Source organism: Frigoribacterium sp. CFBP 8759 (assembly GCF_014841655.1).
In the GTDB taxonomy this organism is placed as follows: Bacteria; Actinomycetota; Actinomycetes; order Actinomycetales; family Microbacteriaceae; genus Frigoribacterium.
The window spans coordinates 914,763-972,433 of the sequence record NZ_JACYUH010000002.1; the positions used below are offsets into that span (position 1 = coordinate 914,763).

General features: G+C 72.8%; 45 protein-coding genes (2 of these 45 cut by a window edge). 23 read left to right on the forward strand and 22 right to left on the reverse strand.

Going from position 1 to position 57,671, the window contains the following annotated elements; all coding sequences use genetic code 11:
* Together IFT79_RS09625 and IFT79_RS09630 are read right to left on the reverse strand one after the other, a co-directional pair.
* A protein-coding gene (locus IFT79_RS09625; protein WP_192123796.1) for a TM0106 family RecB-like putative nuclease crosses the window boundary here: on the reverse strand, positions 1–856 show its start. It extends 2,660 nt beyond the left edge of the window; only the first 856 of its 3,516 coding nucleotides appear in the window; its start codon is at positions 854–856; the stop codon falls past the left edge of the window.
* A gap of 76 nt (positions 857–932) precedes the next feature.
* Entirely contained in the window at positions 933–1,550 is a 618-nt protein-coding gene (locus tag IFT79_RS09630; protein WP_192123798.1) for a helix-turn-helix domain-containing protein, read from the reverse strand.
* A gap of 80 nt (positions 1,551–1,630) precedes the next feature.
* Between IFT79_RS09630 and IFT79_RS09635 the strand changes: the two genes are divergently transcribed.
* Positions 1,631–2,650 carry an NAD(P)/FAD-dependent oxidoreductase gene (locus IFT79_RS09635; RefSeq protein ID WP_192123801.1) on the forward strand — a complete coding sequence of 340 codons (1,020 nt, stop codon included), beginning with the start codon at positions 1,631–1,633 and terminating at the stop codon, positions 2,648–2,650.
* Positions 2,647–3,354, forward strand: coding sequence for a class I SAM-dependent methyltransferase (locus IFT79_RS09640; RefSeq protein WP_192123803.1), 708 nt, complete (start codon positions 2,647–2,649; stop codon positions 3,352–3,354). The genes IFT79_RS09635 and IFT79_RS09640 overlap by 4 nt, the downstream gene beginning before the upstream one ends.
* Positions 3,355–3,483: 129 nt before the next feature.
* On the opposite strand, the gene IFT79_RS09645 is transcribed toward IFT79_RS09640, so the two are convergent.
* From IFT79_RS09645 to IFT79_RS09660, 4 genes are read right to left on the reverse strand one after another with little or no spacing between them, the layout of a single operon-like run.
* Positions 3,484–6,627: a glycoside hydrolase family 2 TIM barrel-domain containing protein gene (locus tag IFT79_RS09645; protein WP_342211808.1), complete on the reverse strand. Its 3,144-nt coding sequence runs from the start codon at positions 6,625–6,627 to the stop codon at positions 3,484–3,486.
* The gene (locus tag IFT79_RS09650) at positions 6,624–7,595 is read right to left on the reverse strand and encodes a carbohydrate ABC transporter permease (RefSeq protein WP_082059946.1); all 972 of its coding nucleotides are present in this window, start codon (positions 7,593–7,595) and stop codon (positions 6,624–6,626) included. Before IFT79_RS09650 ends, IFT79_RS09645 begins: the two co-directional genes overlap by 4 nt.
* Complete coding sequence (locus IFT79_RS09655; RefSeq protein WP_056044767.1) at positions 7,592–8,554, reverse strand: carbohydrate ABC transporter permease; 963 nt, start codon at positions 8,552–8,554, stop codon at positions 7,592–7,594. The genes IFT79_RS09650 and IFT79_RS09655 overlap by 4 nt, the downstream gene beginning before the upstream one ends.
* On the reverse strand, positions 8,551–9,888 hold the full coding sequence (locus IFT79_RS09660) for an extracellular solute-binding protein (protein WP_192123805.1): 1,338 nt from the start codon (positions 9,886–9,888) through the stop codon (positions 8,551–8,553). The genes IFT79_RS09655 and IFT79_RS09660 overlap by 4 nt, the downstream gene beginning before the upstream one ends.
* A 110-nt stretch (positions 9,889–9,998) precedes the next feature.
* Here IFT79_RS09660 and IFT79_RS09665 point away from each other — a divergent pair, with 110 nt between their 5' ends.
* The 4 genes from IFT79_RS09665 to IFT79_RS09680 all read left to right on the forward strand — a co-directional run bounded on the left by IFT79_RS09665 (position 9,999) and on the right by IFT79_RS09680 (position 13,363).
* Positions 9,999–10,670 carry a TetR/AcrR family transcriptional regulator gene (locus IFT79_RS09665; RefSeq protein ID WP_192123807.1) on the forward strand — a complete coding sequence of 224 codons (672 nt, stop codon included), beginning with the start codon at positions 9,999–10,001 and terminating at the stop codon, positions 10,668–10,670.
* Positions 10,667–11,494 (forward strand): alpha/beta hydrolase, encoded by an 828-nt coding sequence (locus IFT79_RS09670; protein WP_192123809.1) that lies wholly within the window; start codon positions 10,667–10,669, stop codon positions 11,492–11,494. The genes IFT79_RS09665 and IFT79_RS09670 overlap by 4 nt, the downstream gene beginning before the upstream one ends.
* A 117-nt stretch (positions 11,495–11,611) precedes the next feature.
* A complete protein-coding gene (locus IFT79_RS09675; protein WP_056044774.1) occupies positions 11,612–12,232 on the forward strand; it encodes an NAD(P)H-dependent oxidoreductase in 621 nt (206 codons plus the stop codon).
* Between the two features lie 18 nt (positions 12,233–12,250).
* Positions 12,251–13,363, forward strand: a complete 1,113-nt coding sequence (locus IFT79_RS09680; protein WP_056044776.1) for an epoxide hydrolase family protein — start codon at positions 12,251–12,253, stop codon at positions 13,361–13,363.
* A gap of 97 nt (positions 13,364–13,460) precedes the next feature.
* On the opposite strand, the gene IFT79_RS09685 is transcribed toward IFT79_RS09680, so the two are convergent.
* Complete coding sequence (locus tag IFT79_RS09685; RefSeq protein ID WP_192123811.1) at positions 13,461–13,844, reverse strand: cupin domain-containing protein; 384 nt, start codon at positions 13,842–13,844, stop codon at positions 13,461–13,463.
* A gap of 61 nt (positions 13,845–13,905) precedes the next feature.
* Here IFT79_RS09685 and IFT79_RS09690 point away from each other — a divergent pair, with 61 nt between their 5' ends.
* Complete coding sequence (locus IFT79_RS09690; RefSeq protein ID WP_192123813.1) at positions 13,906–14,097, forward strand: hypothetical protein; 192 nt, start codon at positions 13,906–13,908, stop codon at positions 14,095–14,097.
* Between the two features lie 6 nt (positions 14,098–14,103).
* Here IFT79_RS09690 and IFT79_RS09695 read toward each other — a convergent pair whose 3' ends face one another.
* Complete coding sequence (locus IFT79_RS09695) at positions 14,104–15,135, reverse strand: alcohol dehydrogenase catalytic domain-containing protein (RefSeq protein ID WP_192123815.1); 1,032 nt, start codon at positions 15,133–15,135, stop codon at positions 14,104–14,106.
* Positions 15,136–15,215: 80 nt separating this feature from the next.
* Between IFT79_RS09695 and IFT79_RS09700 the strand changes: the two genes are divergently transcribed.
* Both IFT79_RS09700 and IFT79_RS09705 read left to right on the forward strand, forming a co-directional pair.
* Positions 15,216–15,737: a DoxX family protein gene (locus IFT79_RS09700; RefSeq protein WP_192123817.1), complete on the forward strand. Its 522-nt coding sequence runs from the start codon at positions 15,216–15,218 to the stop codon at positions 15,735–15,737.
* A gap of 102 nt (positions 15,738–15,839) precedes the next feature.
* A complete protein-coding gene (locus IFT79_RS09705; RefSeq protein ID WP_192123819.1) occupies positions 15,840–17,963 on the forward strand; it encodes a RecQ family ATP-dependent DNA helicase in 2,124 nt (707 codons plus the stop codon).
* A gap of 74 nt (positions 17,964–18,037) precedes the next feature.
* Here IFT79_RS09705 and IFT79_RS09710 read toward each other — a convergent pair whose 3' ends face one another.
* The 3 genes from IFT79_RS09710 to IFT79_RS09720 form a co-directional block, all read right to left on the reverse strand.
* Positions 18,038–19,699, reverse strand: a complete 1,662-nt coding sequence (locus IFT79_RS09710; RefSeq protein WP_342211809.1) for a flavin-containing monooxygenase — start codon at positions 19,697–19,699, stop codon at positions 18,038–18,040.
* On the reverse strand, positions 19,696–20,697 hold the full coding sequence (locus IFT79_RS09715; protein WP_192123821.1) for an alcohol dehydrogenase catalytic domain-containing protein: 1,002 nt from the start codon (positions 20,695–20,697) through the stop codon (positions 19,696–19,698). Before IFT79_RS09715 ends, IFT79_RS09710 begins: the two co-directional genes overlap by 4 nt.
* A gap of 205 nt (positions 20,698–20,902) precedes the next feature.
* A complete protein-coding gene (locus tag IFT79_RS09720) occupies positions 20,903–22,477 on the reverse strand; it encodes a cation:dicarboxylate symporter family transporter (protein ID WP_192123823.1) in 1,575 nt (524 codons plus the stop codon).
* Positions 22,478–22,650: 173 nt separating this feature from the next.
* On the opposite strand from IFT79_RS09720, the gene IFT79_RS09725 reads away from it, so the two are divergent.
* A complete protein-coding gene (locus tag IFT79_RS09725) occupies positions 22,651–24,471 on the forward strand; it encodes a sensor histidine kinase (protein WP_192123825.1) in 1,821 nt (606 codons plus the stop codon).
* Positions 24,468–25,181 (forward strand): response regulator, encoded by a 714-nt coding sequence (locus tag IFT79_RS09730; protein ID WP_056044794.1) that lies wholly within the window; start codon positions 24,468–24,470, stop codon positions 25,179–25,181. Before IFT79_RS09725 ends, IFT79_RS09730 begins: the two co-directional genes overlap by 4 nt.
* 21 nt (positions 25,182–25,202) lie before the next feature.
* On the opposite strand, the gene IFT79_RS09735 is transcribed toward IFT79_RS09730, so the two are convergent.
* Positions 25,203–25,970: a hypothetical protein gene (locus tag IFT79_RS09735; protein ID WP_192123827.1), complete on the reverse strand. Its 768-nt coding sequence runs from the start codon at positions 25,968–25,970 to the stop codon at positions 25,203–25,205.
* A 146-nt stretch (positions 25,971–26,116) separates the two neighbouring features.
* On the opposite strand from IFT79_RS09735, the gene IFT79_RS09740 reads away from it, so the two are divergent.
* A complete protein-coding gene (locus tag IFT79_RS09740) occupies positions 26,117–26,473 on the forward strand; it encodes a hypothetical protein (RefSeq protein ID WP_192123829.1) in 357 nt (118 codons plus the stop codon).
* 52 nt (positions 26,474–26,525) lie between these two features.
* Here the strand turns inward: IFT79_RS09740 and IFT79_RS09745 are convergent, their stop codons facing one another.
* Both IFT79_RS09745 and IFT79_RS09750 read right to left on the reverse strand, forming a co-directional pair.
* Positions 26,526–29,060, reverse strand: coding sequence for a carboxylate--amine ligase/circularly permuted type 2 ATP-grasp protein (locus tag IFT79_RS09745; protein WP_192123831.1), 2,535 nt, complete (start codon positions 29,058–29,060; stop codon positions 26,526–26,528).
* A 97-nt stretch (positions 29,061–29,157) separates the two neighbouring features.
* Positions 29,158–29,814: a TetR/AcrR family transcriptional regulator gene (locus IFT79_RS09750; RefSeq protein ID WP_056044801.1), complete on the reverse strand. Its 657-nt coding sequence runs from the start codon at positions 29,812–29,814 to the stop codon at positions 29,158–29,160.
* Positions 29,815–29,889: 75 nt separating this feature from the next.
* On the opposite strand from IFT79_RS09750, the gene IFT79_RS09755 reads away from it, so the two are divergent.
* The gene (locus tag IFT79_RS09755) at positions 29,890–31,422 is read left to right on the forward strand and encodes an MFS transporter (RefSeq protein ID WP_192123833.1); all 1,533 of its coding nucleotides are present in this window, start codon (positions 29,890–29,892) and stop codon (positions 31,420–31,422) included.
* An 89-nt stretch (positions 31,423–31,511) separates the two neighbouring features.
* Here the strand turns inward: IFT79_RS09755 and IFT79_RS09760 are convergent, their stop codons facing one another.
* Both IFT79_RS09760 and IFT79_RS09765 read right to left on the reverse strand, forming a co-directional pair.
* Positions 31,512–34,019 (reverse strand): glycoside hydrolase family 65 protein, encoded by a 2,508-nt coding sequence (locus IFT79_RS09760; protein WP_192123835.1) that lies wholly within the window; start codon positions 34,017–34,019, stop codon positions 31,512–31,514.
* Entirely contained in the window at positions 34,016–34,858 is an 843-nt protein-coding gene (locus tag IFT79_RS09765) for an HAD family hydrolase (protein ID WP_233568305.1), read from the reverse strand. Before IFT79_RS09765 ends, IFT79_RS09760 begins: the two co-directional genes overlap by 4 nt.
* 341 nt (positions 34,859–35,199) lie before the next feature.
* Between IFT79_RS09765 and IFT79_RS09770 the strand changes: the two genes are divergently transcribed.
* Entirely contained in the window at positions 35,200–38,673 is a 3,474-nt protein-coding gene (locus tag IFT79_RS09770) for a DEAD/DEAH box helicase (RefSeq protein ID WP_192123837.1), read from the forward strand.
* A gap of 28 nt (positions 38,674–38,701) precedes the next feature.
* On the opposite strand, the gene IFT79_RS09775 is transcribed toward IFT79_RS09770, so the two are convergent.
* Positions 38,702–39,001 carry a putative quinol monooxygenase gene (locus IFT79_RS09775; RefSeq protein WP_192123839.1) on the reverse strand — a complete coding sequence of 100 codons (300 nt, stop codon included), beginning with the start codon at positions 38,999–39,001 and terminating at the stop codon, positions 38,702–38,704.
* Between the two features lie 98 nt (positions 39,002–39,099).
* Positions 39,100–40,755, reverse strand: a complete 1,656-nt coding sequence (locus IFT79_RS09780; RefSeq protein WP_342211810.1) for a molybdopterin-dependent oxidoreductase — start codon at positions 40,753–40,755, stop codon at positions 39,100–39,102.
* A gap of 192 nt (positions 40,756–40,947) precedes the next feature.
* Here IFT79_RS09780 and IFT79_RS09785 point away from each other — a divergent pair, with 192 nt between their 5' ends.
* A complete protein-coding gene (locus IFT79_RS09785; RefSeq protein ID WP_192123841.1) occupies positions 40,948–42,420 on the forward strand; it encodes an APC family permease in 1,473 nt (490 codons plus the stop codon).
* 61 nt (positions 42,421–42,481) lie between these two features.
* On the opposite strand, the gene IFT79_RS09790 is transcribed toward IFT79_RS09785, so the two are convergent.
* A complete protein-coding gene (locus IFT79_RS09790; protein WP_192123843.1) occupies positions 42,482–43,603 on the reverse strand; it encodes an SDR family oxidoreductase in 1,122 nt (373 codons plus the stop codon).
* Positions 43,604–43,716: 113 nt separating this feature from the next.
* Between IFT79_RS09790 and IFT79_RS09795 the strand changes: the two genes are divergently transcribed.
* A complete protein-coding gene (locus tag IFT79_RS09795; RefSeq protein ID WP_056044812.1) occupies positions 43,717–44,265 on the forward strand; it encodes a hypothetical protein in 549 nt (182 codons plus the stop codon).
* Between the two features lie 130 nt (positions 44,266–44,395).
* Complete coding sequence (locus IFT79_RS09800; protein WP_342211811.1) at positions 44,396–46,132, forward strand: threonine/serine ThrE exporter family protein; 1,737 nt, start codon at positions 44,396–44,398, stop codon at positions 46,130–46,132.
* Here the strand turns inward: IFT79_RS09800 and IFT79_RS09805 are convergent.
* The gene (locus tag IFT79_RS09805; RefSeq protein ID WP_157485268.1) at positions 46,129–46,983 is read right to left on the reverse strand and encodes a DNA-methyltransferase; all 855 of its coding nucleotides are present in this window, start codon (positions 46,981–46,983) and stop codon (positions 46,129–46,131) included. The two genes, IFT79_RS09800 and IFT79_RS09805, sit on opposite strands and share 4 nt — an antisense overlap.
* 107 nt (positions 46,984–47,090) lie before the next feature.
* On the opposite strand from IFT79_RS09805, the gene IFT79_RS09810 reads away from it, so the two are divergent.
* From IFT79_RS09810 to IFT79_RS09820, 3 genes are all read left to right on the forward strand, one after another.
* A complete protein-coding gene (locus IFT79_RS09810; RefSeq protein WP_159825933.1) occupies positions 47,091–47,594 on the forward strand; it encodes a hypothetical protein in 504 nt (167 codons plus the stop codon).
* 60 nt (positions 47,595–47,654) lie between these two features.
* Positions 47,655–49,448, forward strand: a complete 1,794-nt coding sequence (locus IFT79_RS09815; protein WP_056044815.1) for a DEAD/DEAH box helicase — start codon at positions 47,655–47,657, stop codon at positions 49,446–49,448.
* A gap of 181 nt (positions 49,449–49,629) precedes the next feature.
* The gene (locus IFT79_RS09820; protein WP_192123847.1) at positions 49,630–50,046 is read left to right on the forward strand and encodes a hypothetical protein; all 417 of its coding nucleotides are present in this window, start codon (positions 49,630–49,632) and stop codon (positions 50,044–50,046) included.
* Between the two features lie 216 nt (positions 50,047–50,262).
* Here IFT79_RS09820 and IFT79_RS09825 read toward each other — a convergent pair whose 3' ends face one another.
* On the reverse strand, positions 50,263–51,237 hold the full coding sequence (locus IFT79_RS09825; RefSeq protein ID WP_192123848.1) for an ATP-grasp domain-containing protein: 975 nt from the start codon (positions 51,235–51,237) through the stop codon (positions 50,263–50,265).
* Positions 51,238–51,282: 45 nt separating this feature from the next.
* The gene (locus IFT79_RS09830) at positions 51,283–52,743 is read right to left on the reverse strand and encodes a hypothetical protein (RefSeq protein ID WP_192123849.1); all 1,461 of its coding nucleotides are present in this window, start codon (positions 52,741–52,743) and stop codon (positions 51,283–51,285) included.
* A 156-nt stretch (positions 52,744–52,899) separates the two neighbouring features.
* Here IFT79_RS09830 and IFT79_RS09835 point away from each other — a divergent pair, with 156 nt between their 5' ends.
* The 3 genes in view from IFT79_RS09835 to IFT79_RS09845 are tightly spaced (each overlapping or abutting the next) and all read left to right on the forward strand, a layout consistent with a single transcriptional unit that may run on beyond the window.
* Positions 52,900–54,633: a DUF3375 family protein gene (locus tag IFT79_RS09835; protein WP_192123850.1), complete on the forward strand. Its 1,734-nt coding sequence runs from the start codon at positions 52,900–52,902 to the stop codon at positions 54,631–54,633.
* Complete coding sequence (locus tag IFT79_RS09840; RefSeq protein WP_192123851.1) at positions 54,630–55,613, forward strand: DUF4194 domain-containing protein; 984 nt, start codon at positions 54,630–54,632, stop codon at positions 55,611–55,613. Before IFT79_RS09835 ends, IFT79_RS09840 begins: the two co-directional genes overlap by 4 nt.
* Positions 55,610–57,671, forward strand: partial view of an ATP-binding protein gene (locus IFT79_RS09845; RefSeq protein ID WP_192123852.1) — the 5' portion only. The gene runs 1,394 nt beyond the window's last position; only the first 2,062 of its 3,456 coding nucleotides appear in the window; the start codon lies at positions 55,610–55,612; the stop codon falls past the right edge of the window. The genes IFT79_RS09840 and IFT79_RS09845 overlap by 4 nt, the downstream gene beginning before the upstream one ends.

Consider the following 57,671-nt stretch of genomic DNA (forward strand, 5'->3'; position numbering starts at 1 on the left):
CGCGCTCGGTGGCGAGCTGCACCCGGGCCTGCCCCCGCAGCCGGGCGAGGGCCGTCGCCCCGATGCCGGCGACGGGCCCGTCCGACTCGGCGAGCTCGTCGATCGTGGCGACGCCGGCCAGGTGCAGCCGCTGACGTTGCTCGCCGCGCAGGCCGGCGACGAGCACGAGGTCGCGGTGCTCGTCGACCTGGGCCTGGCAAGCCGTGCAGCGCCCGCAGGCGGTGACGCCCGGGTCACCCCAGGCGAGCGGCCCCTCGGCGGCGAGCCGCTCGGCGAGGGCGGCCCGCAGCCGGTCACGCTGGACCCGGTAGACCGGCAGCACGTCGGCGACGTCGTGCACGCTCTCGCTGCCGTCGCCGAGCACGAGGCGCACGGTGTCGGCCGACGGCAGTCCGAGCGCCCGGATCTGGTCGGTGTAGGCCGCGACCTGCAGCAGCGCGGGGATCTTCGCGTGGCGGGCGAGCTTGGTGTCGTAGACCTCGTAGGTGCCGTCGTCGGTGCGCACCACGAAGTCGCTGAAGCCGATGAACGATCCGTCGAAGAACGTCGCCTGGAAGAGCACGTCGGCCCCGGAGGCCATGGCGAGCCGCGCCTCCTCGGCGGCCGCCGCGTAGCCCGACGGGGCCGGACGGTCGAACTCGACGACGTCACGGGTCGCCCGCAGCGCCTCGAGGTACCGCAGCTCGTGCGCGTCGCCGAGCCGGGCCGTGCGGTCGAGCATGTCGTCGGACGCGTCGGCGACGGCGTCGACCCGGCCGAGCTTCGCGTCGAGCCGTCGGAGGAACGACCACTCGCACGCGGCCCAGGTCGTCAGGTCGGACGGGCTGGTGACCACCCGGTCGTCGTCGAGGTACACGCGGACTCCTTCTGTCGGGACGCGGCCTGGACGCCCGCCCCGAGCCTAGGAGGCGCCACCGACACCCCGGGACGCCTCACGCGGGCGAGCCGGGCGCGGTCCGCAGGTGCAGCCGCTCGCCCTGCCGACCGAACAGGCTGAGCACCTCGACGGCCCGGTCGTCGGCCCGGCCGAACCAGTGCGGCGTGCGCGTGTCGAACTCGGCCGCCTCGCCGGCGGGCAGCACGAGGTCGAGGTCGCCCAGCACGAGCCGGATGCGTCCACGCAACACGTACAGCCAGTCGTAGCCCTCGTGCGTGCGGAGCACGGGTTCGCTTCGAGGCGAGTCCGCAGGAATCACCATCTTGAAGGCCTGGATCGCGCCGCCGCCGCGCGAGAGCGGCACGACCGTCATGCCGTGCTGTTGCCGCGGCGTGAGGTGCACGCGGGGGTCGCCGGTCTCGGGCGCGCCGACGAGGTCGTCGAGCGGAACCCCGTGCTCGCGGGCGAGCGGCAACAGCTGTTCGAGGGTGGGCCGTCGAAGCCCGGACTCGAGCCGGGACAGGGTGCTGACCGAGATGCCGGTCCGCTCCCCCAGATCGGCGAGGGTCACGCCGCGCCGCGCGCGCAGGGCACGGAGGCGCGGGCCGACCGCGGCGAGGACGTCGTCGGTGCTCGGGGCGTCGGCACCGGGGGCGTTCGTGGGGTGGTCCATGCCGGTCATCTTGCCACTTCGGCAACACAGCTTGCCAGCCCGCTGACCCAGGTCGCAGGATCGGGTCAGGAGGTCACACCATGAACCAGAACACCCACCCGGTCGGCGCCGTCCACGACGTCGTCCACGACGTCGTCGTGATCGGCGGCGGTCCCGCCGGACTCAGCGGCGCCCTGTCGCTCGTCCGCGCCCGCCGCACCGTGCTCGTCGTCGACGACGACCGGCCCCGCAACGCTCCCGCCGAGGGCGTCCACGCGTTCCTCACCCGCGACGGCGTCGCCCCGCGCGAGCTCACCCGCCTCGGTCGCGCCGAGGTCGGGGCGTACGGAGGCGCGATCACGTCGGGCACCGTGACCGGCGTCCGCCGCGACGACGACCCCGTCGCCCCCTTCGTCGTGACCGTCACCACCCCGGGTGGTGACGCGTCCGAGGTGCGTGCCCGGCGCCTCCTCGTCACCTCCGGGCTCGTCGACGAGCTGCCCGCCGTCGACGGCCTCGCCGAGCGCTGGGGCCGCGACGCCGTGCACTGCCCGTACTGCCACGGCTGGGAGGTGCAGGACCGCGTGATCGGCGTGCTGGCCACGAGCCCGTTCGCGATGCACCAGGCCCTGCTCTTCGGGCAGTGGAGCCGCGACATCGTGCTGTTCACGAACGACTCGTTCACGCCCGACGACGAGCAGGCCGAGCAAATGCGGGCCCGTGGGGTCACGGTGGTCGACGGCCCGGTCGCGCGCCTGCGGGTCGAGGACGACGTCCTCACCGGCGTGACGCTCGACGACGGTCGCACGGTCGACGTCGGCGCCCTGGCCGTCATGGCCCGGGTGCGCTCGCGGGCGGACTTCCTCGTCGACCTCGGACTCGAGGCGACCGAGCACCCCGCCGGCGTCGGCACCCACCTGGCCACGATCGAGCCGCTCACCGGCCGATCGGCCGTGCCGGGGGTCTGGCTCGCGGGCAACGTCACCGAACCGATGGCGCAGGTCGTCGCGGCGGCCGCAGCGGGCACGATGGCCGGCGCAGCGATCAACATGGACCTGGTGACGGACGAGGTCGCGGCGGCCGTCGCCGCCCTGCGCACCGGGGAGAGGATCGACGCATGAGCGAGGCGGAGCGAGGGCAGCAGCAGCACCACCACGAGCACGAGCAGGAGCGACACGGGAACGGGCACGCCCACCCCGTCTTCGACCGCGACTACTGGGAGGACCGCTACGGGCAGCCAGGCCGCGCCTGGAGCGGACGCCCCAACGCCGCCCTCGTCGCCGAGGTCGCACAGCTGGGCGCCGGTCGCGCACTCGACGTCGGCAGCGGCGAGGGCGGCGACGCCCTCTGGCTCGCCTCGCGGGGCTGGCGGGTGACGGGCGTCGACATCTCGCAGAACGCCCTCGACAAGGCGGCCGCGCTCGCCCGCGAGCAGGAGGACGTCGACCCGGCCCACCTCACCTGGCAGCAGGCGGACCTGACGGAGTGGAGCCCGACCCGCGCCTCCTTCGACCTCGTCACGGCGCACTTCATGCACCTGCCGCCCACCGACCGCGAGCGGCTGTTCCCGGCACTGGCCGACGGCGTGGCACCGGGCGGCACCCTGCTGATCGTCGGCCACGACGTCGACGCCCTGCCGGGCGGCGCCGGGAAGCACGGCGACCCGGGCATGCTCTTCACCGTCGGCGAGGTGGTCGGCAGGCTCTCCCCCGATTCGTGGCGGGTCGACGTCGCCGAGGTGCGCCCGCGTGACATGACGGGCCCCGACGGGGAGGTCTGGCACATGGCCGACGTGGTCGTCCGCGCCACGCGCCGGGAGGGCTGAGGTCGACGCCGCCCGGGCGGCACGCGGACGCGGCCGCGGCCGCGCGCAGGACGGGCGGGTCCGTCCGGCACGGGCGTCCTGAGACGCCCGCCCGGTACGGACCCGCCCGTCCTCGGCGGGGTCGGCCCGCTACAGCGCGCTGAACTTCAGGCGCAGCTGGTGCGCGGCCGGACGCAGCACGTGCCTCGACGCGACGTCCGGCCCGCACGCCCGCGACCCGACGCCGTGCTGGGCGGCGTCGAAGTACAGGTGGGTGCGGTCACTCGCGGGCAGCTCGTGGGGGTGTTCGGCCACGCCGATCTGCTGGGCCGTGTGGCGGCTCAGCGTGAAGCCGGGTCGTCCACCCGTGGCGCTCGGCACCGCCTCCACGCGCAGCCACGGCTGACCGGCGGGGCCGAGGTCGAGCGTGCGCAGGTCGCTGCGGTGCCCCGTCTCCTGTGGGCGGGCGTACCCGGCCGACAGGTCGTCGATGCCCGCCTCGTAGCGTCCGACGAACGCCGAGTGACGGCTGTCGGGGTAGGACTCGCGCGGACCGGTGCCGAACCACGAGGCGTGGTCGACGTCGCCCGGCAGGTCGAAGCGCACGCCGACTCGGGGCCAGACCATGTCCCACCACCCCGTCGGGACGATGTCGACCGACAGCCAGAGGTCGTCGCCGATGAGCTGCCACTGCTCGTCGGTCGTCACGGCGTTGCGCGTGTCGGCCGCGGCGTAGCGCGTCCGCACCCGGACCGAGTCCGGCGCGACGCTCACCGACTCGACGCGCGCGGTGAGCCGGTCGAGCCCGGCGAGCAGCCAGGTGTCCTGCGAGCTGGGCAGCACGCCGACCTCGTACAGGTCGACGCGGTGGCGGTTGCGCATCACGTCGCGGTCGCGGTCCTTCGGCGTCAGCCACTCGCCGCGGTCGTTGTCGGTCGGCGCGCGCCACAGCTCGAGACGGGCGCCGTCGACCGGCCGTCCGGCCAGCGAGACCAGCCGCCCGTCGTCGAAGACGGCCGGACCGAGCTCGACGCGCCCCGAGGAGGCGCGGGCCACGCGGTCGCGCACGTCACCCACGACTGCGGGGCGAGGTGTCGCGACCGGCACCGGTGCCGGCGTGAGGTCGAGCTGCTGGGTCGAGAGCACGTGACCCGCGTCCGCCCACACGGTGGCGTCGGCCAGCTCGGCGGTGACCGTGAACCACGTCTCGCCGGTGCCCGACACGGGCACCTCGGGCAGCGGGACGGCGACCGTCTCGTGGGCGGCCAGGGCGCCGCCGTCGAGGCCGACCACGTCGAGCGTGCCCGAGCGCACCTCCTCGCCGTCGTGTGACGCGACCCAGCGGAAGACGACGTCGGAGGCGTCGGCCGAGTGCCGGAGGTTCGACACGACGAGCACCGGTCGACCGTCGACGGTGGGCGTCTCGAAGCGCAGGCGGATCGGGGCAACGACCTGGGCCCACTCGTACAGGCCCGGTGACGGGGTGTCGTCGCTGAGCACCATGCCGTCCATGACGAAGTTGCCGTCGTGGACGACCTCGCCGAAGTCGCCGCCGTAGCCGAAGTACTCGACGCCGTCGGCCGTGTGCGTGCGCAGGCCGTGGTCGCGCCACTCCCAGACGAAGCCGCCGTGCAGGCGCGGGTACGCGTCGACCAGGTCTTCGTACTCGTCGATCGCGCCGGGGCCGTTGCCCATCGCGTGGACGTACTCGCAGAGCAGGAACGGCTTGGAGCGCTGGCGCGCGGCCTCGGCCGGCGTGCAGCCCAGCAGCGGGACGGACTCGTCGCCCGACCCGATGGCGCGCGTCTCGTCGATCCACGAGTACATGCGCGAGTAGACGTCGGTGTAGGCGCCCGTGTAGTCGCCCTCGTAGTGCACGGGACGGCCCCCGTCACGGGCGTGGGTCCACGCCGCCATGGCCGCGAGGTTGTGGCCCGTGCCCGCCTCGTTGCCGAGCGACCAGAGGACGATGCTCGGGTGGTTCTTGTCGCGCTCGACGGTGCGCACCATGCGGTCGACGTAGGCGTCGTTCCAGTCCGGGTCGTCGCTGGGGTTGCCGATCCACTCCTGGCGTTCGAAGGCGTGGGTCTCGAGGTCGCACTCGAGGACGACCCAGAAGCCCAGCTCGTCGGCGAGGTCGAGGAGGCGCGGGTGCGGCGGGTAGTGCGACGTGCGGATCGCGTTCACGTTGAACCGCTTCATCTGGGCGAGGTCGCGGCGCGACCACTCCTCGTCGAAGACGCGGCCACGGTCGGGGTGGGTCTCGTGGCGGTTGACGCCGTGGAACACGACGCGGCGGCCGTTGACCTCGAACTGGTCGCCCACGATGCGGACGGTGCGGAAGCCGAGGCGCAGCGAGACGGTCTCGGCGCCGCCCGCGCTCGAGACGGTCGCGTCGTAGAGGCGCGGGGTCTCGGCGGACCACGGCTCGACCGCGTCGAGCGCGACGGGAGCGACGTCGGCCGGGGTGGCCCAGGTCACCTCGACGCCGAGCTGGGGCACCGAGAGGGTGACCGGGTAGGCGGCCTCGCCGGCGGTGATCTCGGGGACGATCGCCGCGCCTCCTTCGCCCTGACCGGCCGCGCCGTGGAACGGCGTCTGCAGCCAGACGTCGTCGAGGCCGCCGACCGGACGGGCCTGCAGCGTGACGCTGCGGAAGATGCCGGGCAGCCACCACTGGTCCTGATCTTCGACGTAGCTCGACGCCGACCACTGGTGCACGCGCACCGCGATCACGTTCTCGCCCGGGTGCAGGGCGTCGGTGACGTCGAACTCCTGGGCGAGGCGGCTGCCGACGCCCATGCCGATCTCGACGCCGTTCAGCCACACCACGTAGCGCGACTCGACGCCGTCGAACCGCAGCAGCACGCGCTCGGCGCCGTCGAAGGACGACGGCAGCTCGAACGTCCGGCGGTGGTCGCCGGTCGGGTTCGCGTCGGGCACGAAGGGCGGCTCGGTCGGGAACGGGAACTGCACGTTGGTGTAGATCGGGGCGCCGCGCGAACCGTCGCCGCCGAGCACCCAGTGCGACGGCACCTCGATCTCGCCCCAGGACGACTCGTCGAGGTCGACCGCGCCGACGCCGTCGACGGGCTCGCCCTCGGGCAGCACGCCGCGGCCGCCCAGCGTGCCGGGGGCGCCGGGCAGCAGACGGAACGACCAGGTGCCGTCGAGGGACAGCGTCGGGGCGTCGGTGTGCAGCCACGACCGCGCCGGGGTGCGGGCACCCTGACCCGGGCCGGTGTCGGTGAGGTAGTCGGCGGAGACGATGGACGGTGTGGTGCTGGGGGTCACTTGACGCTTCCTTCGGTGAGGCCGCCGCGCCAGAAGCGCTGGAGGACGACCATGGCGATGACCAGCGGGATGATCGACAGCAGCACGCCGCCGGTCGTCAGCTGGTAGAACTCGGGCAGGCGGTCGGTCTGGCTGAGCCAGTTGTTGAGGCCGAGCGTGACGGGGAACTTGTCCACGTCGCTCAGCATGACCAGGGGCAGGAAGTAGTTGTTCCAGATGCCCACGAGCTGGAACAGGAACACCGTGACGAGCGCCGGGGTGAGGATGCGCAGTCCCAGGGTGTGGAAGATGCGCAGCTCGCTGGCGCCGTCGAGGCGGGCGGCCTCCATGAGCGACGTGTCGACCGTGGCCTGCGCGTAGATGCGGCAGAGGAACAGGCCGAACGGCGACACGAGCGACGGCAGCAGCACGCTCCAGTAGGTGTTGGCGATGCCCATCTGGCTGAACAGCAGGAAGAGGGGCAGGGCCGTGGCGGTGCCGGGCACGAGCACGCCGCCGAGGATCGTGCCGAAGACGACGTTGCGTCCGCGGAACTCGTACTTCGCGAGCGCGTAGCCGCCGGCCGCGGCGAAGTACGTCGCGATCAGGGCTCCCACGCCGGCGTAGAGCACCGAGTTGAGCACCCACCGCACGAAGATGCCGTCGCCGTAGGTCAGCACCTGGCCGAGGTTGTCCCAGAGCGAGAAGGTCGGGGCGAACCAGAAGCCGAACGTGCCGAACAGGTCGGGCGTGGTCTTGGTCGCCGCGACGACGACCCAGTAGACCGGCACCAGGAAGTACAGCGCCACCACGACCAGGACGGCCGTGACGATGATGGTGGACGCCTTCGAGCGTCCGGCCGTGCGGTCGGGGCCGGCGCTCCGGGCGCGGCGGCGGGCGGGCTTCTCGGCACCGCGGCCGCGACCCTGGGCCGTCACGATGGACTCGGTCTCGGTGGCGTGCTCGGCGCCCTTCGTCGAGAGGCTCATTTCTGCTTCCTGTTCGTGATGCTGAGGAACGTGATCGACAGCGCGAACGCGACGAGGGCGATCAGCACGGACTGGGCGGCCGCGACGTTGTAGTCGTTGTAGGCGAAGGCCGTGGTGTACGCGCTGAGGTTGGGCGTGTACTGGCTGTCGATCGCCGGCGAGACGCGTTGCAGCACCTGGGCCTCGGCGAACAGCTGCAGGGTGCCGATGATGGAGAAGACGGCGGTGAGCAGCAGGGCCGGACGGATCAGCGGCAGCTGGATGCTGAACGCGACGCGCAACGACGACGCACCGTCGACCTTGGCGGCCTCGTACAGCTCGACCGGGATCGACTTGAGCTGGGCGATGATGATCAGCATGTTGTAGCCGGTGTAGCTCCAGGTCACGATGTTCGCGATCGACCACAGCACGGTGTTCGCGCCGAGGAAGTCGGGGGTGACGCCGAAGACCTCGCCGATGTCGATGATCGGGCTGAGACCGGGCACGTACAGGAACGACCAGAGGATGGTCGCGATGACGCCGGGCACGCCGTACGGCAGGAAGTACGCGGCGCGGAACACGCCCGGCCACTTCGCCGATGCCGACTCGAGCAGCAGCGCGAGCACCGTGCAGAGGATCAACATGACCGGCACCTGGACGATGCCGAACAGGAACATGCGGCCGATCGAGGCGACGAAGTTGGGGTCGCCGATGACCTGGGCGTAGTTGTCGAAGCCGGCGAAGCCGCTGGTCACGCCGCCCTCGCCGAACAGGCCGCTGCGGGTGACCTTCGTGAAGCTCGAGAAGAGGGCGATGACGATCGGGATCACGAAGGTCAGGGCGAAGAGCGCCAGGAACGGCGCGAGCAGCACCCAGGGCGCCCGCTTGACGGCGCCCTTCGAGCTGCTGCGGCGGGGACCCGAGGAGGCGCGGGTCGAGTCGGTCGCCGCGTCGGGCCTGGTGTCGGTCGCGGCGCTCATGCGTTCGCCTTCCGGATGGTGAGGCCCTTGTTCTGGAAGACCGCCATGATGTCCTTCTCGGCCTGGGCCACGGCGTCGACGAGCGTGCCGCCCGACGCCTTGCCCCGGAACCCGTCGCTCAGGATGTTGAAGGACTGCTGGGTGATGGGCCACCAGCTCCAGTCCTGGTTCTGCGAGGACTCCTTCGTGGCGGGCACGAAGACCTCCTGGTTGTAGTTCTGACCGCTGAAGAACGGGCTGGGCTGCTCGCGCAGCGAGCCGACGACGTCACGGGCCGGCGACCAACCGATGCCGCAGAACTCGATGAGGGCGTTGATGCCCTCGGGGGTCGTGGTCATCCAGACGGCGAAGTCCAGCGCCTCCTGGGGGTGCTGGCTGTTCGCGAGGATCGCGGCGGTCGAGCCGCCGAGGAAGCTCGACGCGTAGCCGGTCTGCCAGGTGGGCAGCGGGGCGCACTTCCACTTGCCCTCGGCGCCGCTGACGCCCTCGATCAGGGCGTCACCCCACGAGCCGGTCGCGACGGAGGCGATCGTGCCCGCGCTGGCGGCCGAGAACCAGGCCGGCGTGTAGGCGCCGTAGGCGGTCGTGACGATGCCGTCGTCGATCGCCTTGTCGAAGAACCGGGCGACGGTCAGGGTCGCCTCGTCGGTCATGTCGATGACCCAGCCGTCGTCCTCGGCGCGCAGCCACGAGGCACCGGCCTGGGTGGCGTAGGCGGCGAACAGCGAGGCGTCGGCGAGGGGGAAGGAGTCCATCAGCACGCCGGCCGCCTTGAGCTCGGTGCCGACCGCGGCCCATTCGTCCCACGTGGCGGGGACGCCGGCGCCGACGGTGTCGAAGACGGCGGGCTGGTAGAACATGCCCATCGGGCCGCTGTCCTGCGGGATCGCGTAGACGCCGTCGGTGTAGCTGACCTGGTTCCACAGCGTGGGGTCGTAGAGGTCGGCGTACTGGTCGGCGCCGTAGCGCTTGAGGTCGACGACGCCGTTGGCGAGGAGGAACTCGGGCAGCGAGCGCAGCTCGACCTGGGCGATGTCGGGCCCGGCCCCCGCGGCGAGCGCCGAGTACAGCTTCTGGTAGCCGCCCGCGTTGCCGCCGGGGATGAAGACGGTCTCGACCTGGACGCGCGACTGGCTCTTGTTGTACAAGGCGGTGACCTGGTCGAGGCCCTTGAGCCAGGCCCAGTACTGGAGCTTGACCGGGCCGTCGGCCGCGGGGATGGTCGGCAGGGAGTTCACGGAGGTCGTCCCGGGCGTGGCGCAGCCGGCGAGCATGGCAGTGGCGCCGGCGGTCACCCCCAGGCCGAGCAACTGCCGTCGGGAAATCGGGCTCATGTTCATCTCACTTCGTCGTGGGGCCGTGGCGTCAGCGACGCTAACACAAATTCGAGTGGTCGCTCGAATTTCACGGGCGAGGTGTCCGCGAGGTCGTAGAGTGGCCGATCATGACGACGACCGGCTCGACGACGAGCGACCCAGGAGGCGCGCCCGCGGGTGGTGCCGACGGTTCTCGTCCCACGCGTCGCGGCCCGTACGCGAAGTCGGCCGAACGCCGGCTCGCGATCGTCGAGGCGGCCTTCGAGGTGTTCTCGACCAAGGGCTACGTCGGCGGGTCGCTCCGTGACGTGGCGGACGTCGTCGGCATGAGCCAGACGAGCCTGCTGCACTACTTCCCGTCGAAGAGCGCGCTGCTGCTCGCGGTGCTCGAACGTCGCGACACGGTCTCGGACCGTTCGGCCGAGCCTCCCGACCGGGGTGACCTGATCGGGACCGTCCTCGGGCAGGCGCGACACAACGAGACGGTGCCCGGACTCATCGCGCTCTACGCGGTGCTGGCAGGCGAGGCGGTCACGACCGGCAACCCCGGCAGCGACTACGTGCGCGAGCGCTTCGAGCGTCTGCGTGCCGAGTACGGCGACGCCCTGCGAGCGCTGGAGGCGCGGGGTCGGTTGCGCCCCGGGGTCGACCCCGACCGGGCGGCGTCCGGGCTCGTGGCCCTGTGGGACGGCATCCAGCTGCAGTGGCTGCTCGACCCGGACCGCATCGACGTGGTGCAGCAGTTGCGGGACCACCTCGACCTGGTGGTCCTGCCCGACGACGCGGTCGACGGGGCATGAGCCGACTACTCGCCGCCCCGGGTGGCGGGACCGTCCGGGTCCCCGTGCCCGTCCGCTGGTACGAGCCGTGGCCGGTGTCGACGGGTTCGCCCGGGCCGACGCTGCTCTGGCTGCACGGCGGTGGGTTCTTCCGTGGGGGGCTCGACCAGCCGGAGGCGCACGACGTGGCGCGGTCGCTCGCCGCACGCGGGGTGAGGGTCGCCACGGTGGACTACCGCCTCGCGCCTCCTCCGGGTCTCGGTCTCGTGGCCGGGCGGCTGATGCCGTCGCGCAGCCGGTACCCGGGGGCACTCGACGACGTGGTGACGGCCTACGGCGAGGTGGCCGACCGGTCGCCCGAGGGCGTCATCGTCGGAGGCGCGAGCGCGGGGGCGTGCCTCGCCGCGGCGGCCACCCTCCGCACGATCGACGAGGGTCGCCCTCCGGTGGGCGCCGTCTTCGCCTACGGCTTCTTCCACCCCGCGCACCCCCGGATGGCGGAGGCACGCCACCGGTCGGGCGGCCACCGGGGACTCAGCCACGCGAGGTGGGCGCTCGACGTGATGAACCGCAACTACGCCGGCTCGCGGACCGCGCTGGCCGACCGGCTCGCCTTCCCCGGAGGTCACGACCTCACGGGGTTCCCCCGGACGCTCGTGGTGAATGCCGAGCGCGACAACATGCGCGCCTCGGGCGACGTGTTCGCCGGGGAGCTCGCCGACGCGGGGGTCGACGTGCGGCACCACGTCCTGCCGGGCACCCGCCATGCCTTCCTGAACCGGCCCCGGCTGGCCGAGTACGCCCACACCGTCTCGCTCGTCGCGGAGTGGACCCGCGGCGGCTGACCTGCCCTGCCCTGCCCTGTCCTGTCCTGTCCTGTCCTGTCCTGTCCTGTCCTGTCCGGTCCTGCCCTGCCCTGCCCAGTCGACGGGTGCCCAGCGGGACCGGATTGACTGGTCGCCGTGAACACGCTCATCGTCACCGCCCATCCCGATCACGCCTCACTGACCTCCGGTGTCGCCCGACGGCTCGTGCAGGCCCTGCCGCCGGGCACGGTCGAGCTGGCCGACCTCGCGGCGGAAGGGTTCGACCCACGTTTCGGCACGGCGGACCGCGCGGCCTACCGTGGCCACCGGACCGTTCCCGCCGACGTCGTGCGCGAACAGGAGCGGATCGACCGGGCGGACCACCTCGTCCTGGCGTTCCCCGTCTACTGGTGGTCGATGCCCGCCCTGATGAAGGGCTGGATCGACAGGGTCTTCGTCAACGGGTGGGCGTTCGAGATCGACCCCGAGGGCGGTACGCGCCGCCGGCTCGGCAGGTTGACCGTGCACCTCCTCGCCGTGGCCGGCGACTCGGCCGGGACGTACGAACGGCACGGCTACGAGACGGCGATGCGGACGCAGATCGAGCACGGGATCGTGGACTACGTCGGCGCCCGGCGAGGCGCGACGATCGTCGTGCACGAGTCCGAGCGAGACGACGCCGACGCCCGGGACGCGCTCGTCGAGGACGCCGTCGACACGGTGGCTCGCGCCGTCCTCGGGAACGCGCCCCGCGCCTCCTCGGGGTCGACGGCCTGATCACGGGAAGATGAGGCCATGGACCTCTCCGTGTCGGACGCCGACCTGACCGACCTCCTCGACCGTGTCGGATCGACCCGATGGGCGACCGGCTGGCCCGTGGACGCCTGGCAGGCGGGGACCGACGAAGCCGTCCTGCGCCGCCTTGCGCGGCACTGGGTCACCGGCTTCGACTGGCGAGCCCGGGAGAGCCGCATGGCGTCGCTGCCGTGGGGCTCGGTGGACCTCGACGGCACCGCGCTGTCGTACCTCCGGTTCGAGGGCGAGGACTCGAAGCGACTGCCCGTGGTGCTCACGAACGGCTGGCCGAGCACGGCACTCGAACTGGTCGAGCTCGCCCGGCGGTTGTCACGGCCGTCCGAGCACGGAGGCGACCCCGACGACGCGATGACGGTCATCGTCCCCGCGCTGCCGGGGTTCCCGTTCTCGCCGCCCCGACCCACGCTCGGCGACCAGACGCACGAGCTGTGGCACCGTCTCATGACCGACGAGCTCAGGTTCTCCCGCTACGTCGCCCACGGCGGCGATCTCGGGGCGGGCATCACCTCCCGACTCGCTCAGAGCCACCCCGAGGAGGTGGCCGGCATCCACCTGCTCGCCGTGGGCGGTCCCCCGGAGTACGACCCTGCCGGTCTCGCATCCGACGAACGCGCACACCTCGACGAGGTCGCCTCGTGGTCGGCGACCGAGGGCGCCTACGAACACCAGCAACGGACGCGCCCGCTCACCCTGGCACCCGCCCTGTCGGACTCACCGGTCGGCCTGCTCTCGTGGCTGTTGGAGAAGCACCGCGCCTGGAGCGACTGCGCCGGTGACGTCTCGACGCGCTTCAGCGACGACTACCTCCTCGAGCTCGCCTCGCTGTACTGGTTCACCGGCGCGGCGTCCACGGCCCTGCGCCCATACTGGGAGCACGCTGCCGGGCACACGACCCCGGTGATCCGGGTGAGCGTCCCGACGGCGGTCGCGGTGTTCCCCCGCGACCTGGTGCATCCCCCGCGCCGCTGGGCGGAACGGACCCACGACGTCGTCCGCTTCACCGAGATGCCGCGGGGTGGACACTTCGCACCGCACGAAGAACCCGAGCTGCTCGCGGCCGACATCGCGAGCTTCTCCCGCGATCTCACCTGAGTCGCCGCCCGCTGGCGACGCCGGGGCGGCCTGCCGGGTGCGGTCCCGAGGCCGAGTGCCCGAGCGGGTGCGAGGGCGGATGCCAGGCCGGTCGTCGTCAGCGGAAGTCGCCGACCTGACGGTCGACGGGCACGGTGCGGTCGACGACGACGTCACCGGTGTGGGCCGTCGTGGTGGTCTCGATCAGCACGATCTCGACCTCCTCGTCGGCCACGGGGTTGTGCGGCACCCCCCGCGGCACGACGTGGAACTGCCCGGGGGTGAGCACCACCTCGTGGTCGTCGGGGAGCTGGATGCGCAAGGTGCCCGAGACGACGAGGAACATCTCGTCCTCGGCGTCGTGCGCATGCCAGACGAGCTCGCCGAGCAGCTTCGCGACCTTCACGTACTGGTCGTTCACCTGCCCGACGACCCGAGGCGTCCAGTGCTCGGTCACCTGTCGGAGTTCGGCCGCGACGTCGATTCCCTGGAGTGCAGTCATGGGGCAATCCTCCCCGTACCGGGCCCCTCGCGGACGCCGGGGAGGGATGACAGCATGGAGCATGACCTCGAATCCCCCGCCCCCGACGGGCCGCACCACGTGGCGCGTCCTCCTCGCCGTCGCCGTGACGATCGCCGCGGCCTCGGTCGTCCTGATCGTCCTCGATCCGGGGAAGTCGGGGTCGTACTTCACGCTGATCGGCATGCTCTGCCTGATCTGGCTGAGCGTCACCAACCTTCGACGACTGAGGTAGGCCGGGTCAGAACACGGCCACCGTCATGCCGGCGGAGGTCGCCGGTCGGTCCATGGCGACCACGGCGTCGGGCAGGTCGTCGAAGGCGATGATCCGACCGATGGACTCCTGCGGACGCAGTCGGCCCGCGACGACGTCGTCGAGCATCGCGGCGTACTCGCCCACCGAGATGCCGTGACTGCCCAACAGTTCGAGTTCGTCGGCGATCACCCGCCCCATCGGGATCACCGGGGCGGCCTCGTCGTCGAGCAGCAGGCCCACCTGGACGTGTCGACCCCGCGGACGGAGGGACGCGACGGACGCCGCGGACGTCACCCGGCTGCCGAACGCGTCGAGGGCGACGTCGGCGCCTCCCGCGGTGAGGGCTCGGACCCGGTCGACGGCGAGGTCGTCCATGGGGACGGTCTCGGCACCCAGGTCGGCGGCCCGTTCGAGGGCGGCGGGCGAGATGTCCGACGCGACGACGTGAGCACCGGCGGCCACCGCCACGGCGACCGCCGAGAGACCCACTCCGCCGCAGCCGAAGACGGCGACCCACTCACCCGCCCGGACGCGGGCCCGGGCGTGCAGGGCGTGGTAAGCCGTGCCGAAGCGGCAGCCGAGCGCCGCCGCCTCGACGAAGCCGACCTCGTCCGGCAGGGCGATGACGTTCACGTCGGCGTGCGGGACGACCAGCGACTCGGCGTACGAGCCGGGAAGGGTGAAGCCGGGCTGCTGCTGACGCGAGCAGACCTGGGTGGCACCGGCACGGCACTCGTCGCACGTGCCGCAGGCGAAGACGAACGGGGCGGTCACGCGGGTGCCGACGGCGACCCGGGCGACGTCGGCACCCACCGCCGTCACCACGCCCGCGAACTCGTGGCCCGGCACGTGGGGAAGGCGCACCGAGTCGTCGTGACCCTTCCAGGCGTGCCAGTCGCTCCGGCACACCCCCGTGGCCGCGACGCGGACCACGACGCCGTGGGCGGGCGGCACGGGTGCCGGGAGGTCGACGATGGTCGGGATCGACCCGAACTGGTCGTACTGGACGGCGCGCATCCCCCGATCCTGACACGAGCGGGCGGACCGGACGCTCCCCGCCGCGGACGGCGACGGCCCACACCGGGTAGGAACGGTGCATGAGCCTCGCATCCACCCTCCTCCGCCTGACCGTCGGCGGCTTCTTCGTCGGCCACGGACTCCAGAAGCTGACCGGCGCCTTCGACGGTCCCGGACTCGCCGGCACCGAGCAGATGATGGCCGGCACGGGGATGCACCCCGCCGCCCGCAACGCCCGTCTGGTCGCGGTCACCGAGACCGCCGGCGGTGCCGCACTCGCCCTCGGCGCGGCGACCCCGCTCGCCGCCGCCGGCATCGTCGGCACGATGGTCACCGCCGTCCGCAAGGTGCACCTCTCCAAGGGCCCGTGGGTGACCGAGGGCGGCTACGAGTACAACGCCGTCCTGATCGCCGCCGCCGCCGCCCTGGCCTCGGGCCCGGGCGGGCCGTCGGTCGACCAGCTCTTCGGCAAGAAGTCGTGGGGTGCCGGCGGAACGGTCTTCGCCCTCGTCGCCGGCGTCGTCGCCTCGTTCGTGGCGGTCGAGCTGGGCAAGCGGGCCGCTCCCCCGGCCGAGCCGGGCTCGGACTCCTCGGCGGGCTGACCCGCCTCCCTCGTCTCGTCCCCAGGGCGCGACCCCCGACGTCGGGTGGTCGCGCCCTCCGTCCGTCCGGCGGGTGACGGTGGCCTCTGCGAGCATGGGGTCATGACACCGACGAGCACCGCGACCGACATCGACGCCGAGGCACTCGACCTGCTGCGGGCGCTCACCGGGCGCGACGACGCCGTCTTCCACGACGGGCAGCTCGAGGCCATCCGGGCGCTCGTCGCCGATCGTCGTCGAGCCCTCGTCGTCCAGCGCACCGGCTGGGGCAAGTCGGCGGTGTACTTCATCGCCACCCTGCTGCTGCGTCGACGCGGCACCGGCCCGACGCTGCTCGTCTCCCCCCTGCTCGCCCTGATGCGCGACCAGGTCGCCGCCGCCGCCCGGGCCGGGGTCCGGGCCGTCGCGGTCAACTCGGCGAACGCCCACGAGTGGTCCGACGTCCAGCAGCAGCTCGTCGACGACGAGATCGACGTGCTGCTCGTCTCCCCCGAACGACTCAACAACCCGCGGTTCCGCGACGAGCAGCTGCCCGTCCTCATCGCCCGGCTCGGCATGCTCGTCGTCGACGAGGCGCACTGCATCTCCGACTGGGGCCACGACTTCCGGCCCGACTACCGTCGCCTCGCCGACCTCATCCGCACCCTGCCCACGGGCGTGCCCGTCCTGGCCACGACGGCCACGGCCAACGCCCGCGTCGTGGCCGACGTCGCCGAGCAACTCGCCGTGGGGCCGGGCGACGAGGTGCTGACGATCCGGGGGTCGCTGGCGCGCGCCTCCCTGCGTCTCGGGGTGCTGCAGCTGCCGACCTCGCGCGACCGACTCGGCTGGCTGCTCAGCCACCTCGCCGACCTGCCCGGCAGCGGCATCATCTACACGCTCACGATCTCGGCCGCCGACGACACCGCCCGCCTGCTGCGCGAGGCCGGGCACGACGTGCGGTCGTACTCGGGCCGCACCGACCCCGAAGAACGCGAACAACTCGAACAGCGCCTCAAGGGCAACGACCTCAAGGCACTGGTCGCCACGAGCGCCCTCGGCATGGGCTTCGACAAACCCGACCTCGGCTTCGTGATCCACCTCGGCGCGCCGTCGTCGCCCGTCGCGTACTACCAGCAGATCGGCCGAGCGGGTCGCGCCACCGACAACGCCGACGTGCTGCTGCTGCCCGGCACAGAGGACGCCGAGATCTGGCAGTACTTCGCCACGGCCTCGATGCCCTCCGAGGCGCGGGCGGCGGCCGTGCTGGCCGAGCTGGGCGAGACACCGCTGTCGACGCCCGCCCTCGAGGCGCGGGTCGACGTCAAGCGCACCCCGCTCGAACTGATGCTCAAGGTGCTCGACGTCGACGGTGCCGTCCGCCGGGTCCAGGGCGGCTGGGTGAGCACGGGCGAGCCCTGGGTCTACGACGCCGAACGCTACGACCGCATCGCCGCGGCCCGGGTCGCCGAGCAAGAGTCGATGCTCGCGTTCGAGCGCGGCGAGACCTGCCGCATGCAGATGTTGCAGGTCGACCTCGACGATCCGGCCGCCGAGCCCTGCGGGCGGTGCGACGTCTGCGCGGGCACCTGGTACCCGACCGACATCGCCGGCGAGGCGGCGACCTCGGCCGCGAGCACCCTCGACCGGGTCGGCGTCGAGATCGACCCCCGGGCCCAGTGGCCCACGGGCGCCGACCGGGCCGGGGTCGCCGTCAAGGGCAAGATCCCCGAGGGCGAACGGGTCGAGCCGGGGCGGGCGCTCGCCCGACTGACCGACCTCGGGTGGGGCAACACCCTCCGCGAGGTCTTCGCGGCGAACGCCCCCGACGCTCCCCTGTCGAAGCACCTGCTCGACGGGGTCGTGCGCGTCCTGAAGGAGTGGCCGTGGGCCGAACGGCCGGTGGGGGTCGTGGCGATGCCGTCGACGTCACGGCCGCAACTCGTCGGGTCGCTCGCCGAGGCGATCAGCACCGTCGGGCGGTTGCCGCTGCTCGGCACGCTCGGCAGCGCCCGCCCCTCGGCCGGCCGCGGCCAGGGCGGCAACAGCGTCTACCGTCTGGCCGACGTCTGGCAGTCCTTCGAGGTCGGCCCCGAGTTGGCCGCGGCCCTCGCCGACGTGTCCGGGCCGGTGCTGCTCGTCGACGACCTGGTCGACAGCCGCTGGACGCTCACGGTGGCCGGACGCGACCTGCGCCGCGCAGGGGCCCCCGCCGTGCTGCCCTTCGCCCTCGCGGTGGTCGGCTGAGTCGTCCGCGGCAGGCCACCGCGTCGTCCCCGGCGGGCCGCCGCGTCGTCCGACGCGAGACCGCCGGGGCCCGCTCAGCGCTCGAACCGCACGCCGTCCCGGGTCAGGGTGCTGTGCCGCATCAACCAGACGTCGCGAGGGTAGTTCTGGTGCATCCGCCAGGGTGACCGCGATCCCTGCCGGGGCATCAGGTGCACCCCGCGCGACACGTACCCGCTCGTCAGGTCGATCAGCGGGCTCGTCGGTCCCGGCCGCTCCGGCGCGATCGGCACGGCCGACCGGTACCCGTGACGGTCGGCGTGACGCAGCAGCCGGGCGACGTAGTGCACGACGAGGTCGATCTTCAGCGTCCACGACGCGTTCGTGTACCCGATGGCGAACGCCAGGTTCGGCACCCCCGAGAGCATGAACCCCTTGTAGGTCAGCCGGGTCGCCGGGTCGACCTCCACCCCGTCGACCGACAACCGCATGCCGCCGAACAGCAGCAGGTTGAGCCCCGTCGCCGTGACGACGACGTCCGCGGGCAGCTCGTGCGCCCGCTGGCCGTCGCGACCCGCGACCCGGACGCCACCGGCCGTGAACGAGTCGATGTCGTCGGTCACGATCGACGCCGACCCCGAGCGCAACGCCCGGAACAGCGCGCCGTCCGGGGTGATGCAGAGGCGCTGGTCCCACGGGTCGTAGCTCGGCTGGAAGTGCCGGTCGACGTCGAAGTCGTCCGGCAGGCGCCGGGCCACCTGCGCCCGGAGGAACGCCTTCATCTTCTCGGGAGAGCGCCGGCTCGTCTGGAAGCTGAGCAGCGCCATGCCGATGCTGCGCCACCGGATCAGCCGGTCGTCGACGGCCTGCGGCAGCAGCCGACGCCAGGCGCGGGGCTCCTTCCGTCGCGAGGGAAGGGACAGCACGTAGGTCGGCGAACGTTGCAGCATGGTGACCTGCTCGGCGCTCTCGGCGAGGGCGGGCACCAGGGTCACCGCCGTCGCCCCCGATCCGATCACGACGACGCGCTTGCCGCTCACGTCGAGGTCCTCCGGCCAGTGCTGGGGGTGCACGACGCGTCCGGCGAACGAGTCCTGCCCCGGGAATGCGGGCGACCAGCCCTCGTCGTAGCGGTAGTACCCCGAGCAGACGAACAAGAACGAGCACGTGATCGTGACGCGCCGGGACGTCGGGACGGCACCCGTGCCTCCTGCGCTCGACTCCTCGCCGGCGGCGGACGACGCGTCCGCTGCCGACGTGCTCGCGACCTCGATCGTGACGGTCCACCGGGCCTCGGCGGAAACCCAGTCGGCCGCGACCACGCGGTGCCCGAACCGGATCAGCCCGGCGACGCCCGTCTCGTCGGCCGTGTCACGGACGTACTCCCTGATCGCCTCGCCCGGAGCGATCGCCCGCGCGTCGCGCCAGGGTCGGAACCCGTAGCCGAGGGTGAACATGTCGCTGTCCGATCGGACCCCCGGGTAGCGGAAGAGGTCCCAGGTGCCGCCGATCGCCGCGCGGGCCTCGACGACGGCCAGGCTGCGACGGGGGAAGTCCCGGCGGAGCTGGGCCGCCACGCCGACCCCGGACAGGCCGGCGCCGACGACGAGCAGGTCGACGTGCTCGACGCCTCCCACGACGGGTCGGTCGTCCCCACCTGCGGGGCGGTCGTCACCACCGGCGGGGCGGCCGTCACCACCGGCGGGGCGGTCGTCGCCCTCGTCCGGGACCGAGGAGGCGCGGGTCGCGTCGCTCACGGGACCAGCACGATCCGGATCGGGTCGCCTTCCTTGCGTTCGAGCATCTGCACCGCCCGTTCGGCCTCGGCCAGGGGCACGGTCGCGCTGACCGACTTCGCGAAGTCGAGCCTCCCCCGGGCCGCCAGCGCGACGAGCGTGGTGACGTCGGCGGGCTCGGAGCCGTAGTGGCCGAGGACCTGCTGCTGCAGGAAGCTGAACTTCGTGCCGTCGGTGATCGTGATCGGCTGGTCCGACAGGCCGACGAGCGTCAACCGTCCCCGGTATCCGAGGCAGGCGATGGCCTGCTCGCGCACGGCGGGCACCCCCGCGAAGTCGAAGGCCCGGGCGAGTCCGCGGCCACCGGTCGCCCGGCCGAGTGCCGCGGCGAAGTCCGGGTCGGCGGGATCGAGCGCGAGGTCCGCACCGAACTCGAGCGCCCGGGCCCGGGCACCGGGTAGGGGGTCGACCGCGACGATCGGCGCGGCGCCGAGCAGGGAGAGCAGCTGGACGGCGTGGGCGCCGAGGCCGCCGACGCCCCAGACGCCGACCGCCGTGCCGGGCCGGGTGTCGGCGGTCGTGGTGAGCGCAGCCCAGGGAGTCGACACGGCGTCGGGGATGAAGCAGGCCTGCTCGAACGGCAGGGAGTCCGGGATCGGCACGACCGTGTCGGCGCGGGCCACGGCGAACTCGGCCCACCCGCCGTCGTAGTCGACGCCGCGGGTGAAGACCTGGCCGTCGCGCTCCTCGCCGGCCTGCAGCAGGACGCGGTCGCCGGCGGCGACGTGCGTGACGCCGTCGCCCACCTGGTCGACCGTGCCGGCCACCTCGTGGCCGAGGGTGACGGTGTCGCCCGGCAGGTGCAGCGGCGTGAGCGACCCCTGGATCAGGTGCACGTCGCTCAGGCAGACGCCGGCCGCGGCCACGGCGATGCGCACCTGCCCCGGGCCGGCGTCGGGGGTGGGCACCTCGGTGACCGAGAAGTGGCGGGTGCTGACGTCGAGGCGTCCGGCGAGCATGGTGGCTCCGTCCTGCGGGGCCCGGTCGGTCGGCTCTGACCGCGGGGCGTGACCGCACATCGGGTGCGACGGTACGCCTCCGACACGGATGTTGCACGCTGCACCCGCCGCGGGTCGGCGGGCCGACGGCGAGACCCCGGGACGTCGCCGAGACCCCCGCGCACGCACGGGGGTCCCGGCGACGATCCGGGGTCCGAGGCGGGCCCTACCCGCGACGGGGCTCGTCGTCCGCGGCGGCGTCGGCGAGGTGCTCGTCGGCCCGCCGACCGTCGGTGCCGACCATGGCGTGCAACGAGCCGGTCGAGATGCGGTCGGGCGAGGTGCCCTCGAGCGAGCCCAGCCCACCCGCGCGACCGTCGAGCAGGCGCGCGGCGGCCGGGCCGGCCGAAGCGGAGTCCGAACCCGAGCCCGAGTCCGACCCCGAGGAGGCGCCGTGACCGTCCGCGTTCATGGTCGCCTCGTCGAAGGGCGCGCGACCCGACAGCACGGTCTCGACGCGGTCCTTGTCGATCTGCTTCGTCCAGGTGCCGACGAGGATCGTCGCGACGGCGTTGCCCGTGAAGTTGGTCAGGGCGCGCGCCTCGGACATGAACCGGTCGATGCCGACGATGACGCCGACGCCGTCGACCAGGTCGGGCCGGTGTGCCTGCAGGCCTCCCGCGAGGGTGGCGATGCCGGCGCCCGTGACGCCGGCGGCACCCTTCGAGGCGATCATCATGAACAGCAGCAGCGAGACCTGCTCACCGACGTTGAGCGGCGTGCCCATGGCGTTGGCGATGAAGAGCGACGCCATGGTCAGGTAGATCGCGGTGCCGTCGAGGTTGAACGAGTAGCCGGTCGGCACCGTGATGCCGACGACGGGCTTCGAGACGCCGAGGTGCTCCATCTTGGCGATGAGGCGCGGCAGCGCGACCTCGCTCGACGAGGTCGAGACGATCAGCAGGTACTCGCGTCCGAGGTACTTCATCACCCGGAAGATGTTGACGCCCGTGACGAGCTTGAGGATCGTGCCGAGCACGACGGCGACGAAGAGGATGCACGTGATGTAGAAGGCGACCATCAGGGTGCCGAGCGCCACGATGGCGGCGACGCCGGTCTCGCCGACCACCGCGGCGATCGCACCGAACGCGCCGATCGGGGCGACCCACATGATCATCGCGAGGATGCGGAACACCAGCACCTGCAGGTTGCGGACGCCCTCGAGGATGGTCGCGCCCCGATCGCCCATGCGCTGCAGGGCGAAGCCGACGAGCAGGGCCACGAACAGCGTCTGCAGGATGGAGCCGCTGGTCAGCGACGACACCAGCGTCTCGGGGATGATGCCGAGCAGGAAGCCCGCCGTGCCACCGGCCTCCTCGGCGGCGGGCGCCTCGTATCCGGTCGAGCCGATCATCAGGCCCTCGCCCGGGTGGATCAGGTTGCCGACCACGAGGCCGATGGCCAGGGCGAAGGTCGACATCGCGATGAAGTAGCCGAGCGCGAGCCCGCCCACCTTGCCGACGGTCGCGGCCTTGGCGATGGAGCCGACGCCGAGCACGATCGTGCAGAAGATCACCGGCGCGATCATCATCGAGATGAGCGACACGAAGGCCGTGCCGATCGGTTTCAGCTGCACGGCGACCTCGGGTGCCGTGAGGCCGACGACGATGCCGGCCGCGACGGCCACGATCACCGCGATGTAGAGCCAGTGCGAGCGGTCGATCCGGCGCCGGGGGCGGACGCCGCCCGTCGTCGTTCCGCCGGGTGTGGGGGTCTGCGGGCCCTTGTGCGTCTTTGCCATGGGGGTCTTCCTCGAGCTCGTGACCGGCGGCGTCGTCGTCGACGGTCGTGCGGGGTTCGTCGCCGCGACTCTCGTCGGTCGCCGGGTGGACGTCGACGTTGTGGTCATACTGGTCGCGCCGGTGGTGCGTCATGATGGACGCCGGCCGCAGCGCAGCGAGGAGCCCGCCCGAGATGACCGTCGACCCCACCCGGTGGAGCATCGCCACCCGGCTGTTCGCCCTGCTCGTGGTCTTCGTCGTCGCCGTGACCCTGCTGGCGACGGCCTGGACGATCCGGTCGGCCCGCGACGACGCCGATCGCTCGGCGGCACGGGCATGCCTGGCGCTCGCCACCTCGATCGCCGACAACCCCTACGTCGTCGACGCGCTGGGGACGTCCGATCCGAGCGCCCGTCTGCAGCCCTACGCCGTGGCCCTGATGAGCGACACGTCGACCGACTTCGTCACGATCATGCGGCCCGACCGCACGCGCCTGACGCACCCCGACCCCGACGAGATCGGCCGCCCGTTCGTCGGCACGATCGCCCCGGCCCTCCGCGGGGAGTCGTTCACCGAGACCTACGCCGGCACCCTCGGCCCGTCGGTGCGCGCGGTCGTGCCGATCGAGGGCGACGGCGAGGTCGTCGCCCTCGTGTCGGCCGGGGTCACGGTCGACACCATCACGCAGTCGGTCGGTGAGCGGCTGCCGCTCGTGTTCGCGGCCGCCGGGGCGACCGTGGTGCTCGGCGGCGTCGTCTCGTGGCTGCTCAGCCGGTACCTGCGGCGCGTGACCTGGGGCCGCGGCCCGGAGGAACTCGCCCGGATGTTCGCGTACTACGAGGGCGTGCTGCACTCCGTGCGCGAGGGTCTCGTGCTCGTCGACGACCGCGGCCGACTGACGCTCTACAACGACCAGGCGGCCGAGCTGCTCGACCTGCCGCCCGGGGGCATCGCCGCTCCCGTCCCGCTGACCGACCTGCAGCTGCCCGACTCGCTGCGCGAGCTGCTCGCCTCCGGACGCCGCGCCTCCGACGAGGTGCACGTGACCGACGACCGCGTGCTGGTCGTGAACCAGGAGGTCACCGAACCCACCGAGGGCCCGACCCACCCGACGCCCTCGACCGGACGAGGAGGCGCGACACCGTCAGGAGGCGCGACACCGTCAGGAGGCGCGACACCGTCAGGAGGCGCGACACCGTCAGGAGGCGCGGCACCGGTCACCGGCACCGCCCGCCCACGCTCCCGCCGCACGCTCGGGACCGTGACGACCCTGCGCGACCACACCGAGCTCACCCACCTCACCGGCGAGGTCGAGACCATGCGCACCCTCTCGGACGCGCTGCGCTCGCAGACCCACGAGTTCTCGAACCGGTTGCACACGATCGTGTCGCTGATCGAGCTCGGGCGTGGCGACGAGGCCCTCCGGTTCGCGGCCGACGAGCTCGACCTCGGCCAGCGGCTCGCCGACCGGGTCGTGGCCGCGATCGACGAGCCGACGCTCGCCGCCCTGCTGCTCGGCAAGGCGGCACAGGCCCGCGAACGGTCGATCGACCTGCGCGTCGACGTCGAGCCCGACCTGGGGACGATCGACGTCGAGCCCGGGGACCTCGTCACGATCCTGGGCAACCTCGTCGACAACGCCTTCGACGCGGTCGCCCCGACCCTCGACGCCCCGACCCCCTCCCCCGATCCCACCGGCCGCCCGGCCCGCCCGCCCCGGGTCGAGGTGACCGTCGCCCGGGTCGAGGGCGGCGTCCAGCTCGACGTCGAGGACGACGGCCCGGGGCTCGGCGACGTCGAGCTCGCCTTCCGGCGGGGGTTCAGCACCAAGCCGACGTCGGCGGGCGGACGCGGCATCGGCCTCGCGCTCGTCCGTCAGGCCGTGGGTCGGGTCGGAGGTCGGCTCGACGTCGCCACGGGACCCGACGGGACCACCTTCTCGGTGCTGCTGCCCGACCGGCGGCCGGACGACGTCGACACCACCGCCCGACGTCGGGGTGGGGTGCGGTCGTGACCGGCGCCTCCTCGTCCGTCGACCGGGTCCGCGTGCTCGTCGTCGAGGACGAGCCCCTGACCGCGGAGGCGCACGTCGCGTACCTCGACCGGCTGGACGGCTTCGAGGTGGTCGGCCGGGCGCGGGACGGACGCGAGACCCTCGACGCGGTCCGCGCTCTCGGCGGTCCCCACGGGCGCGGTCTCGACCTCGTGCTGCTCGACATGAACCTGCCCGACACGCACGGTCTGCAGCTCTGCCGGGCCCTGCGGGCGGCGGGCTCGAGCGTGGACGTCATCGCGATCACGGCCGTACGGGACGCCTCCGTCGTGCGGACCGCGGTGTCGCTCGGCATCGTCCAGTACCTGATCAAGCCGTTCACCTTCGCGACGTTCGCCGACCGGCTCGGGGCCTACCGGGCGTTCCGCGAGTCGCTGGCGACCGGGCAGGGACAGGTGACCCAGTCGGACGTCGACTCGGGGTTCGCCACCCTGCGCCGGGCACCGGCACCGACGCTGGCCAAGGGCCTCGCGCCGGCCACGCTCGAGCAGGTCGTGGCGGTGCTGCGTCGCGGCGGGTCACCGTCCGCGGGCGAGGTGGCGGACGCCGCCGGGGTGTCGAGGGTGACCGCCCGCCGGTACCTCGAGCACCTCGCCGACACGGGGGCGGCGACCCGCGAGCCCCGGTACGGCAGCCCGGGCCGACCCGAGCACGGCTACCGCTGGAACTGAGCGGACGGCCTGTCCTGCGGGTCAGCGCCGGACGAGCCGTGCGATCTCGGGCAGCGCCGCGAGGGTGCCGGATGCCCCGTGCTGGTCGGGGTCGAGGGCGAGACGCCGTAACCCGGCACGCGTGTAGGTGCCGACGTCGGCCACGAAGTCGGCGGGCGCGCGCCAGACCAGCCGGTCGGCCGACGACGCGTCGAGGCCGCGGGCGAGGGCGGCGTCCCGAGCGCGCTCGGGCGAGGTGAAGGCGAGCAGGGTCGGGGTGCCCTCGTCCACGACGGCGAAGGGCCTCGAGGCCCCGGCCGTGCCGCGGTCCACGAACCACCAGGCCTCGAGTCGGAACGCCGAGCGCCACAGGGCGACCGGGTCGTCGACCACGACGGCCGTGGTCCGCACCGGCGTCGCGTCGACCACCGGGGGCGGCACGACGACCGGTGCCGCGCTGCCGGGAGCCACCCGAGGAGGCGCGGGCCGCGTCACCGGCATCGGTCCCGCCGGCGGGGCGGCCCGGTCGACGACCTTCTCGAGCCGGGCTCGACGGCGCTGTCCCAGACCGATCCTCACGAGCACGATGCCGCCGGCGACGAGGACGGCGACCACGGCGAGGGCGACCACGACGTCGACGGACGACTGCCGACCGGGCGCCACGAGCCCGACGAGCAGCACCGACGCGCCGAAGGGCGACCCGACGACGGCGATCGCGAGCAGCACGACTCCCCAGGTGAGTGCTGCGGTGCCCGACGGGCCGCGACGGCTCGACGGACGGCGGGGGTCGGAGGGGTCGGGGCTCGGCATCGGTCCAGCGTAGGGCGGCCGGCCGGGTGAGGCCCGGGTGCGGCGGCGGTGCCCGCTGCGACCCCGACGCGGCTCCTCAGCGGCAGCGACGGCGTCGCACGCCCGGGGTGATCGACGGAGCCGTCCGTCGGCACTACGCTCCGACCATGGCCGACACGCGTGGACCCCAGATCGTCCGAGGCGACCCCGAGGTGACCCGGGCGACGCTCGACCTGAAACTGCCGGTGGCGATGCTGCCCGGCCTCGTGCGTCGAGCACTGCAGGCGAGCCCCACGTTCTCGTTGGGCGGCGCCGACGAGACGGGGGCCACGCTTCTGCGTCGGTCGGCGTCGGCCAGCGGCACGGACACCGTGAGGCTCGACTTCGCCACGTCCGACAAGGGCAGCCGGGTCTCGGCCGAGGTCCACTCCCCCGGCGGCACGATCGGCACGTCGGTCAAGCGCCGCGACGACGACACGACCGCCCTGTTCGAGGCGATCGCGAAGGCCGCCGGGCCCTTCTGACCGGTGACGGGGCACGGGCCGACACCGCGCCTCCCTCGGGGACGCCGACGGGTCAGACGCCCACGATCCAGGTGTCCTTCGCGCCCCCGCCCTGCGACGAGTTCACGATCATGCTGCCCTCGGGCGCCACGCGGGTCAGCGCCAGGTCGGCGAGCACGCTCTCGCCCGCCCCGGTGCCGGTGAGGTACACGAAGCAGCGGAGGTCGACGTGCCGGGGCTGCAGCCCGGTCGGGGTCAGGGTCGGGTGCGACGACAACGTCACCACCTCCTGCGCGACCCAGCCGGACGGGTCCCGGGCGATCTCGGCCCGACGCTCGGCCACGACCGCCGCGCTGGCCGAGGGGCCGATCAGGACGCCGCGACCCCCCTCGCCGTCCACCGGCTTCGTGACGAGCTCGCCCACCCGGTCGAGGACCGCGAGCCGCTCGGCCGGGTCGCCCGTCCGGTAGGTCGGCACCGACTCGAGCAGCGGACGCTCGCCCAGGTAGTACCAGATGAGGTCGGGTACCGCGCAGTACATCGCCTTGTCGTCGACCAGCCCGTTGCCGGGGGCGTTCGCGAGCACGACGTCGCCCGCCGACGCCACGTCCATCAGGTGCTCGCCGAGCAACGGGTCGTGCGGCGCGTGCACGTCGACCAGCTCGCGGTCGAGCCGCAGGTAGAGCGCGTCGACGACGGTGCCGGTCCTGCGGTCGACGACCCGCGCCTCCCGGACCTCGACGTCGTCGGCCTGCAGGAGCAGCAGCCCCGCGCCCTCGGCGAGGGTGCGGTGCTCGTACCAGGCCGGGCTCGCGGGGCCCTCGCTGAGGACCGCGCCGACCGGCTCGCCTCCGCCCCGAGGAGGCGCGGCGTGCGCCAGCAGCGTCGCCCTCAGCACCGAGAACACGCTCGTCGGGTCGAGCAGCCCCGCCGGCCGCGGAGCGTCCGGCACCACCTCGTCGAGCAGCCGTCGCACGGCGATCGAGAACGCGGCCCCGCTCGGTGCCCGGACGTTGTCCTCGAGCACGCGCCAGCCACCGAGCTCGTCGCGCACGAGGTCGAAACCCTGCACCGCCGCGCGCACGGCGTCCGCGGGCAGCCGGGTGGCCTCGGTCCGCCACCCCGCCGCGCCGACGACCTGCTCGTGGGTCAGCACGCCGTCCGCGACGACCCGGCGCTCACCGTAGGCGTCGCGGAGGAACGCCTCGATCGCCCGGGCGCGCTGGGTCAGGCCGGCCTCGAGGCGGCTCCACTCGTGCCGCGTGACGATGCGGGGCACGAGGTCGCAGTGGAACGCCCGGTGGTCGCCGCCGACGCCGAACCCGAGACCGGCCCGCTCGCACCAGGCGTCCCGCGCGACGGCGCGGGCGCGGGCCTCGGTCGCGCCGAGCTGCTGGAAGAAGCCGGCGACGTCCCGGTAGGCCGGGCGGGGGTGGAGTCCCGGGCCGATCGCCTCGTCGCCGGCACGGAACCGGTACCCCACGAGGGTCGGCGCCGGGTCGTCGAGCCCGGCGGCGGGGCCGTGCGTCTCGCGGACGACCAGGTCGACCACGTCGTCGAGCCGTCCCCTCTCGGCGAAGGCGGCGCGCTGCCGGTCGGCCGAGTTGCCCCGGGCGAGCGTGGCCTCGGCGAGGTCGGACACGGTCTGCCAGTCGCCGAACTCCTCGAGTTGTGGCCGCAGCCGGGTCACGAGCTGCCGGACGGCCTCGGCCGCGGGCAACCGCGAGGGGTGCTGCTCGAGGTCGAGCAACTCGCCGGCGAGCCCGCTGCGCGCCGCCTGCCACATCGCGGCCCGGTGCAGCGGCGCCGCCCGGTGCCGGGCGGGGCGGCCGGCCTCGACGTCCGTCTCGGCCCGGCGCACCGCGGCGCGGTAGAGGCCAGCGATCAGCACCGCGTCGTCGACCAGCGGGCAGGCGTCGCAGGTGCGCAGCTCGAGGGTGGGCGCGTGGCTCGAGGGCCGGACGTCGAAGTAGGCCATGCCGCTGTCGGCGATCACGCCCGACCCGATGAGGTCGGCGAGCAGCTGGTCGTACTCGGCGGCGTCGGCCATCGGACCGGTCGCCCCGGCGCTCGGCCACCGTTGCCAGATGAGCGAGCGGATGCTCGCGTAACCGGTGTCCTGGCCGTTGAGGTAGGGCGAGCTGGCGCTCAGGGCGAGCAGGGCGGGCAGCACCGGGGCGATCCGCCCGGCGACGTCCACGGCGAGGTCGCGGTCGGCGACGCCCACGTGGATCTGCAGGCCGCAGATCAGCTGCTCGTCCACGAGCAGGCGGTACTGCTCGTGCATGCGCCCGTAGCGCCCGGTCGTGGTCAGTTCGAAGTCGGCGACCTCGCTGCGCGGGGCCGTGCCGACGGCGCCGATGGCGAGCCCCTCGGCGGTCGTCACCTCGACGAGGTCCCGACGGAGGGTCAGGATCTCGCGCCGCAGGTCGTCGAGGGTGGTCACGACCGGGACGTTCGTCTCGATCGTGGTGCGCTGCAGTTCGGCCCCGTAGCGGTCGGCCGGCAACCGGGCGAGGAGGTGCGGCGCCCTGGCCGACAGGCGCCCCGTCTCGAGGTCGATCAGGTGCAGTTCTTCTTCCGCCCCCAGCGTCAGCTCTGCGCTCATGCCTGCACAGTACGGGCGTGGGCCGGTTCTGCCCGCCTCTTCATGAGGATTTCACATGAACGGGTCACGAGGAGGCGCGGCCCCGTCGGCCGCGGAGTCAGACCCGAGCGGTCTGGCGCACCCCCGCGGCGGGCAGCAGCACGCCGTCGATGAGCCCGACGAGATAGTCGCGGTCGACGGGCTTCCGGAGGACGAGCACCCGGTACGACACCATCGACGGGGTGACGAGGGCGAGTGCCTCGATGTCGGTGTCGGCCGCGATCTCGCCTCGCTCGAGGGCGCGACGCAGCAGCAGGCGGTTGGCCTCGGCACGGGGCTGGACGATCGCGGCGTCGACGGCCTCGGCCAGCTCGGGCGTGGTCGAGAGCATCGTCACGACGCCCGCCATGACCCGCATCTTCTTCTCGGCGTCGTCGATGCTGTGCGGCTTGATCATCGCCAGGAGGTCTCCGCGCAGCGTGCCGGTGTCGGGCAGGCCGTCGAGGTCGACGGCCCCCTGCTTGAGGCAGGCCACCGCGTCGACGACGAGCTCGCCCTTCGAGGCCCAGCGGCGGTAGAGCGTGGCCTTGCCGGCCTTGGCGCGCGCGGCCACCATCTCGATGGTCATGCCCTCGAAACCGGTCTCGGCGAGCACGTCGATGGTGCACCGGAGGATCTCGGGGTCGCGGCTGTGGTCGCGCTTGCGACCCGGTCGCGAGGGGGTCGCGGGGTCGGTCTCGGCGGGCGTCGTCGCCACGCCTTCCCTGTCGGTCATGGGGGCGACTCTACCTCGGATGTTTACGAAACTGCCTGTATCCGAAACTGGCGAGACTCGTATATGCTCGCGCTCATGTCTCAGGCCTCCACCTCCCCTGACGGCGCGACCCGCGCCTCCTCGTCCTCTGCCACCCCGCCGCCGTCCCGGCGCTGGTGGACCCTCACCACCGTCGCCCTCGCCCAACTGATGGTCGTCCTCGACTCGACCGTCGTGAACATCGCGCTGCCCGCCGCCCAGACCGACCTCGGCTTCTCGGACGGCGACCGGCAGTGGATCATCACCGCCTACTCGCTCGCCTTCGGCAGCCTGCTGCTCGTCGGCGGCCGCGTCAGCGACCTGATCGGCCGCAAGCGCACGTTCATCATCGGCCTGATCGGCTTCGCCCTCGCCTCGGCCCTCGGCGGTGCGGCCGGCACCTTCGGGCTGCTCGTCTTCGCCCGCGCCCTGCAGGGCGCGTTCGGCGCCCTGCTCGCCCCGACCGCCCTCGCCGTCTTGACCACGACCTTCACGATCACGAAGGAGCGCGCCCGCGCGTTCGGCGTCTTCGGGGCGATCGCCGGTGCCGGCGGGGCCATCGGCCTGCTGCTCGGCGGGTTCCTGACCCAGTACGCCTCGTGGCGCTGGAACCTCTACATCAACGTCGTCATCGCCGCCGTCGCGATCGTCGGGGCCGCGATCTTCGTGTCGCACGTCACCCGCACCGGACCGCGACCCAAGCTCGACGTGCCCGGCACGCTGCTCGTCTCCGGCGCGCTCTTCTCGCTCGTCTACGGCTTCTCGAACGCCGAGACGCAGGGCTGGGACTCGCCGCTGACCTGGGGCTTCCTGGCGGCGGCCGTCGTGCTGCTCACCTCGTTCGTCGCGTGGCAGCGCCGGGCCGAGCACCCCCTGCTGCCCCTGTCGATCGTGCTCGACCGCAACCGGGGTGCCGCCTACGCGTCGGTGACCATCGCGGGTGCGGGCATGTTCGGCATCTTCCTGTTCGTGACGTACTACCTGCAGACCTCGCTCGGGTACACGCCGACCAAGACCGGCCTGGCCTTCCTGCCCATGATCGCGATGCTCGTCCTCGCGGCCCAGCTGTCGACGAACATCTTCGTGCCGCGCTTCGGGCCCAAGATCATGGTGCCGTTCGGCATGACCCTCGGCGTGGTCGGCATGCTGCTGCTCACCCGGCTCGACCTCGAGAGCATGTACGCCGCCAACGTGCTGCCGGCCCTGATGGTGCTGGGCTTCGGCATGGGCTCGATCATGCCCGCGTCGATCCAGACCGCCACGCTCGGCGTCGACCGCGGACACGCGGGCGTCGCCTCGGCCATGGTCAACACGAGCCAGCAGGTCGGCGGGTCGATCGGCACGGCACTGCTCAACACCCTGGCGGCGACCGCGGCCGCGAACTACGTGGCCGACCACCTGCCCGCGACAGGGGCCGTCGCGGCCGAGGCCGCCGTGACCGGCTACGCCACGGCGTACTGGTGGGGAGCAGGGTTCTTCGCGGTCGGCGCGGTCATCGCGGCCCTGCTGTTCCGACGCCGCGTCCCGCAGTCGGACGACGTGGACGCGTCGGCCTCGCCCGCCGTGGACGCACCGGTCCCGGTGCACTGACGCGACCCCCTCGCCCGGACGACCCGCGCCTCCTCAGCCCTCGGGGGCCGGGGAGGCGCGGGGCGTCCGGGCGACGGACGTCGCGTCGGTCAGGACGCGGCTTCGTCCTCGTCGTAGCGGTCGACGCTGATCGTCGGGATCGACGCCGTGATGACGGAACCGTCGGCGCGCATCAGCCCGCGGAGGTCGCTCGTCGTGGGGACGCGCGTCGTGATGCGCGGCCCCTGACCCTCGAGGGCCACCCGCACCGGAGCCTCGGGTGTGACCCGGAACTCGTCGCCGCGGACGGACAACGTCGCGGCGTCGCCCGTCTCGACGGTGAAGACGATCTCGTGCTGGGCGAGGTCGACGCGCACGCGGCTGCCCTTGATCGCGACGCGGAACGAGAGCTCGTCCCAGTCGGCCGGCAGGCGCGGGTCGAAGGTGATCGAGCCGAGCCAGTCGCGCATGCCGCCGTATCCGTTGACCAGCGCGCTCCAGATGCCGCCGGTCGACGCCACGTGGACGCCGTCGGACGTGTTCTTGTGCAGGTCGGCCAGGTCGACGTACAGGGACGACAGGAAGTACTGCTGCGACAGCTGGTGGTGGCCCACCTCGGCCGCGATGATCGACTGCACGACGCCGGACAGGGTCGAGTCGCCCGTCGTCAGCGCGTCGTAGTACTCGAAGTTGCGCAGCTTCTGCTCGGGCGTGAACTCGTCGCCCTGCAGGTAGAGCGCGAGCACGACGTCCGCCTGCTTGAGCACCTGGAAGCGGTAGATGACCAGCGGGTGGTAGTGCAACAGCAGCGGTCGCTTGTTCGCCGGGGTGGCCTCGAGGTCCCAGAGCTCCTTGTCGAGGAACTGGGCGTCCTGCGGGTGGATGCCCCGGTGGTCGTCGTACGGGATGTGCATCGCCTCGGCGGCGAGCTGCCACCCCGTGATCTCGTGCTCCTCGAGGCCGAGGCGGTCGACCATCCGGTCGAACGCGACGGGAGAGTCGTCCTTCAGGCGGGTGACCGCCCGGACGGCCGCCCGCAGGTTCGCGCGCGCCATGACGTTCGTGTAGAGGTTGTCGTCGACGACGGTCGTGTACTCGTCGGGCCCGGTGACGCCGTCGATGTGAAACCGCTGGTCGCCGTTCGAGCGCCAGAAGCCGAGGTCGGCCCACAGTCGCGCCGTCTCGACGAGGATGTCGACGGCACCTCTCTGCAGGAAGTCCTCGTCGCCGGTCGCCTGGACGTACTGGCTGAGGGCGTGGCTGATGTCGGCGTCGATGTGGTACTGGGCCGTGCCGGCGGCGTAGTACGCGCTCGACTCGAGCCCGTTGATGGTGCGCCACGGGAACAGCGCGCCGCGCTGGTTCAACTCGACGGCCCGGTCACGGGCGGCGTCGAGCATGCCGAGACGGAACCGCAGGGCGTTGCGGGCCACGTTGGGCGAGGTGTACGTCAGGAACGGCAGGACGTAGATCTCGGTGTCCCAGAAGTAGTGTCCGCCGTAGCCCGACCCCGTCACGCCCTTGGCCGCGACCCCCTGACCGTCGGTCCGGGCCGTCGCCTGCGCGAGCTGGAAGAGGTTCCAGCGGACGGCCTGCTGGATCTCGGGTTGGCCGGCGACCTGGACGTCGCTGCGCTGCCAGAAGTCGTCGAGCCAGGCGCGCTGGTGCTCGAAGATCTCGGCCGTGGGCGTCTCGGCGGCCCGGTCGAGGGTGCGGTCGCACCGGTCGGCCAGTTCGCGAGGCGGCACGCCGCGACTCGTGTGGTAGGTGATCGTCTTGGTCAGGCGGACCTTCTGGCCGGCCTGCGCCTTCACGCGGTAGACGTGCTTGGCGATGTCGTCGTCGATCTGCGAGGACTGGTCCCACTCGGCGTCGGTCTCGATGCGGTGCTCGGCGCCGACCGCGATCGTCATGCCCGAGTTCGTCGTGCGGTAGCCGAGCACGGCCCGCGTGCCGCCGTTGCGGTTGAGCACGGGCTGCAGCACCCGGTCGTCGAACGACTCGGCCTTGCGCGGGTCGAACGCCTCGGCCGCGGCCCGCATGCCGGCGTGGTACTGGTCGCCCATGTCCTGACGGTTGAGGATCTGGCTCGAGATCAGCAGCGACGCCGACGAGTCGAGCATCGTGACCTCGTACTCGATGACGACCAGGTGACGGTCCTCGAAGCTGACCAGGCGGCGGCTGGTCACCAGGACGCGCTTGCCCGAGGGCGTGCGCCAGTCGATCTCGCGGGTGAGGACGCCGTCGCGGAAGTCGAGGCGTCGCGTGTGGCGGAGGATGTCGGCCTCGAAGAGCACGAACGGTTCGTCGTCGACGTAGAGGCGGATGACCTTCGCGTCGGGCACGTTGACGATCGTCTGGCCGACCCGGGCGAACCCGAAGGCCTCTTCGGCGTGCCGGATGGGCCAGGTCTCGTGGAATCCGTTGACGAAGGTGCCGAACGAGTGACCGCCGCGCCCCTCGTCGGGGTTGCCGCGGAGGCCGAGGTACCCGTTGCCGACCGCGAAGACGGTCTCGGTGAGGCCCTCGTCGCCCTGGATGTACTCGTCCTCGACGAATGCCCACTCGTCGACGGGGAACCGCGAGCGGTCGAGCGGGTCGGACGTGATGTGGTTCACGACTGTGCCTCCGTGGTGCCGGTGGTGCTGCTGCTGGTCGAGGGGGTGCCCGGTGTCGCCTGGTCGGGATTCGGAGCCGAGGAGGCGCGGGTTCGGTCGAGCGCCTCGACCAGCTCGCCGAGGTCGTCGACCACGAGGTCGGCCCCGAAGTCGAGCAGGGTCTGCGCGCCCGTGCCGCGGTCGACCCCGAGCACGAGGCCGAAGGAACCGCGGCGACCGGCCTCGACGCCGGACTGCGCGTCCTCGACGACGACGCAGTCGTCGGCGGTGAGGCCGAGGCGGCGGGCGCCTTCGAGGTACGTGTCGGGGGCGGGCTTGCCGGCGATGCCCTCGGCCGCGGCCACGACGCCGTCGACGATCACGTCGAAGCGGTCGCGGAGGCCCGCGGCCTCGAGCACCGGCACGGCGTTGCGCGAGCTGGAGACCACGGCGACCCGGACGCCCTCGGCGAGGGCCCGGTCGAGGAAGGCCACCGACCCCGGGTACGGCGTGACGCCGTTCTCGGCGAGCTCGGCGGCGAAGGCCGCGTTCTTGCGGTTGCCGAGACCGCACACCGTCTCGGCCTCGGGGTCGTCGTCGGGTGACCCCTCGGGCAGGACGACGTCGCGGGCCGCGAGCATCGCCCGGACGCCGTCGTAACGGGGCCGACCGTCGACGTGCTCGAAGTAGTCGGCCTCGGTGTAGGGCGCGAGGTCGTGCGCGGCGAAGTAGTCGCCGAAGAGGCGGGCCCACGCGCGCATGTGGACCTCGGCGGTCGGCGTCAGGACGCCGTCCAGGTCGAAGAGCAGGGCGCGGAGGTGCGAGAGGCGCGAGGCGTCGCGGGGCGTGGCGATGGACACGGGGTGCCGATCCCTTCGAGCGTGCGGGCAGGGTGAGAGGCACCGGGGCGACGACGGCTCGGTGCCGGTGAGGCGGGAACGTTTCGGGCAGGACGATGACGCGGGGCGACGGGACGGGCGGGTGGTGCGGGCCAGCTGCTGTGCCGACGGGGTGGTGCGGGGTGGGCCCCACGGGTCAAGTGTGGCACCGCTGCGCCCCGACACCTAGCCACGCGTCCGGGGGTGTGGACGACGCACGCCCTGGGGGCGGGACGACGGGGGCCGGCGGACGATCCCGGGGAGGACCACGACACCTGGGGAGGGAGCCGTAGGTGTCGGCGGCGGCTGACATCATGGGCGGCATGGACCTGGGCGACGAGTTCGACGTGCACGACGGCTTCCCGGCCGGTGACGGCGACGCCGACGGCCCCGTCCACTCGACGGCCGTGCCGATGGTCGACGCCGTCGACGTCATCCGGCTCGTCGGGCCGCGTGCCTTCAACCGGGCGAAAGAATACGTCCGCGACGGAGCCGTGCTCGACATCGCCTGGCACCCCGCGGACGAGCGCCTCGAGGGCACCGTCCGAGGGGCCGAGTCGACGCCCTACCAGGTCGTCGTCGACCTGCGGGCGACCCGCGGCGAGTACAGCCGCCCGGTCCGCAGCCGCTGCACCTGCCCGATCGGCAGCGACTGCAAGCACGTCGCGGCGACGCTGTTGCAGAGCAACTCCCGGGCCGTGGCCGATCGCAGCGCCCCGGCCCCCACCGTCGACGAACTGACGACCGGGGGCGTGACCGCGCTCGGGGCGGCCCGGTCCGGCACGGGAGCGAGCGACTGGCGGTCGACGGTGGGGGCGATCGGGCAGCCGACCCGCGCCTCCTCGGTCCGGACGACGCGCATGGGTCTGCTCTTCGAACTGCGCGACCGGGCGCACTCGACCCGGGGGCGCGCGGTCGCGCCCTCGGCCCGGCGGCAGGGCGGACCGACGGTGCAGCGACTCGGCGTGCGGCCGGTCACCCTGAGCGGCACGGGCAACTGGGTGCGCGGCAACCTGACCTGGACGTCGCTGCCGTACCAGCTCAACCGGCTGGCCATCGAGCCCGATCAGCACGCCTGGTTCGGCCAGTTCGCGGCGCTCCACCGGTCGGCGGTCTCGACCTACACGCCGGGCGACGCCGACTGGTTGTTCGTCGACGACTTCGCCAGCCCGTTGCTGTGGCCGCTGCTGGCCGAGGCCGGTCGCCTGGGCATCTCGCTCGTGACGGGCAAGCGCGCGACCGACGTCGTCGTCGGCGACGAGGCCCGCGTCACGGTCGACGCGGTGCGGGGCGACGACGGCTCGATGCTGCTGACCGCCGGGGTCACCGTCGACGGCGTGGCCCGTCGCGCGGAGTCGACCGGCGTCATCGCCGACCACGGGGTATGGTGCGTCGCCCACGAACCCGCACCGACCTTCACGCTCGCGCCGACCGTTGGGCCGCTCGACGACGAGCAACGGCGGTTGCTGACCATCACGCCCGAGGTCGTGGTCCCGGCCGCCGACTCCGACGAGTTCCTCCGCGACTACTACCCCACCCTCCGCCGGCGCGTCGACGTCGTCAGCTCGGACGCGTCGATCGAGTTCCCGACGATCGTGCCGCCCGTGCTGACGCTCACCGTCGGGTTCGAGAAGGGGCAGACGATCCGCCTGACCTGGCGGTGGACGATCGACGGGGCACGCCGACCGCTGACGGCCCACTCCCCCGTCCCCGACCTGGCCGAGCTCGACGTCGTCCCCCGCGACCAGGTGCTGAAGGGGGTGACCGCAGCCGAGTTCGCGACCGGCACGCTGCCGGCACTCGAGGCGCGACCCGACGTGCAGGTCGACCTCGTCGGCACGCGGCCCGACTACCACGAGCTGACCGACGAGCCCCGACTGACCATCACCACGATGCCGACCGACAAGCGCGACTGGTTCGACCTCGGCGTGCTGGTCACCGTCGAGGGACGGACCGTGCCCTTCACACCGCTCATCACCGCCCTCGCGAAGGGGCGCAAGAAGCTGCTGCTGGTCGACCACTCGTACCTGTCCCTCGACCACCCGGCCTTCGACGAGCTCAAGAGGCTCATCGACGAGGCGTCGGCACTCGACGAATGGGAGGTCGCGCCGCGCATCAACCGCTACCAGGCCAGCCTCTGGTCCGAGCTCGACGAACTCGCCGACGAGACGGTGCCCGCCGCCGAGTGGCAGCGGGCGGTCGGCGGGCTGCTGGCCCTGGCCGACGCCGGCGGCCTCGCAGCCGCCACGGCGACCCCCGTGCCGGCTACGGTCGACGCGACCCTCCGCCCGTACCAGCACGAGGGGTTCGCCTGGCTCGCCTTCCTCCACGAGCAGGGGCTCGGCGGGGTGCTGGCCGACGACATGGGCCTCGGCAAGACCCTGCAGACGCTCGCCCTCGTCGCGCACGTGCGCGAGACCGAACGGATGCGGGCAGGCGGCCCGGCAGCCGCCGCGGACCCGGCAGCGGTCACAGCCACGGCCACGGACCCGGCAGCGGCCACGGCCGAGGCGGCCCCGGCCGAGGCCGCGGCCGACGGTCCCGGCGCTCCTCCCGCGCCCTTCCTCGTCGTGGCCCCGACGTCGGTCGTGTCGAACTGGGTGGCCGAGGCCGCCCGCTTCACACCAGGGCTGACCGTCCGCGCCGTGACCGCCACGCAGGCCAAGGGCGGACGCGGTTCGGTGCACGACCTCGCCCGGGGTGCCGACGTCGTCGTCACCTCGTACGCCCTGTTCCGCCTCGACTTCGCCGCCTACCAGGCCGAAGGGTGGGCGGGGCTGATCCTCGACGAAGCACAGTTCGTCAAGAACCGTGCCTCGCAGGCCCACCGGTGCGCGGTCGACCTCGACGTGCCGTTCAAGCTCGCCATCACCGGCACGCCGCTCGAGAACAGCCTGACCGACCTGTGGTCCTTGCTGCACGTGGTGGCGCCCGGACTGCTCGGCAGCAGCGTCCGCTTCGCCGACGACTACGTCAAGCCCATCGCCACGGGCGAGGCACCCGACCTGCTCCAGAAGCTCCGCCGGCGCATCCGACCGCTGATGATGCGCCGGACGAAAGAACAGGTCGCGTCCGACCTGCCCGCCAAGCAGGAGCAGGTCCTCCGCGTCGACCTCGACCCCGCGCACCGCGACCTCTACGACGCCTTCCTGCAGCGTGAACGACAGAAGCTGCTCGGCCTGATGGACGACCTCGACCGCAACCGGTTCATCGTCTTCCGGTCGCTCACCCTGCTGCGCCTGCTCTCGCTCGACGCCTCACTCGTGGACGAGGCCTACGCCGACATCCCCTCGGCGAAGCTCGACCAGTTGCTCGACGAACTGGAGGACGTGGTCGCCGAGGGGCACCGCGCCTTGATCTTCAGCCAGTTCACGACGTTCTTGCACAAGGTCGCCGCCCGGCTCGAACAGCGTGGTGTCGCGTTCGAGTACCTCGACGGGTCGACCCGACGTCGGGCCGAGGTGATCGACCGGTTCAAGACCGGCGACGCACCCGCGTTCCTCATCAGCCTGAAGGCGGGCGGGTTCGGGCTCAACCTGACCGAGGCGGACTACGTGTTCATCCTCGACCCGTGGTGGAACCCGGCCACCGAGGCCCAGGCGGTCGACCGCACGCACCGCATCGGGCAGACCGACAACGTGATGGTCTACCGGATGATCGCGAACGACACCATCGAGGAGAAGGTCCTCGCCCTCCAGGCCCAGAAGTCGCAGCTGTTCGACGCCGTGATGGACGACGACGCCGTGTTCAGCGCGGCGCTCACCGCCGACGACATCCGCGGCCTGCTCGACGCCTGACCCGAGCCGGGCCGGGCCGAGGCCGGCGTCAGGCCAGCGACACCGTCTCGGCGAAGGTCCGCGTGGTCGGCGGCGCGAGCAGGACCTCGGGCAGACGGTTGGCCCCCTCGGGCGTGGCGCGCCACGCGACGTAGGCGTCGTGGTCGGCCGACGAGGCCCACGTCTCGACGACGATCATGACCGACGGGTCGGCGTCGTCGATCAGCACCTCGAGCCCCTCGCAGCCGGGCCAGGCGCGCGTGGCGACGAGGGTCTCGCGGGCGATCTCGTGGGCGAGGTCGAGCCGGGCGGGGTCGACGTGCAGTTCGAGGTGGACGGTGGTGGACATGGTGGTCCCTTCGATCGGGCGGCGGCCCCGGGAGCGGGCCGTGCGGCGGACGGGCCGCAACCTCCCACCCTGGCACCCGCGCCTCCTCGTCCGCCGGATCAGGCGACCTCGACGGTCACGCGGTGCCAGCCCTCGGCCCCGTTCGGAGCCGGCTGGACGTACTGCTCGCGCTGCCAGGTGCCGTCCGCGCCCTGCGCCCGCACGTCGATCGTGTGCGACCCCGAGCCCGCGGCCCCGGCGTCCCAGCGATGGACCCACTGGCGCCACGTGTCGGCCGAGACCGAGTCGGCCAGGGTCGCGTCGAGCCACGAGCCGCCGTCGATCCGCACCTGGACCGCCTCGACGCCCGTGTGCGGCTGCCAGGCCACCCCCGCGATCGAGACCGTCCCGGCGTCGACGGAGGCCCCGTCGCGGGGCACGTCGATGCGCGACTCGAGCTTGACCGGCCCCAGGGCGTCCCAGCCGCGAGGCGTCCAGTAGCCCTGGGCGTCGGAGAACCGCGTGACCTCCATCTCGACGACCCACTTGGTCGCCGACACGTAGCCGAACAGGCCGGGCACGACCATCCGCACCGGGAAGCCGTGCTCGATCGGCAGCGGCTGGCCGTTCATGCCGACCGCGAGCAGCGCGTCCGTGCCGTCGTCCTGCAGCACGTCGAGCGGCGTACCGGCCGAGAAGCCGTCGATGCTGCGCGACAGGACCATGTCGGCGCCGCCGTTCGGCCCCGCGCGCTCGAGCAGCGAGCGGATCGGGTAGCCGAGCCAGAGCGCGTTGCCGATCAGGTCGCCGCCGACGTCGTTCGAGACGCAGCTGAGGGTCGCCATGTGCTCCTCTAGCGGCAGGGCGAGCAGCTCGTCGAACGAGATCGTCACCTCGCGATCGACCAGGCCGTGGATGCGCAGACTCCAGTCGGCCGGGTCGATCGACGGCACCTGCAGGGCCGTGTCGATGCGGTAGAAGTCGGCGGCGGGCGTGACGTAGGGCGTGATGCCCTCGACGTCCAAGGAGGCGCCGGCCGGGACCGCGGCCTCGGTCACGCTCGCGCGGGGCAGCGTCAGGGCGCGCCGCAGGGCCGCGGCGTTCGCCCGGCCGGCGTTCACGACGCGGGCCCCCGTGCCGACGACGACGGCGGCCACGCCGGCCACGACCGTGTACGTGAGGAACGACCGACGTTCGAGCCCGGGCCCGCGCAACGGCGGCACGGGCTGGGTCTGCTCCGCCCACCCGGCCGACGTCGAACGGACCCACCGACGGAGGCGAGAGGCGAGCTTGTCGACCAGCAGCACGGCGGCGAAGGTGCCGACGAGGCTCGGGATGGCATCGACCTGGCCGGCGTCCGCGCGGGTCAGGACCGCGATCACGGCGAGCGCCCCGCCCGCCACGAAGGCGATCTTGCCGATCGGCTGGCGGCGGTACTCGCCGTAGCCGGCCGCACCGGTGATGACGACGAGCAGCACGCCCATCAGCACGAAGAGGGCGACCTTGTCGCCGGTGCCGAACAGGGACACCATGGCGTCCTTCACGCCGGCGGGGGCGAGGTCGACGACGGCCGAGCCGACGGCGAAGAGCGGGCTGCCGGTGGGCCCGGTGACGAGGGCGACGACCTCGGCGGCGGCGAGGAACGCGGCCATCGACACGATGCCGGCGAGGGCGGCCCACAGCCCGGCGGCGCGGGGGGTCATCGGGTCGGCGGGGCCGGGCGTCGGTGCGGGGCCGGACGTCGACGACTCGGGTGGGGACAGGCGGACCGACATGGGCTCAGGGTACGACCCGTGGCTCGGGAACCGCCTGCGTCCCGGGGAGCGGGGACGCGCCTCCTGGTGTCGGGCGGACGCCGCCTCTGTGTCGGGGGTGTGACGATGTCCGGACGCCTCTTCCGCTGCCGCTCCGGCGGGAGCAGGATGACCGGAACGCCCGAGACACACCGATGCGCCCCGGAGGTCAGCATGTCGACGACGAACCAGCAGCCCCCGAACCCCCGGTCCGCGAACCAGGCGCAGCCGCCCACGACCGACACGGGCGAGAGCCCCACCGAGCTGAAGCGGGCGATCGGCCCGAAGCTGCTGTTGTTGTTCATCGTCGGCGACATCCTCGGCACGGGCGTCTACGCCCTGACCGGGCAGGTCGCGGCCGAGGTCGGCGGTGCGGCGTGGTTGCCGTTCCTGATCGCCTTCGCCGTGGCCCTCGTGACGGCGTTCTCGTACCTCGAGCTCGTGACGAAGTACCCGCAGACCGCCGGCGCGGCCCTCTACGTGCACAAGGCGTTCGGCATCCACTTCGTGACGTTCATCGTGTGCTTCGTGGTGATGTGTTCGGGCATCACGAGCGCGTCGACGGCGTCACGGGCGTTCGCGGCCAACCTGGCGGCGGGCATCGGCGTCGAGCTGTCGAACTCGGCGGTGATGCTGATCGCGATGGCGTTCATGCTGCTCGTGATGGCCGTGAACTTCCGCGGGGTCAGCGAGAGCGTCAAGGCGAACGTCGTCCTCACCCTGATCGAGCTGTCTGGCCTCGTCATGGTGATCCTGATCGGGTTCTGGTTCATCGCCGGCGGCAACGCGGACTGGGGCCAGGTGGTGCTCTTCGAGACGCCGGGCGACAAGTCGCTGCTGCTGAGCGTCAGCACCGCGACGTCGCTCGCCTTCTTCGCCATGGTCGGTTTCGAGGACTCGGTCAACATGGCGGAGGAGACCAAGGACCCGAGCCGCGTCTTCCCCAGGGTCATGCTGACCGGCCTCGGCATCACCGCCGTGATCTACGTGCTCGTCTCGATCTGCGCCGTGGCGATCGTGCCGATCGGCGACCTGGCCGACAACGAGACCCCCCTGGTCACCGTGGTGAACACCGCCGCCCCGGACTTCCCGATCGGCGGGCTGCTGCCGTACATCTCGATGTTCGCCGTCGCCAACAGCGCCCTGATCAACATGATGATGGCGAGCCGGTTGCTCTACGGCATGAGCAAGCAGGGCGTGCTGCCGGGCTTCCTCGGCAGGGTGCACCGGAAGCGGCAGACCCCGTGGGCGTCGATCGTCTTCACGACGGCGCTCAGCCTGGTGCTGATCGGCTACGTCTCGCTCTCGCCCGAGTCCCCGATCGTGGCCGTGCTCGGCGGCACGACGTCCCTGCTGCTGCTGACGGTGTTCGCCCTGGTCAACGTCGTCGTCCTCGTGTTGCGTCGCGACACGGTGTCGCACGGACACTTCCGCGCGGGCACGGTCCTGCCGATCGTCGGCGTCGTGGCCTGCCTCTGGCTGGTGCTGCCGGTGTCCTCCGGTCGCGGCGCCGAGCAGTACACGATCGCCGGCGGCCTGCTCGCGATCGGCGTCGTCCTCTGGCTCGTGACCTTCGTGTCGCGGCGGGGGAAGCCGGTGCCGAGCGACGCGATCGCCGACGCCGAGCGCGCCGACCCCCGGGCGTAGACGGCAGGAGGCGCGGCGCCGGTCTCGCCACCGGCACCGCGCCTCCTCGGCGGATCGAGCCCTACGGGATCAGGCGGGCAGCGCGGTAGCGCTCGAACAGGTCGACGAACGCCTGCTCGGTGCGGCGGTACCGGGTGAACCCGGCGTCGCGGGCCTTGCCCATGTCGGTGACGACCTCGATGTCGCGACCGAGGTCGCCGTCGGTGTGCCACCACGAGGCGACGCGCGACAGGTCGGGCTCGGCGAGGTCGTGCTCGGCGACGAGGTCGCGCCACTCCTGCTCGAGGCCGGCCATCTGCTGCCCGAGCGGACGCGGCTCGCCCTCGAAGCCCTCGACGAGCGCGGGGTCGATGCCGAGGTGGCCGGCGAGGCGGGGCCACAGCCAGCGCCAGCGGAACACGTCGCCGTTGACGACGTTGAACGGCTCGTCGGCACCGGCGGGGTCGGTCGCGGCCCAGATCATCTGCTCGGCGAGGACGCCCGCGTCGGTGACGTCGACGAGCGAGTTCCACTGCGTCTCGCTGCCCGGGAACGTGAACGGACGGCCGAGGCGCTTGCTCAGCGCGGCCTGCACGGCGATGGTCAGCCCCATGTTCATGGCGTTGCCGACGGCGAACCCGATGACGGTGTGCGAGCGGTGCACCGACCAGGTGAACCCCTGGCGCTCGGCGGCGGCGAAGAGCTCGTCCTCCTGCGCGTAGTAGAAGTTCGGGTAGGGCAGGCGCTCCTCGTCCTCGTGGAACGGAGTGTCGGGCATGTCACCCGTGCCGTAGGCCTCGAACGGGCCGAGGTAGTGCTTCAGCCCGGTGACGAGCGACACGTGCCGCACGGGGGCGTGGTCGAGGGCGGCCAGCAGGTCGCGGACCATGGCGCCGTTCACCGCGATGTTCTCCGCCTCGGTGTCGCGCTTCTGCCAGGCGGCGAAGAACACGTGGGTCGGCTTCGCGTCCGCCAGCGCCGTGCGCAGGCTCTCGGCACTCGTCAGGTCGGCGGCGATGCCCGTCACCCCGTCCGACGAGGAGGCGCGGCGCGAGAGGGCCAGGACGTCCCACCCCTCGCGCGTCAACTGCTCGACGAGGGCGGTGCCGGTGATGCCGCTGGCGCCCACCACGAGGGCGGTGCCCGGAACCGTCGGGGCGGCGGGCCGGGTGCTGTCGGTCTGGGGGGTCTCGGTGGTGCTCATCCGTGGTCCAAGCCGATCGCGCCTCCCGGCATTCCCGGCCGGCGCGTCCACACCGACGTACCCCGCCCCTCCCGCCTGACAGGCCGCACGAGGTCCGGGCGTACGGTCGGCCCATGGATCAGGACACGAACGAGCCCACCGGTCGCACGCCCGAAGACGAGGCGGCGGCCCTCGCGCTCGCCATCGTGTCCCAGGCCGCGGCCATCACGCAGGGCGACCCCGAGGCCGTCGAGGCCAGCGACGAGAACCTCCGCGAGGTCGTCGCCGAGCTGACCGACGAACCGCTGACGCCTCGACAGGAGGACGTCATGGCGACCCTCGGCACCGCCGGCGGCAGCCTCGCGGCCGGCCTCACCGCCGCCCTCGCCCACGAGAAGGGAGTCGACCCGGGAGTGATCCTCGGCTCGACCTCGCAGGCCATCGTGGCCCAGACGCAGTCGCCGTTCGCCGGCGGGCAGGACGACATGGACGACGACCCCGAGCTCGTCGCGCAGGCCGAACGCGACGCCCGGGCGCACGCCGCCGAGCGGGACGGCGACGACGCCCCCACGCGTGCGGACCACGGTCGCCGCGACATGGCCGACGCCGGACGCGAGCGGGGCGACGCGGGCGAGGCGCGGGCCGAGCGCGGCGACGACGACGACGCCGACCACGCGTCCTAGGGGCGACGACCTGCTCGACGCGACGGGATCGGACGTCCGGCACCGCGCCTCCTAGACTCGACGGACGGGTCCGCGGGGACCGCCTCGGCGGTGCCCCGGCCCGACGGTCGTGAGCGAGGAAGAGGTCAGCGTGTCGGACACCAGGCGCCCTGAGCGGCCCACCCCGGTCAAGCCCCGACCGCCGCGGGTGCCCAAGGCCCCGAAGGGCAGGCCGAAGGGGCCCGCCCAGTCACGACTGGTCAACCAGCACGAACTGCGCGACGTCCGGGCGCGACTGCGCGGCACCATCTACGAGGGCACGACGCCCGAGCACGGCATCGGCGGCGACCTCTACTCGCCCCGTCAGATCGTCGACTTCTGCCTCGACCTGGGCGACGTCATGCTGTCGTCGGGTGCCGACGTCCGCAGCACCGAGGTCGCGATCGTGGCCGTGAGCACCAAGTGGAACCTGGCCCCGCTCGAGCTCGACATCACGGGCACGGCGATCACCATCCAGTACGCCCCAGCCGGCGTCAACCCGTTGGTCAAGACCCGGGTCATCTACGCCGAGGGCTCGAACCTGCACCGGCTGTCGAGGGTCTACCAGATCGTCGACGACCTGCTGCACGACGACCGCGACATGACCGAGGCGGTGGCCGGCCTCGTCGAGGTCTTGAAGTCCCCGCCCCGGTGGCCCTCATGGATGACCGACCTGGCGATGGGCCTGCTGGGCGTCTCCGTGACGCTGCAGGCCGGCGGCACGTGGCAGGCCGCCGTCGGCGCCTTCGTGGTGATGATCGGCATCATGACGTCCGGCCGGGGGCTGACCGCCCGCGGCATCCCCCAGTTCTTCGTCATCGGCCTGCAGGCCGCGTCCACCGCCGCACTCGGCACGCTCGGCATCTGGGCGGGGCTGCTGACCCCGGGAGGCGCGGCGGCGTTGGTCGCGGCCGTGGTCGTCCTCGTCCTGCCGCACCCCACGATCGTCACCTGGGCCCAGGACGCGATCTCGGGCTTCCGGTCGATGGCGGTCGGGCGCGCCCTGGTGATCGGGCTGATCGTCGCCGGGGTCGTGTGCGGCATCCCGGCCGGACTCGCCGTGACCGCACGGTTCGCGGACATCGAGGTCGACCCGACGAACATCACCCTGCAGGCCCTGCCGCTCTGGCTCTCGCTCATCTCGAGCTTCGCCGCCGCGTCGGCCAACTCGATCGCGCAGGGGTCGACCGCACGCATGATCCCGATCACGATCGGCGTCGCCCTGGTCGGCAACCTCTCGCTCTTCACCCTGCGCCAGCTCGGCCTGCCGCTCATGGGGGCCACGTTCGTCGCGGCGACCCTGCTCGGAGCGCTCTCGACCGTGGCCGCGGCTCGTCTGCGGACGGCGGCGACGGTCATCGCCGTGCCGGCGTTCTGCGGGTCGCTGCTGCCGTCGCTCGCCGTCGCGTCGTCGCTGCTCAACTTCATGGCCGGCAACGACGGCGCCGAGGTCGACTTCGTGTTCTCGATGCTGACGACCCTCGCGATCGGCGCGGGACTCGTGCTCGGCAGCCTGCTCGCGACCCCGGGCGCGCGCCGGTGGTTGCGCCGGGCCAAGCGCGTGCGGGTGCAGTCGGTTCACACGGACACGACGCCGATCAGCATCATCGTCCCGACGGTCGCCGCGGAGGCACCCGTCGCGGAGCCGTCGGTCGGGGTGCCCGCGCCCACGCCCACCGCACCGATCCCCGTGGTGCCGTCGGCCACCGAGACGGTCCCGAAGCCGAGCCCTACCCCTGAACGCCCGCGCCTCGCGGACCCCACGGCACCCCGCCTGCCCGGGGTCGCTCTCTCGACTCCGGTCCGATCCGCAGAGCCCCCGGCAGACGCGGCGACCTCGAACGGCTAGCGCTCGGCCCCGGCAGTGACCCCACGCCCGGCGTCGCCGCGCCCCGTGTCGCCGCGACCCGTGTCGCCGCGCCCCGGCAGCTCGACCTGGGCGTCCTCGCCCTCGAGGCGGCGGATGATCGGCTGGACGTCGCCGATCTCGGCGCCGACCCAGTGTCGGTGCATCTTCTCGGCCACGGCGTAAGTGGTGCCCGACCCGCCGAAGGGGTCGAGGACGAGGTCGCCGGGCTCGGAACTGATGGTCAACACGCGCTCGAGCAGCTTCTCGCTGAGCTCGTTCGCCCCGCGGGTCTTCGTCGCCCGGTGTCGCACGGGCGGGATGTCGAGCCAGACGTCGGTCAGGTTGATCCCGTCCGGGTGCAGCTTGCTGCGGTGGCCGCCGTAGTCCTTGATGTCCCGGCCGCAGTGCCGGCAGACCTGGATCGGCAGGCGGGGACGGACGAAGCGCGACGGCTTGCCCTTGCTGTAGTAGAGCAGCGAGTAGTGCGACGGGTAGAGCTTGTTGGGGATCGGCAGACCGTACTTGATGTCGACAGCGACCCAGTGACGGAAGGTCATGCCCTCGCCGTTCAGCACGTGGCCCAGCTCGATGTTCCAGCGAGGGAGGTTGAACAGGTAGAAGGAACCGCCCGGCCGGAGCACGCGGACGCATTCGGCGATCCACCGACCGCACCAGGCCAGGTAGGCGTCTTCGTCGAGCGAGTCGTCGATGCCCGCCCCGTAGACCTTGCCCAGGTTGAACGGCGGATCGGCGAACACGAGGTCGACGGACTCGTCGTCGAGCTCGGCGAGGACCTCGAGGCAGTCGGCCTGGAAGAGTCGACCGCTGGCGGTGCGGTACGTCGGTTGCACATCGTCCTTCGGGGTGTCGCGGGGCGGGATCGGTCGTCGAGAAGACTACTTCGGGCCGCCGACACGGAGGCCCGTCCGTTCGACTGACGACCGGTAGGCTAACGACCGTGTCACCCCCTGCGAAGGAGCAGAAGCCGGACTCGCGGCAACCCCGTCCGGTCGACGAGGTGATCATGCTCCGCCGTCGGGGCCGACTCCTGCTCGACGACACCCTCGACCCCGGCGACCCGATCCTCCGCCCCCGGCGTCCCCCTCGACGAGGCCCGCCGAGCGTCTCCGTCCACCGCGAGCCGATCCCCCACCAGCCCGCACTCGCGCTGGCCCTGTCGGCGGTCGCCGCCGCCGGGTACGTCGCGTGGGGCTGGGGCGAGCTGGACGAGGGAGCCACCGGGTTCCCGTTCGGCCTCGCTCGAGGTCGCCGGGCGTCGACGCCCGTGGTCGGCCTGACCTCGGCGGCCTTCGCCGTGACGGCCCTCGCGTCGGCCACGGTCGGACGACGGCCGGGCCGGTCCCGGGCCCTGCGCCGACTCGCCGTCGCGACCTCCGCGCTGACCACGGTGGTCGTCGTGACCACGCTCGTCGCGACGGTGCTGCCCCTCGCACCGACCTGACTCGGCCCGCCTCGCGGGCGGGAGCAACAGCAGAGGGCCCGGACAAGCTACCGTTGCACCATGAGTGACACCACCGAGCAAGCCCCGAGCGACGCCACAGAGCAAGCCGACACGACGCCGACGTTCGCCGATCTGGGCTTGAGCGACCAGGTCCTGAAGGCCATCCGCGAGATCGGCTACGAGACCCCTTCGGCCATCCAGGCCGCCACGATCCCCACCCTGCTCGACGGCCGCGACGTCGTCGGGCTCGCGCAGACCGGCACCGGCAAGACCGCGGCCTTCGCCCTGCCCATCCTCTCGCGCCTCGACGTGTCGGCCAAGAAGCCGCAGGCCCTCGTGCTGTCGCCGACGCGCGAACTCGCGTTGCAGGTCTGCGAGGCGTTCGAGCAGTTCGCCTCCGGCATGCGCGGGGTCCACGTCCTGCCCGTCTACGGCGGCCAGGCGTACGGCGTCCAGTTGAGCGCGCTCCGCCGCGGCGTCCACGTCGTCGTCGGCACGCCCGGTCGCATCATGGACCACCTCGCCAAGGGCACCCTCGACCTCAGCGAACTCAAGTACCTGGTGCTCGACGAGGCCGACGAGATGCTGAAGATGGGCTTCGCGGAGGACGTCGAGACGATCCTCGCCGACACCCCCGACGACAAGCAGGTGGCCCTGTTCTCGGCCACCATGCCGCCGCAGATCCGTCGCATCTCGAAGCAGTACCTGAACGACGCCGAAGAGATCACGGTCAAGGCCAAGACCACGACCTCGGTCAACACGACCCAGCGCTACCTGATGGTGTCGTACCCGCAGAAGGTCGACGCGCTCACGCGCATCCTCGAGGTCGAGAACTTCGAGGGCATGATCATCTTCGTCCGCACGAAGAGCGAGACCGAGACCCTCGCCGAGAAGCTGCGCGCCCGCGGCTACTCGGCCGCAGCGATCAGCGGTGACGTCGCCCAGGCCCAGCGCGAGCGCACGGTCAACCAGCTGAAGAGCGGCAAGCTCGACATCCTCGTGGCGACCGACGTCGCGGCCCGCGGTCTCGACGTCGACCGCATCAGCCACGTCGTCAACTACGACATCCCGATCGACACCGAGTCGTACGTGCACCGCATCGGCCGCACCGGGCGTGCCGGTCGGAGCGGCGCCGCGATCAGCTTCGTCACGCCGCGCGAGCGTCGTCTGCTGGGTGCGATCGAGAAGGCCACCCGCCAGCCGCTCACGCAGATGCAGCTGCCGACCGTCGAGGACGTCAACAGCACGCGCCTCACCCGCTTCGACGACGCGATCACCGAGGCCCTGTCGCAGGACAGCCGCATCTCGGCGTTCCGCGACATCATCAGCCACTACGTCGAGCACCACGACGTGCCCGAGGCCGACGTCGCCGCCGCACTCGCGGTGGTCGCCCAGGGCGAGACGCCCCTGCTGCTCGACCCGAAGGACGAGCGCCCGCAGCGCGACGAGCGTCCGCTGCGCGAGCGCGACGACCGCGCCCCGCGCGCTGGTCGCGACGACGACCGGGGCGAGCGCCGTGAGCGTGGCCCGCGGACGTCGAAGCCGATGACCGCCTACCGCATCGAGGTCGGTCGCCGTCACCGTGTCGAGCCGCGTCAGATTGTGGGTGCCCTGGCGAACGAGGGCGGTCTGAGCCGCGACGACTTCGGGGCGATCCAGATCCGCCCCGACTTCTCGGTCGTCGAGCTCGCCTCGGACGTCTCGAGCGACATGCTCGACCGCCTGAGCGACACCCGCATCAGCGGCAAGCTCATCGAGATCAAGCCCGACCGCCGAGGAGGCGCGCCCCGCCGCGACGACCGCCCCGACCGGTCGCAGGGTGGCGAGCGGCCCGCCCGCAAGCCCCGCTACTAGACACCCGGCCGCACGGCCCACGACGCCGACCCGGCTCCCGCCTGGTCGGCGTCGTCGTGTCCGGGCGGTTCGTCGGCGACCAGCGGTCGCGCACGGGCGAGTTCGTCGTCCCCGGTCCGCTGAGTCGCCCGTCCACCACGAACTCGCCCGTGAACCCACCGTCCCCGCTGAACGGAGTCCGATGAGCACCCCGCCCTCCCCCGGTGGCACCGACGCGCTGTTCGGCGTCGTGCAGACCGCCCTCACGATCGGCAGTGCCATTCCGTTGCTGCTGTCGGTCGTCGCGCTCGTGCTCTTCGGCCAGATGAGACGTCGGCTCTCGGCCGGCCTGCCGGGAACGCCGGGCACGCGCCGCCTCGCCGACGACTCCCGCCGACTGCACGACCTGGCCCGGGTGAGCCTGCTGGGTGCCGCGTTCGGCCTCGTGCTGCTGGTGATCGGCCAGCTCGTCGTCGGCCTCGGCACGACGCAGGGGCTCGCGGCGGCGTTCGCCGGGCCGCTCGCACCCGTGACGATCGGTGCGGTCGTGCTGACCGGCCTCGCGGCCGTGGCGCTGGTGACGTCGCCGGCGCCGCCCGCGCCTCCTGAACGCCGCTGACCCCGTTCGACGTCGGCGCGGGTCGTGCTCGTCGAGTGGGCAGAAACGGTCCTTCCCGGCCCGACGAAGGACCCTTTCTGCCCACTCGCCCGTTGTTCACCTCGTGCAGGCACCAGGGACGGCTCACCCACGGCCCGGGGTGACGCGCGGCCCCGGGTCGGTACCGTGGCTGGATGACGTCGTCGACGGAGCCCGGCGGTGTCGACGTGACCGGCGCTAGGCCGGGGTCACGGCGTACTCCGCCGCCAACACCTCGCCCAGCCACGCGGCGAGCGTCGCGGCGGCCGACACCGACGACGACCGCTCGACGTCCGGGTTGTAGTTGGTGTTCGTGTTGACGTCGTAGGGCACGAAGCGGCCGTCGACGGTCTCGATGAACTCGATGCCGGCGACCTCGATGCCGTGCTCGGCGACGAAAGCCTCGAGTCGCCGTACGAGCGGGTGCTCCGCGGTGACCGACGGGCGCACCGCGAACGGCGCGAACGTGGCCGGGTCGGCTCCGTCGGGCACGACGCACGCGTCGGCGGGGCACAACTCGAAGCTGCCGGCCGAGGTGTCCACGCGCACCGCGTAGACGAAGCGCCCGCCGACGAACTCGACGCGCGTGTTGAAGGGCTCCTCGGCCTGCAGGAACTCCTGCAGCAGGGTGATCCCGTCGACCGGCACCTCGAAGTCGGGCCCGTCGACGTACGCGTCGAACGAGTCGAGGTCGTCGAAGCGCCGCACACCGAGGCCCTTGCCGCCCTGGTTGTGCTTCGTGATGAACGGCAGTCTCTGCTCGCGTGCCCGGGCCTTGAGGTCGGCGGTGCCGAACACGGCGGTCGTCGCGGGGACGTCGAACCCGGCGGACGCCAGCGCGAGGTACTGCGCCACCTTGCTCACCTCGAGTTCGACGACACCGCTGCCGTTGATGGTCCGGCGCCCGTGCCGTTCGGCCCAGCGCAGGGTCGCTCGCGCGACCTCCTTGGCGGTCCCCCGGCCGCGCGTGTGGGCCGAGCCGCTCAGCCGCGACCAGAACACCCCTTCAGGAGGCGCGGCCGCGAGGTCGAAGGACGTCCCGTCCAGCAGGTGCTCGCGGTGGGGCACCCCCGCGGCGTCGAGCGCGGCGACGAGCGGCGGCAGCCACTCGGCGTTGTCGTGCAGCACGTGCACGACGGGTGTCGGGTCGGCGTGGTCGATCGGCGAGGTCATCGTTCGATCGTGCACCCATCGGGCCCGGGGTGCCAGCACCGACCATCACACGCCCCATGCGGACCGGACGATCGCGCACAGTGCTGCATCGTCGTCGGCGAGCGTCGAGCACTCGCCCGTCGCGGCCTGGCCGACCGTCTCGGTGGCGAGGTCGGCCGCCCCGCGCACGTCTCGCCGGAACGTCACGACGGTCCCGGCCGGTGCCGTCCGAACCGCGCCGACGACGTCCGCCACGGCGGCGTCGGTGGCGGCGGCGTCGTGGTCGTCGTCGTCGAGCTCGATGCTGAGGTGGCCTTCCGTGGCGGTCACGGCCACGCCCTCGATCCGGGGTGCGGCCACGATGGCGCCCGTGACGGTGGCGAGCACGGCGAGGGCCTCTGGTCGGCCCGAGAACGAGAGCCCCCTGCGGTCGGCTGCACCGGACGAGACGCGGATCTCGTCCATCCCGGACACGGCCGCGGAACCACCGATGGCCTGCATCGCGGGCACGACGCCCTCGAGCCCCGACGTCCATACCTCGACCGACCGGGCGCTGATCGCCGAGTAGGTGACCGTGTCGGGTGCGACGACGTCCACCAGCGACTCGGCGGCGGACAGGTCGCCGTCGAGCTCTCGCCGTTCGTCCGGTGACGAGACGAAGCCGATCGAGGTGCCGGGCACCTCGGACATCCCGACGAGGACGCCGGCGATCCGTGCCGCTCGCGGGGACGCCTCCGCCACCTCGTCGCGCGAGTGGTGACCCGTGACGCTCGGCGTGTCGAGGTCGACCCGGATGCCCTCCGGCAGGACCTCGACCCGCCCGGCCCCGAGATCCGCAGCCCCCACGGCGTCGAGCAGACGGGCCTGGTCGGCGGCGTCGAGGACGACGTCGGACGTCGCGGGATCGTCGAGGACCGAGGGGAACCCGGAGACGTTCTCGGTCACGAACCGGCGGGTGTCCGGACTCCACGCCGTCACGTCGACGTCGGTCAGCTGGGCCGCGGCGTCCCGAAGGGAGCGTGCCCGCTGCCAGGCCGAGAGGACGTCCGACGACTCCGACGGGACCACCGTGATCCCGAACCCTCGCCGAGGCGAGTCGTCCCCGGTCGCCCCGTCCTCGCCGAACGCGTGCGTGGCGAGGGACACCTCGGCGAAGACCGCGTCGTCCGCGACGCGACGCGCGAGGTCGAGCTGGGCCGCCGTGTCGCCCTCGTCGGCGAGCACCTCGAACGAGACGGTGCCTCGCCGGACGTCGACGAACCGCCAGCCGGAGGAGTCGCCGACGTTGCGGGCCACGAACGGCCTGATGCGCGCGGCGACGGCTTCGAGGTCGTCGTCGGAGAGGTCGTCCTCGACCACGACCGTGGCCTGGGCCTCCGCGACGCCGAGGGGAGAGTCGCTCCCGGCCGTCTCGATCTCGACCACGCCGCCGACACCGTCCATGAGCGACTCGAACCGTTGGAGCAGGTCACTCGAGCTGGCGCATCCGGCGGCGAGCGCGAGGACGGCCACGACGACGGTCGCCACGACGCCCCGCCTCGACCTGATGCCCATCCCCATTCCCATCCCCATCCCCATCCCCATCCCCCCATCCTGGCCGCTGCGGACGACGAGCGACACCGTCGCCGAGCGGAGCGTCACCAGTTGGTATCGTCGTCCGACGACTGCCGGAGGTCTTGCTTGGTGAACCACCCGTCGGGGCACGACGACGCCCTGAGCCGCGACGACGTGCGCGCGGCGTACGAAGACGACCCCACCTGGGCCCTGCTCCGCGGCTACAACGCCCGCTGGATGCTGCCGCTCTTCTCCCGCCACCTCGAACACGCCGAGGGTCCGGTGTCGGCCGACTGGTTCCACCGACAGGTCGCCGACGCCCTCGAGCAGAACGCCGCCGAGCAGGCGGCGTCCGAGCAGGCCGCGCTCGAGCAGGTGGCGTCCGAGCAGGCCGCCCCCGAGCGCCCGGCGTCCGAGCGGGCGACGACCGAGCGGGACCCCGAGGAGGCGCGGCCCGCGTCCCCGACGCCCGTCGCCACGCCGGCCCCCACCGAGCAGAAGACCACCCCGGCCGAGTACTGCCGCAGCTGGGTCGAGAGCCGTTGGCTCGTCCGCACCCGCGCCTCCGGACCGGACGCCCGTGCCGAGTACCGCCTGTCGCCGCATGCGCTCAAGGCGCTGCGCCTCGTGCGCGACCTCGTCGAGCGCGACAACGCCGTCAGCGAGGCCCGCCTCGGCAGCATCGCCCACGCCGTCGGGCAGCTCGCGGGCCTCGCCGACCCCAGTCGCGAGTCGCAGCTCGCGCGCCTCGACGAGCAGATCGCCGAGCTCGAGCGCCGCAAGGCCGAGATCGAGCGGCACGGCACCGAACCCACCGCTCCCGACGTGCTGCGCCGTCAGGTCCGCGAGGTCGTGCGTCTGACCGCGTCGCTGCCCGAGGACTTCCGCCAGCTCGGCGCCATGGTCGAGCAGCGGCACCGCGAGGTCGCGCGCCGGGCCTCGTCCGAACACGTCGGCAAGGGCGCGCTCGTCGACCAGTACCTGCGCGACAACGACCTGCTCGAGCAGACCCCCGAGGGACGCGCCTACCGCGGCTTCGCCCAGATGCTGTCGTCGCGCGGGATCGACGTGATGCGGACCGACATCGAGAAGGTCCTCGCGCAGCCCGACGCGGCCGCGCAGCTCACCGAGCGGCAGCGCACGCAGCTCGAGTCGCTCATCTCGTCGCTGCTCGCCGAAGAGCAGAGCGTGCAAGAGACGTACGGCCGGTGGACGTCGTCGCTGCGGCGCTTCCTCAGCCGGTCGGGCTCCGACCAGCAGCAGCGCCTGCTCACCCTCGCCGACCGGGCGCTGCACGCGGGCGGCGTCTGGGCCGAGCGCCGGCCGGGCCACGCCATGCTGCCCGTCGAGCACGGCGACGGGCTCGGCCTCGGGGCGCTCGACGTCCGCGACGTGAGCCAGGTGCAGCTGCACACCGATCGCGCGCGTCCGACGGTCGACGTGCAGGTGACGATCGGCGACGCGTCCCTGCCGGAGGCCGACCGGGCCGCCCTCCGCCTCACCTCGGGCACGAGCACGGCGGCCGTGTCGGCGACGATCGACCGGCTGCTCGTCGACCGCGACGAGGTCACGAGCGTCGACGTCTACCAGGCGACCGAGCCCGGGTTCCGCCGCCTCGCGCTCGTCCTCAGCATGCTCGACCTCGCGCTCGAGCGCGGCGTCGTCGGCGACGACACCGAGACCGTCGAGCTCGTCGGCGATCCCGCCGACCCCACGACGTCAGGAGGCGCGGGTCGGCAGGTCACGCTGCCCCGCCTCGTGTTCCGGCGCGGTCCCGCGGGTCCGCCCGGGGCCGAGCCGGGCGTCGAGCCCGACGCCCCCGACCTCACGACCGGCACGACCAGCACGAAGGACCTCGCATGAGCCCCGCAGCCCCCTGGGACGAGACCGGCGTCGACGAGGCGACCCGCGCCTCCTCGGCCGAGGCGACCGCCACCTCCCCCGACGAGTCGGCGCGCGCCTCCCGCGATGCCTTCGACGACGGCGACGCCGACGACGGGGCAGCCGGCGTCCCGGACGCACTGCCGCTGGCCGGACGCAAGGCACTCGTCACGCTGCTGACCCACCGGTTCGTGTCCCGCGCCCGGCAGCAGGAGGCCTGGGCCGGCCTGCTCGCCCACGAGCCCGAGATCCGGGCCCGGCTCGAGGAGCTGTTCCTGGTGCTGGTCATCGACCACGACCACGAGGTCGCCTTCAAGCGACAGGGCGGCGAGGACGACGTGCCCGTGCTGCTGCGCCGCGAGAAGCCGCTGTCGCGGGACGCCTCGCTGCTGATGGTCTTCGCCCGCCGGGAGCACGCCTTCACGGACGGGCTCGACGAGGCGATCGTGATCTCGAAGGACGCCGTGGCCGAGTTCCTCGGTCGGTACCACGACGACTCGGGCTCCGACGAGGTGCGCGCCCGCCGCCGGGTCGACGCCGCCATCGCCGCGCTCGTCGCCCGAGACCTGCTGACGGCCGAGCCCGACGACCCCGAGCTGTTCGTGGTCTCGCCCGCGATCGTGCCGCTGATGACCGCCGACCGACTCGCGCACCTCGAGCGGGTGTACCTCGAGGCGGCGGGCGTCGAGGGCGACCCGACCGACGGGGACGAGGTCGGCACCCCCGCCGATGCGGACGCGGCCGAACCGGAGGTCGACGCCGACGTCGTCGAGCCCGAGGTCGAGGTCGAACCCGATCCCACCGACGACGACCCCGCGGACACGGTGGAGGACACCCCCGACGCCGAACCCGACCCGACCGCCGTCCTGCTCGACCTCGACCTCGACCTCGACCTCGAGCCCGAGCCCGAGCCCGCGCACGACGCCGGCACCGACACCGACCCGGAAGCACCCCAGGCATGAGCATCGCCGACACCCCGCCCGACCTCGGCATGTTCCACTCGGGCCAGTACCGCATCGAGCAGGTGCAGCTGCTCAACTGGGGCAGCTACGCCGGCCTGCACCGCATGCCGGTGGGTCGCGGCGGCATCGCCATCCTCGGCCCGACCGGCCGCGGCAAGTCGACCGTGCTCGACGCGATGGCCGCGGTCATCATGCCCAACCCGCAGGAGTTCAACCGCGCCGCCCGCGACGACAGCCGGCAGCGGTCCGAGCGCACCGTCTACAGCTACGCGCGCGGCAAGACCGACGAGGTCCGCGACGCCGCCTCCGACCGCACGACGACGCGGTTCCTGCGTCCGCTCGGCCAGGCGTTCCCGAGCGGCGCGGCCATCACCTGGTCCACCGAACTCGGCCAGACGGTCACGGCCGTCCGCGTCGCCTGGATCGGCGAGGACACCGCCAGCCAGGACGACGTCACCCAGGCGAGCGTCTACCTGCTCGTGCAGGGTCGCTTCGACCTCAGCCGGCTGTCCGAGGTGACGCGCGAGGGCACGAGCCAGAACCCCCTGGCCCGTGGCTCCCTCGCCCGCCTGCTCGACCCCGCCCACGACCTCGCGACCTCGTCGCAGCCCGAGCTGCGGGTGCGGTTGTGCGGTCAGCTCGGCATCGGCGGCAGCGACGAGTCGCAGCTCAAGGCCCTGACCCTGCTGCGTCGGGCGCAGGCGTCGAAGGGCGTGTTCTCGATCGACGACCTGTTCAAGCAGTTCGTGCTCGTGCAGCCGCAGGCGCTCAGCCGCTGGGAGACCACGCTCGCCACCTACCGTGAGGCCTCGGCGCTCTACGACGTGTTCGAGACGACCCGCAAGAAGCTCGACGTGCTCGAGGCCGTGCCGACGCTCGCCGACCGGTACGAGCTCGCCGGACGCGACGGCTCGGCCAAGCGCCGCCTGCTGGTCGACGACGACGGGCCCAGCCGCCTCCGCGTCTGGTTGGCCGAACGCGTCGGCAGCTGGGTCAGCGGCGAGGTCGACCGCGTCACGACCGAGAAGCGCGAGCAGGGCGAACGCCGGAGGCGCGCCCAGGCGGACGAGCAGCTCGCGTTCCGGTCCCGTGAACAGGCCCTGGCGCGGATCAGCGAGCTCGGGGGCGATCCCACGCAGTCGCTCCGCGAGCACGTGGCCGCCGCCGAGGCCGAGCTCGCCGCCGTCGAGCGCACCCGCGGGCGGCTCGCCGCCGCGCTCGAGGGGACCGGCGCGTCCCTCCCCCGCGACGACGAACAACTCGCCGCGCTCGGGCAGCGTGCCGACCGCCTCGCGGCCGACGACGCGGCCGCCCGGGCCGCGACCGCCGACGCCCGAAGCGACCTCGCTGCCCGCATCGGCGAGACGAAGCGCTCGCTGGCCGCCCTCGAGAAGCAGAAGCGGTCGTTCGAACAGCGCCGCAGCAACGTGCCCGACGACGCGATCGAGCGACGCCGGCGCATCGCCGAGGGGGCGGGCGTGCCGGTGTCGGACCTGCCCTACGCCGGCGAGCTGTTCGAGGTCGCGCCCGAGCACGCCGGGTGGGCCGTCGCGATCGAGCGCGTGCTCGGCGACCTCGCCACGCACCTCCTCGTGGACCGCACGCACTTCGACGCCGTGCGCCGCTGGGTGGACGAGAACGACGTGCGGGGACGCGTCACGCTCGTGCCGGCGACCACCGGGGCCGATCCGACGCTCACCCCGGTCGACCGCACCGTGCCCGCCATGGTGCGGCTCGACCCGGCCAGCCCGTTCCGTGGCTGGCTGCACGACGAGCTCGTCGCCGACCGCAGCGTGCTCTGCGTCGAGGGTCCCGACGACCTCGGCGGCCCGCGCCCGTCCGGCACCCGCGGTGCCGTGACCCGGCGCGGCCTCCGCACCGGCTCGCGGGACCGCGTGATCAAGGACGACCGGTCGACCCGTTCGTGGATCGGGCTCGACAACGCGGCCCGGATCGCCGAGCTCGGCGACGAGATCGTCGACCTCGAGGCCGTGCTGGCCCGGGTCCGCGCCGAGTACGACGCGATCGAGGCCGAGGCGGTCGACCGCCGCCGCGTCG

What these genes read in the sequence shown, in the direction of transcription:
- IFT79_RS09670 (WP_192123809.1), top strand. Translation starts at nt 10,667, where the DNA reads ATGAGCCGACTACTCGCCGCCCCGGGTGGCGGGACCGTCCGGGTCCCC.
- IFT79_RS09690 (WP_192123813.1), top strand. Translation starts at nt 13,906, where the DNA reads ATGACCTCGAATCCCCCGCCCCCGACGGGCCGCACCACGTGGCGCGTC.
- IFT79_RS09740 (WP_192123829.1), top strand. Translation starts at nt 26,117, where the DNA reads ATGGCCGACACGCGTGGACCCCAGATCGTCCGAGGCGACCCCGAGGTG.
- IFT79_RS09775 (WP_192123839.1), bottom strand. Translation starts at nt 39,001, where the DNA reads ATGTCCACCACCGTCCACCTCGAACTGCACGTCGACCCCGCCCGGCTC.
- IFT79_RS09735 (WP_192123827.1), bottom strand. Translation starts at nt 25,970, where the DNA reads ATGCCGAGCCCCGACCCCTCCGACCCCCGCCGTCCGTCGAGCCGTCGC.
- IFT79_RS09750 (WP_056044801.1), bottom strand. Translation starts at nt 29,814, where the DNA reads ATGACCGACAGGGAAGGCGTGGCGACGACGCCCGCCGAGACCGACCCC.
- IFT79_RS09665 (WP_192123807.1), top strand. Translation starts at nt 9,999, where the DNA reads ATGACGACGACCGGCTCGACGACGAGCGACCCAGGAGGCGCGCCCGCG.
- IFT79_RS09755 (WP_192123833.1), top strand. Translation starts at nt 29,890, where the DNA reads ATGTCTCAGGCCTCCACCTCCCCTGACGGCGCGACCCGCGCCTCCTCG.
- IFT79_RS09635 (WP_192123801.1), top strand. Translation starts at nt 1,631, where the DNA reads ATGAACCAGAACACCCACCCGGTCGGCGCCGTCCACGACGTCGTCCAC.
- IFT79_RS09745 (WP_192123831.1), bottom strand. Translation starts at nt 29,060, where the DNA reads ATGAGCGCAGAGCTGACGCTGGGGGCGGAAGAAGAACTGCACCTGATC.
- IFT79_RS09640 (WP_192123803.1), top strand. Translation starts at nt 2,647, where the DNA reads ATGAGCGAGGCGGAGCGAGGGCAGCAGCAGCACCACCACGAGCACGAG.
- IFT79_RS09825 (WP_192123848.1), bottom strand. Translation starts at nt 51,237, where the DNA reads ATGACCTCGCCGATCGACCACGCCGACCCGACACCCGTCGTGCACGTG.
- IFT79_RS09700 (WP_192123817.1), top strand. Translation starts at nt 15,216, where the DNA reads ATGAGCCTCGCATCCACCCTCCTCCGCCTGACCGTCGGCGGCTTCTTC.
- IFT79_RS09725 (WP_192123825.1), top strand. Translation starts at nt 22,651, where the DNA reads ATGACCGTCGACCCCACCCGGTGGAGCATCGCCACCCGGCTGTTCGCC.
- IFT79_RS09705 (WP_192123819.1), top strand. Translation starts at nt 15,840, where the DNA reads ATGACACCGACGAGCACCGCGACCGACATCGACGCCGAGGCACTCGAC.
- IFT79_RS09680 (WP_056044776.1), top strand. Translation starts at nt 12,251, where the DNA reads ATGGACCTCTCCGTGTCGGACGCCGACCTGACCGACCTCCTCGACCGT.
- IFT79_RS09630 (WP_192123798.1), bottom strand. Translation starts at nt 1,550, where the DNA reads ATGGACCACCCCACGAACGCCCCCGGTGCCGACGCCCCGAGCACCGAC.
- IFT79_RS09820 (WP_192123847.1), top strand. Translation starts at nt 49,630, where the DNA reads ATGAGCACCCCGCCCTCCCCCGGTGGCACCGACGCGCTGTTCGGCGTC.
- IFT79_RS09770 (WP_192123837.1), top strand. Translation starts at nt 35,200, where the DNA reads ATGGACCTGGGCGACGAGTTCGACGTGCACGACGGCTTCCCGGCCGGT.
- IFT79_RS09715 (WP_192123821.1), bottom strand. Translation starts at nt 20,697, where the DNA reads ATGCTCGCCGGACGCCTCGACGTCAGCACCCGCCACTTCTCGGTCACC.
- IFT79_RS09785 (WP_192123841.1), top strand. Translation starts at nt 40,948, where the DNA reads ATGTCGACGACGAACCAGCAGCCCCCGAACCCCCGGTCCGCGAACCAG.
- IFT79_RS09655 (WP_056044767.1), bottom strand. Translation starts at nt 8,554, where the DNA reads ATGAGCGCCGCGACCGACACCAGGCCCGACGCGGCGACCGACTCGACC.
- IFT79_RS09695 (WP_192123815.1), bottom strand. Translation starts at nt 15,135, where the DNA reads ATGCGCGCCGTCCAGTACGACCAGTTCGGGTCGATCCCGACCATCGTC.
- IFT79_RS09720 (WP_192123823.1), bottom strand. Translation starts at nt 22,477, where the DNA reads ATGGCAAAGACGCACAAGGGCCCGCAGACCCCCACACCCGGCGGAACG.
- IFT79_RS09685 (WP_192123811.1), bottom strand. Translation starts at nt 13,844, where the DNA reads ATGACTGCACTCCAGGGAATCGACGTCGCGGCCGAACTCCGACAGGTG.
- IFT79_RS09780 (WP_342211810.1), bottom strand. Translation starts at nt 40,755, where the DNA reads ATGTCGGTCCGCCTGTCCCCACCCGAGTCGTCGACGTCCGGCCCCGCA.
- IFT79_RS09840 (WP_192123851.1), top strand. Translation starts at nt 54,630, where the DNA reads ATGAGCCCCGCAGCCCCCTGGGACGAGACCGGCGTCGACGAGGCGACC.
- IFT79_RS09660 (WP_192123805.1), bottom strand. Translation starts at nt 9,888, where the DNA reads ATGAGCCCGATTTCCCGACGGCAGTTGCTCGGCCTGGGGGTGACCGCC.
- IFT79_RS09815 (WP_056044815.1), top strand. Translation starts at nt 47,655, where the DNA reads ATGAGTGACACCACCGAGCAAGCCCCGAGCGACGCCACAGAGCAAGCC.
- IFT79_RS09790 (WP_192123843.1), bottom strand. Translation starts at nt 43,603, where the DNA reads ATGAGCACCACCGAGACCCCCCAGACCGACAGCACCCGGCCCGCCGCC.
- IFT79_RS09795 (WP_056044812.1), top strand. Translation starts at nt 43,717, where the DNA reads ATGGATCAGGACACGAACGAGCCCACCGGTCGCACGCCCGAAGACGAG.
- IFT79_RS09650 (WP_082059946.1), bottom strand. Translation starts at nt 7,595, where the DNA reads ATGAGCCTCTCGACGAAGGGCGCCGAGCACGCCACCGAGACCGAGTCC.